Below are 56,833 nucleotides of genomic sequence, written 5' to 3' on the forward strand. Positions count from 1 at the left end.
CGCTACTGTATTTCCTTGCTTTTCGCTTAAGCCTTTAACAGCTCCTGACACGATTCCAATTGATGAGAAGTTAGCAAATGATACTAAGAATACGGATACAATTCCAAGCGTTTTAGCACTGAATGTTGAAGCCATATCCGACAGGCTCATCATTGCCACAAATTCATTTGTTACAAGTTTTGTTGCCATAATTCCACCCGCTGCTACTACTTCTGAAGCAGGAACACCCATAATGAATGCAAACGGTGCAAACACATAGCCAAGCAGATGCTGGAATGACAGACCAAATAACATTTCAAACACGTTATCAATCGCAGCCATTAGCGCAACGAAACCAATTAGCATCGCACCTACGATAATCGCTACTTTAAATCCATCCATAATATACTCGCCAAGCATTTCGAAGAACGTTTGTTTATGACCAGTTTGTACTTCTAAAATATCTTCTTGATCCGTTACTGTGTAAGGGTTAATGATAGAAGAAATAATAAATCCGCCAAATAAGTTGATCACAATTGCTGTTACTACGTATTTTGGTTCAATCATTGTCATGTAAGCACCGACAATTGACATTGAAACAGTCGACATAGCTGATGCACAAAGCGTATATAAACGGTTTGGCGGCAGTTTGTCTAATTGCTTTTTAACGGTAATAAATACTTCTGACTGACCTACAATCGCAGAAGCTACTGCGTTATAAGACTCTAATTTTCCCATTCCGTTAATCTTGCTGAGAACTAAACCAATCCATTTCATAATGAAAGGAAGAATTTTAAAGTGCTGCAAAATCCCAATCAAGACAGAGATAAAAACGATTGGAAGCAGGACGTTTAAGAAAAACGGCATTGATCCTTTATTCGCGATGCCTCCAAATACGAACTCTACCCCTTCATTTGCATATGAAAGCAGCTTTCCAAAAACGCTGGCAATTGCATTAATAATAATCAAGCCAAACTTTGTATTTAGAAGTAAAGCTGATAAAAGAACTTGAATCACAACCATAATGACGATTGGTTTATATTTGATTTCTTTGCGGTTATTACTTGCAAGATACGCTAATCCAAAGACAACGAGTAACCCTAAGATGCCAATTAAATATTTCATAGTATCCTCCACTGCTTACTTATTTTTGTAAGTCTTTTGATGAAAAATAGCCCGGTAAGATTTCGTTGATGTTTGTAATCACAAAATCTCCTTTTAGGTTTGCTAAGATAATTTGTGTGTGATCATCACAGAACTCAGCTAATACTTGTCTGCATGCACCGCAAGGAGAAATTGGTCCGTCCGTATCTCCTACAACTGCAATAGCTGAAAACTGCTTGTCCCCTTCTGAAACAGCTTTAAAGATTGCCGTTCGCTCAGCGCAGTTCGTCAATCCATAGGAAGCGTTTTCAATATTGCATCCACGATAAATCTTTCCATCGGTTGTTAAAAGAGCTGCACCAACATGGAAATGAGAATACGGTACATGTGCTTGTTTGCTTGCTGCGATTGCTTCATCTATTAATCGTTTTGGCTCCACCGTCATCATCCTTTGCTTAGTTTACAGCAGGTTAGTTAGTACTAACCTGCTGTCATTTATTAATAATCAGAGTTGCTTAATTGACCTTTTGCAATTGATACGCCAGAGCTTGCACCAATACGTGTTGCACCTGCTTCAATCATTGCTTTTGCATCTTCTAAGCCGCGAACGCCGCCAGAAGCTTTTACACCTACATCTGGTCCCACCGTTTTTCTCATAAGCGCTACGTCTTCTACCGTTGCGCCTCCTGTTGAGAAGCCCGTTGACGTTTTAACAAAATCAGCTCCAGCTTTTACAGCTAGCTCAGAAACTTTTGCTTTTTCTTCGTCAGTTAAAAGAGATGTTTCAATGATTACTTTTACTAGCGCTTTGCCTTTTGCAGCATCTACTACTGCTTGAATATCGCTTTGCACTAGGTCATAGTTTTTATCTTTTAACGCGCCGATGTTGATCACCATATCTACTTCGTCTGCACCGTTTTCGATTGCATTTGTTGTTTCGAATGCTTTCACTGCTGAAGTAGTAGCTCCAAGAGGGAAGCCGATTACCGTACATACTTTTACTTCTGGAGCATCTTTTAATAACTCAGCTGCTTTTTTTACCCACGTTGGGTTTACACAGACCGAAGCGAATGAATATTCTTTTGCTTCTTGTGCTAAAACCGTAATTTGCTCTTCTGTTGCATCTGCTTTTAATAATGTATGATCAATAATTCCCGTAATGTTTTGACTCATTTTGTTCTTCCTCTCTACTTCTTAATGAATTTCTTTATAAATTAACGTCGGAGCTTCCACTTTTTCAGCAACCGTGCTGTAAGAATCATAAACGATATCCATTACTTCCTGTACATCTTCGCTGTTGCTGTGGATGGTAACAAGAGAGTCGCCTTTTTTCACTGAATCTCCAACTTTTTTATTAAGCATGATACCAACTGCTAAGTCGATTTCAGATTCTTTTGTTGCGCGTCCTGCACCTAGCTTCATTGCTGCTACGCCGATTTTTTCTGCAACGATTTCTGAAATGTATCCATCTTCTTTTGCTGGCACTTCAATTTTGTGCGCTGCATCCGGTAATTTAGACGGATCGTCTGCAACAGAAGCGTCTCCGCCTTGTGCGCTTAAGAATGTTTTGAATGATTCTAGTGCTTTTCCGTTTTTAATTACTTCTTGAAGCATTGCACGAGCTTCGTCTAAGCTGTTTGCTTTTTCAGCAAGTACAACCATGTGACTTCCTAACGTTAAGCAAAGCTCTGTTAAATCTTCAGGTCCTTCGCCTTTTAACGTGTCGATAGCTTCTTTCACTTCAAGCGCATTACCAACCGCAAAACCTAGAGGCTGGCTCATATCGGAAATGATTGCTTTTGTGTTTCGACCTACGCCTTTTCCGATTTCAACCATTGCTTTTGCTAATTCTTCAGCATCTTCAAGCTTTTTCATAAACGCGCCGTTCCCAGTTTTTACATCCAGGCAAATTGCATCTGCTCCAGCTGCGATTTTCTTACTCATAATCGAGCTTGCAATTAACGGAATCGAATCAACCGTTGCTGTTACATCACGAAGCGCATAAAGTTTTTTATCCGCTGGCGTTAAGTCTCCGCTTTGACCGATAACCGCAATTTTATTTGTGTTTACTAAACGAATGAATTCTTCATTTGTAATTTCAACGTGGAAGCCAGGCACTGCTTCAAGTTTATCGATCGTACCGCCAGTATGTCCTAAGCCGCGGCCAGACATTTTGGCAACCGGTACATCAACTGCAGCTACTAAAGGTCCTAATACAAGTGTTGTTGTATCGCCTACGCCGCCTGTGCTGTGTTTGTCTACTTTAATACCTTCAATTTTTGATAAGTCGATTTGATCGCCTGATTCAACCATTGCTTGCGTTAAATTTACGCGTTCTTCTTGCGTCATTCCTTGAAAGTAAATCGCCATCGCAAATGCCGATAACTGATAATCAGGTAAATCCCCTTTTGTATAACCTTCGATAATAAAATCGATTTCAGCTTTATTTAATTCATGTCCATTACGTTTTTTTTCAATTAAGTCAACCATTCTCATGACGTTTTCCCCCTAAAAGTATCTGCATATTGTGCATCCACTAAAACGTTTTCAACAACTTACACCCTTACTATATAATAGCTTTGAACAATTGTAAACATATATATTTACATTTGTTCAAAAATATTTATAGCCGCTGTTTTAGTGAATAAAAAAAGACTTCCGCACTCGGAAGTCTTCCCTTATTTTTCAGCTTTTATCACAAATGACAACATGATTCGGTACTTATTCTTTACCTTTTTATAAGGAATTAATACATATGGCTGATCAGGCGGCGTAAATCGTTCAATTCCTTTTTGATTAGCATCAGGAGAAAAGTACATTCTTCCCCACCGTTTAATAATATAGCCCGTGGTTCCTTTGGCAATCACTCCGTCTTTTAAAGCGTCTGCTTGAAAAGGATACCGGTTTCGCTGTGCCTGCAGAGATGCTGCAGAATAGGATATAACGTCTTCTATTATTTAAATCCGATGAAGCTTTTGCTCTTGAAAAAACAGCGCCTTCATCTCCTTTACTCTTGTTTATCCAACAAAAAGCGCGCCGTAAACTGATCAGTAACGAGCACATTCGCAAATTTCCCTTGCAGCGCTCCGTAAATACTGTCAATTTTCTGATCGCCGCCAGCTACTAAAATGGCGTACTCTTTCTTCTTCAGTTCTTCCAAATCAAGTCCAAGCGTCCGTTCGTCCAGGCTTTCATTGCAAATTTGTCCATCTTTATCAAAAAAGCGTGAACAAATGTCTCCCACTGCTCGCGAGGAAATCATCTCTACATCTTGTTCGGAAAAGTAGCCAAGCTGAAAAAGCAGCGAATCGGTTTTAATGGGTCCCGTAGTAAATACGGCAATATTGGCTTGTTTGCCTAAATCTAAAATGCGCTTAATATGACGATCAGTTTCCATTGCTTTTTTAACTACCACGTGATCGACAATCACAGGCAGAGGAAGGTGCATAGGAGGCGTATTGTATGCCTTTCCAAATAAGTACATAATTTCAGAAGCATACGTGCTCGTTTCCGAATGGCTTACTCCGCCTTTTAACTGCACAACCTGCACGTCATTCACATACTTTTGTTTTAAATCGATGGCCACTTGATAAAGAGTTGTTCCCCACGTCACCCCAATAATGTCTCCATCTTTTACGATGTCATAGAGATAGTCAGCTGCTGCCACGCCTAGATGACTTTTAATAATGTGATTTTCATATTGAGGCACCGGTGTGACGATTGCTTTTTTTAAATTGAATTTTTGTTCAAGCTGAGAAGACAATTTTTCACTATTGATAGATGAATCCACAATTTTAATCTGAACAATGCCTTCTTCTTTTGCTGTCTGCAGCAATCGAGAAACCGTAGGCCTTGATACACCAAGCTTTTTTGCAATTTCACTTTGATTATAATCAAGAATATAATACATCCTTGCCGCTTCAATCACTTTATTAAATTTCTCTTGATCCATCTCCATCGCCTTGTTCTCCCTTACCTCATGAATTTCTTATCCCAATTTTACCAAACTTATGTCTTTAGTTTACTTGTTTGGCGAACAAAATTTCAAGAGGGGATTTTATAACGGAGATGAAAAGAGAAATACTAAGGGGTGATGGTGACCAGTTTAAGCTAAAAAACCACCGAGCTATACATCCTCTGTTTCAACTAAATAAACCCGATTATCAAACTTCCCACGCTTCTTGGCCTTCTCCTCACGCACTTTCTCAAGCTGTTCCGGCGTTGCCCCGTGCACAGCTGCTAACGCGTGCATAACTTCCAGTAAATCCGCGAGCTCTTCAATAGCCTCTTGATGCGTTTGGGCTTCTATGTATTCTTGAAGCTCTTCTTTTGCCTTTTTCGTCAGCTCGTCTTGATACTCCTCTCGCTGCAGCACGCGTGATTTGAAGGATTTTCCGCTTTGTTCAATAATTGTGGGAATTTTATCTCGCACTAGCTTGTTATAAGTAGGCATTATTTTTTCCTCCGTCTCTCACCTTTCTAGTAAACTAGTATCTTTCAAATTCTGCTTTGTTTCCGTTAAACACATTTAAATCAATAAACGTTTCTTTACCTTTATAGCCGCTTAACCGCCCTTTGTCCGTATACTGCCAAAACGCCCATTCTTTCTGCTCTTCAAGAGTAGGCTTTTTCACAACGTCGCGAATCCAAATATCACACTCGGGATATCTGTTCTTAATATACAAGTCATACGCTTTAGGCGTCGTATAAAGAATGATGCGCTTGTCATAATGAGATTCAAGACGTTTAATCATACTAGAAAGCTCTTTGTATACATGTTTCTGAGACGGAAGGTTTTGTGTTTTATCTCCGTAAAATTCAACATCAATCACGGGAGGCAAATCATTATTTTTAAGAGAAACCGTTTTAATAAAATTAACCGCTTGTGCTTCACCTTTACTATCGTAACTAAAAAAATGATAAGCTCCGATTCGCATGTTTTTCCGATTTGCTTGTCTCCAGTTTTGGTTAAACAAAGGGTCTTGAAATGAACTTCCTTCGGTTGCTTTAATAAAAGCAAACTGAATATCTTGTTTACTCAGCACGTTCCAATTAATTTCCCCTTGATAAGAAGATACGTCTACGCCTTTTACGTCATAGCGGTTTGCACTTATCGCATTTGGAATTAGCCACCCTTTACTCCATAGTAAAAATATAAAACTTACAAGAGCTACTAATATAAGTCCTGCTGTAAACTGTCTTTTTTTCATTTCATATACTTTCTTTATTGTGTTTACCCCCTTTTTTAAAAAATACTTCTAATATTCTAACATAAAAAGGATTTTCCAAAACAAGAGACCCTCCAAGTCTTTATTAGTAAACACAAAAAAACCACCTAAAAATCAGGCGGCTTTTCTTTTATGCTGCGTCTTCAGATGGTTCGTTATCTTTGGCTGCTTCTATAAGCAAGAAAATAGCCGTTAAAATATGCATGATCATGCCGACAACCGGAATCCACGCAATAGCGGAACAGACAATTCCCATGATATGCCCTGTCCGAACTTTGTTTGTTTTAATCGCAAATACTAAACCCACGACGTGCAATGCGAGCATTAGAATAAGCGGCGTGTAGGCTAGGCTTATAACCAAGGTGCCTCCCAGGAGTGGAATTCCCCAAAGAGCCTCTAATCCTCCGCTGACCCATTTCAATATACGACTTGTTTTTCCCATTGTATCCTCCCCCTTTGTCTTCAATGTATGCACAGAAGTTTTGTTTCTGAACGCTGGTATATGAAATAAGTGGCAAAAACACGCGCGCTAAAAATAAACCGATAGTCCCGCATAAAAATATGTTTTATATGAGACTAGTTTAATAGTGGAAAATGAATAAGAGAAAAAGGCGTCGTTTTAAATGTGATGATGAGGAGCTCTTCGTAAAAAGAACTAATTAGACATAAACAAAAAAGCCGAACTCAAAATTTAAGCTCGGCTTTTTCTTATATGATAAATAGAGTTATTGTAAAATGTTTTTCGTATTAGTGTTATCGACTCTTCTCAAATTTTTCGACGGCCTCAAAATCAAGCTCGGCTGATATCCAATCGCCTTTTTCCGGGAATTCTAGATTGCGAACGACTATTTTATTCGGTCCTTTTTTTTCTAAAATTTTCGCCTGGCAGTTTTTGTACATAACTACTTCTCGTTCTTTGATATCTGTCCACAACAAGTGCAGAACCCCTTTCAACTTTAAGAAGTTAATATTTCGAAACACTGTTTTACATTTTATTATATTTTTTTTGATTTGTTAATTTTTTTGTCTTGTTTTTCATAAAAAATGATCAAAACGCTTTTTTCTAATACAATATACCCAAAATATCTTTTAACCTTTAAATATTTATGTTATATTTTTAAAATTGTATTACAAGTTTTTTATTTTTGCCTTTTCGTTTCTCCTCTTTTCTTCTTTTTACATATTCATAATAGACATATCAATCTATACTAATACGTATCAAGACTTGGAAGTTCAAAAATATCTTAACATACTAAAAGTCATTGGGTTATCCCACTAAAAATCCAATTGAATTTACAAAAACTCTGCCGAAAAAACTAGAAACCTTTAGCCATACAAAAGACTGCTTTTACCGCATTTATATTTTAATGAATACTAACAACACAATTTGAGGTGCCAACAATGAACGTACTAACAAACGCCATAATTATCTTATTAGCTTATTTAATTGGATCAATTCCTTTTGCTTTAGTGATTGGAAAGGGCTTTTACAAAACCGATGTTCGCAAGCACGGAAGCGGTAACTTAGGAGCTACTAATACTTTTCGCACTTTAGGAAAGAAAGCAGGTATTATAGTATTGATCGGCGATATAGCAAAAGGCTCGCTAGCTGTCTGTTTACCGCTTATTATAAATAGTCACTTGCATATGCTTGTCCCTGGATTTATCGCTATCCTTGGACATAGCTATCCGGTTTTTGCAAGGTTTAAAGGAGGAAAATCTGTAGCAACTGCCGCTGGTGTATTCCTTGCATTTTCACCATTAGCTTTCATTCTAGGGATTCTAGCTTTTTTAATTTCTCTCAAAATTTCTAAATACGTATCCTTATCTTCACCTATTGGCGCATTGGTTGCCTTTTTAGCATCAATCTATGTAGGCGATGTAGTATTGATGGTATTTGCAGCCATTATTTTTGTTTTTATTACGTGGAAGCATATTAAAAACTTCAAGCGCATTAAATTGGGTACAGAACCTAAGGTTAATTTTTAAACGTAACAAAGTTACTATTAATCTTTAAATATTTTCAACAAAAAGGTGTTCATGATTTGAACACCTTTTTTAATTATTTTAGTACGCCTTGTCCCAAGATAGACGTAAATTATAAAATTTTTCGAAAAAACGTTCTTGGTTATAAAGTAAATCATACGTTCCGCTACTGCTTGTATCTCATTTTGTAATTTGATATTTACTATTCAACCACTTTAAAACGATTAGCGTTGCGGCCCCAACGGTTAAGTATAAGAAACCACCAGCTTCAATTGCATATCCAAAAGGCGGAATAAGCTTTGGCAAGAAAACCATACCTGCGAGAGAAACAAAAATTAAGACAAATAGCAGGAAGAAGTCCTTGATCTTATTTGTTATTTTATAAACAGATTTTTGTATCCATTTTAAAAACAGAAAAACGTCAAGAGAAATAATAACAGCAACTATACCAAGAGTGATTAGTGCTGTTCCTACATAAACTGTCTGGCTGCTGTCCTTAAAATAATGTACAACGATATCTCCTATTCCACTTACTATGGCCATTAAGCTTGCTAGCTGTAACAATAAAAAGCCTATAAAAAAAGCAGTACTTTTCAACGGTTCTTTAGGTAATTGCTTAATCATTTCATCACAGTAATTCTTAATGTTCTCTCCAAAAATCTCTGCGGCACCCTTCCCTTCCGCTTGTGCATCAATAAGGTGATCCAAAAGTTCTATTAATAGCTCCTCAGCCTGCTGTTCAGAAACTGAAACATTCGTTCGAATGTAAACAAGCATCTTATCATAGTACTCTTCGTTTTCCTTGGTCAGCCCTTTTCGCTTCTTATTATTTAGTTTAATCAATTCTTTAGCGTTCATCGTAAAAACTCCTATTCAACAGTTTATCTACAGGATTTTGAATGTTTATCCATTCGTCTTGGATTTCACATAATGCGTTTTCACCAGATGCCGTAAGATGATAGTACTTTCGTTTAGGACCCGAAGGCGATGCCTTCATTTCCCCTTTTATTAATCCCTCCTTTTGAAGACGTAGTAAAATTGGGTAAATGGAACCTTCACTCACATCATTTAATCCGTATTGTTGAAGCTTCTGCGATAGCTCATAGCCATAAACCGTTTCTTTTTGAATAATTGATAAGATACACCCTTCTAAGATTCCTTTTAATAATTGACTTCTCAAAGACATATTTATTTCTTCCTTTTCACTATCTTGTTATACAAGATACGTTTTTAAAGCAAAGCTATCTTGCAAAACAAGATAGCTTTATATCACTTATAATAACCTATTTATGGTAAATGCACAAACATTTATTTACTGTTTTATTAAATCACTTAACATAGTAATCTTTTTAGTAATTTTGAATAAATAAATGAAACCTTTTCTCTCTACTAACCGTATACCTATCATGCACGTATTAGTTAAAGGAGGAAGACTTGTGCTAAAACGAATTTCACTGTTTATTTTCATTAATATTTTAGTATTAATTACAATCACAACGATTACATCTTTATTAGGTGTTCAAAGCTATATGGGAAGCAGCGGTTACGGCGGCCTGCTGGCATTTAGTGTAATTGCCGGCTTCAGCGGCGCGATTATTTCTCTTATGATGTCCCGCGTGATGGCAAAGTGGATGATGGGTGTTCAAGTTATTGATGAACGTTCCCCTCAAGGTGAATACGAACGATTTGTTCTAGAAGAAACGCACCGACTTGCATCTGTTGCAGGATTAAGAAAAATGCCTCAGGTCGGAATTTATCACTCAGCAGAAGTTAACGCTTTTGCAACAGGGCCAAGTAAAAGACGCTCACTTGTTGCCGTTTCAAGCGGAATGCTTGAACGCATGGACCGCGATGCGATCAGCGGCGTTATCGCTCACGAAATAGCGCATATTAAAAGCGGTGATATGGTCACAACTACGCTTCTGCAAGGAGTATTAAATACATTCGTTATCTTCTTCTCTCGTTTAGTAGCCAAAGCGGTGTCAAACTTTGTTCGAGAAGAGTTTACGATGGTTGTTTATTTCCTTACATCGATTGTATTTGAGATTCTCTTTAGTATCTTAAGCAGCCCAATTATCTTCTGGCATTCAAGAAGACGTGAATTCAAAGCCGATGAGCTTGCAGCTAAACTCGGCGGTAAAGAAAAAATGATTTATGCGTTAGAATCGCTTCGTCATACTACTTCATTAGTAGATGACCGTCAAAAATCAATTGCCGCTTTTAAAATTAGCGGTAAAGAAAAGTTCTCACGCTTATTTTCTACTCACCCGCCGCTTGAAAAACGCATTGAGCGCTTGCATTCACTATAAGCAGACAAAACCAGCTTCTTTAAAGAAGCTGGTTTTTTTATATTATGACTGAGGAACAAGCACACGTATAGCTTCCCACAGCAAGACGCCGTCCTCATTTTTTGTTAATTCAACGTATCCTTCTTTCTCTAGATACGTAAGCTGGCCGTACACTTCTGAGAAAATAAAGTCGGGTGCTTTTTGATACATATCCGGGAAAAAAGCTGCGCTTACTTCAAGCGTTGTTTTCTTTCCTTCACCCATCGCTTGTAACACGCGCAGCGCCCATTTATGCTGCTTTTGAATACGTTCCATAATTAAAGAATGAATGTCACTAAGCGGTTCACCATGTCCGCTGTAAATCAAATCAATGTCGTAGTTCAACGTTTTTTCAAGAGACGCTAAGTAGTCCAATAGCGGCGTTGGCTTAGGATTTTGAATAGTTGGCTCTAAATATGGATTTGACGGTACTTTTGGCAAAATATGATCTCCGCCAAACGCCACCTTTTCTTTGCGATTGTAAAACATCAGCTGACTCAAGGAATGTCCCGGCGTTTCAATTACTTCCCACTCACTTGCATACGGAAGTGTATCTCCTTCTTTTAAATAACCCGCTAGCTTCTGACCTTTAGGTGAATACACTTGAATCGCAGCCGTTGCTTTACGAAGCCATTCTTCCATTACATCATCACTGACTCCAAACTCCATAAGAAAATTACGGTATAGCTCGCTATGCTGCTGAACAAACTCTTCATCTTGGTAAATCCAAGGCTCAACAAGCTTATGACCGTAAACCGGTATATCACTCGGCAGCCATTCTAAAAATCCAGTGTGATCCGGATGCTGATGAGTAAGAATAACTTGTTCAATGTCTGTTACTTCATATCCTTCTTTACGTAGTTCCTCTTCAAAAACGCTCCACGCTTCTTTTGTTTTCATACCTGCATCAATTAACGTTAACTTTTCTGCTTTTAATAAAAATACATTGACCGGTCCAATCGGAAATGGTGTAGGCAGCTCAATGCGTATCACTTTATTATCTAAACTCATTTTACCAAACCCCTATATCTGCATTCTTTTTACTGCTTTATACTATTAAACGTTTCCTTCTTTTATATAGTCCATTTACTACTAGCCTCTAGCTTTTGTAAAAGTGCGCTGAGCGTCAATGATTGAATGAATCTCTATACTCTTACAAAAGCTTTATATGAATTCATACTATTAATAGTTTAGCAGGTTTGAAGACAAATTGATAAAGGAATGCTTTCCAGTACACTTATGTAATGCGAACTAGTGATTCATCAAAATAAAAAAGTAAGATAGAATAAAGAGACGAAATGATGCAATAAGGAGTATATTTTATGATTAAAGCGATTTTTCTTTTTATCTTAGCGGGTCTTGCTGAGATTGGCGGCGGCTATCTGATTTGGCAGTGGCTGCGTGAAGGAGCTTCAAGCTGGTTAGGGCTGCTGGGCGGTATCGCTTTGGTGCTGTACGGCGTCATTGCTACGTGGCAGTCGTTCCCGGACTTTGGGCGTGTATATGCAGCTTACGGGGGTATTTTTATTGTTTTAAGCTTGTTTTGGACGTGGTGGGTTGATAAAAAAATGCCCGATACATACGATTGGATTGGCGGGCTTGTGTGTCTAATTGGCGTAGCGGTTATGCTTTGGCCGAGAAGTTAAGTGATAACACAGAAATTGGCATGAAACATAGATTTGGTCGTCTTTTACTTTTTATATAGATAGAGTTATGTTGCCGGTGTATATACTCACACAAAAAAGACAACCACAAGGTTGTCTTTTCCATTACTTCAACTCAGCCCATCTTTTATCCAATGATTTTAATAGCTCATCTTCAGACGTTTGGCCGCCGATGTATTCTTGTACATCCGCTCCGAATTTTTGCGTTACACCTTCAGGGAATTTTGTCCATTCCCAAGGAAGCGTTTTTTGATCCTTAGAATATTTAAGAAGCTCTTCACCTAAAGGTCCGATGTCTTTTGCTTCAATTGATTTAAAAGCTGGAATGTACTTGAAGTCTTCTACTAGCGCTTTTTGGCCTTCTTTAGATGTGACCATCCAATTTAAGAAGTCTTTTGCTGCTTTTTTATCTGCCGCCGGTGCTTGTTTGTGAATAACCCAGTTGCTTGGAACATCGATTGCAAGCTTGTCAGATACAGCTGCATCGTCGCTTAACGGCATAGGTAGAATACCTACATCCATGTTCGGCGTAATTTTATCAAGCATTGGCTGAATCCAGTTTCCTTGCTGAATTATCGCTGCTTCACCGTTCGCAAATTTCGTTACTTGCGTGTTGTAGTCCGTCGTTAACGGATTTTTGTTTCCATATTTCACTGTTAAATCAAGCAGCTTTACATACTGTTTGAACTGCTCGTTTCCTGCGATTTTCGTACTGCCGTCATTTAACCCTTTAATAAATGCATCCGGATCTTTTTGACTGGCAAATGGAATATTTAAGCCGTGGTTTCCAAGCACCCACCACTCGCCATAGCCGATAGAAAATGGCGTAATGCCGGCAGCTTTTAGCTTTTTAGCCGCTGCTTCTAATTCTGAATACGTTTTTGGAAGCTCTTTAATGCCTGCTTTTTTGAACAGTTTTTTGTTATATGTAAATCCATAGCCTTCAAGACTGATCGGCTGTCCATATACTTTACCGTCCATCGTCATTGGTGTAAGTGTGTTTTCGTACGCGTCATCAATCCAAGGCTGATCCGATAAATCTTCTAATTTATTTTTCCACGTTTTTGCCTCTTGATATCCGCCGTTTGTGAAAAGGTCAGGTGCATTACCCGAAGCAAACTGCGCTTTTAAAGCTGCTGCACCGTCAGCTCCTCCACCGACCGTTTGGATATTGAACTTTACGTTTGGATGTTCTTTTGTATATTGATCAGTTAGAGCTTTTAGCTGATCTGCAATTTCTACTTTTCCTTGAAAGACATCTACTACTACTTGATCTCCGCCGCTTTTTTTATTACCTGATGCGCTTTCGTTTGAGCATGCCGTTGAAAATAACAGCGTAGCCGATAAAACACCTGCCGCTAAAGGCCATTTTTTCATTTTAAATGCCATTTTCCGTTCCTCCCTATTTGCTGCTGGCTTTGATGCCTCAGCCTCAAAACCAGCCCTGTTGCCGCTTCCATTATTTAATTGAACCGCTTGTAATTCCTTTAACAATGTGTTTTTGCATTGCAAAGAAGAAGATTAATAGCGGGATAATACTGATCACAAGTGCTGCTAGTGCTAGATCCCACTGCTTTGTATACTGACCAAAGAAGAAGAATGTAGCAAGCGGAATCGTTCTTAGTTCAGGATCTTGCAGAACAAGAGACGGAAGTAAGAAGTCATTCCAAATCCATAGGCTGTTTAAGATGACTACGGTTACTGTAATTGGCTTTAATAACGGAAATACAATTCTCCAGAATACGCCTAGACGTGAGCATCCATCGATGATTGCCGCTTCTTCTAGCTCGACTGGAATTCCTTTAATAAATCCGTGGTACAAGAAAATCGTCATACCAGAACCGAAGCCTAAATACATGATCACAATACCCCAGATGCTGTTTAACAGATTTAAGTTTCCTGCTACTTTTACAAGTGGAATCATGATCGATTGAAACGGAATAACCATTGCCGCTACGAATGCCATAAAGATAATGCTGCTGATTTTTTTCTTTGTTCGAACCAGCATGTAAGCTGCCATTGAACAGAAGATTACTAGAACTGCATTACTGATGACTGTAATGATTAGCGAGTTGCTAAGCACCTTTAAGTAATTCATTTGGTTGAATGCGTTGACAAAGTTTTGAAACTGAATCGTTGTCGGCAGTGCCGATGTGTTTGATAAAATTTCAGCAAATGACTTTAACGAGTTTGAAAGCACGTAATAAAATGGAACCAAGAATACCAATCCAAGCAGGACCGCTAAAATTTCAACAATAAAGGTTTTGCTCGTATATTTGTTTCCCATCACGATTCAACCTCCTTCTTCTTGGTGTATGTTACTTGAATAATTGTAATGGCTGCTACGACGATGAAGAAAATTAAGGCTTTTGCTTCACCTAAACCGTATCTGTTATTAACAAATGCTTCTGTATAAATATTAAGCGCTAACATTTCTGTTGATTTAAATGGGCCACCGTTTGTTAATGATAAGTTGACATCAAATACTTTGAATGACCATGAAATCGTTAAGAATAAACAAACCGTTACTGCCGGCGCTACCATTGGAATTGTAATGTGACGAAGAATTTGCCATCTGCTTGCTCCGTCAATTTTTGCTGCTTCAATCAGCTCTTGCGGTACGTTTTGCAGTGCTGCTGTGTAAATAAGCATGATATAACCTGCCCCTTGCCATACACTTACAATCACGATGCCCCAAAATGCTGTTTTCGCGTCTCCTAACCAAGGAAGTTCAAAAAGCGAAATCCCCGTGATTTGTCCGATAGATGCAAATCCTTTTACGAAAATGAACTGCCATACAAATCCTAGTAAAAGTCCGCCAATTAAATTCGGCATAAAGAAAACTGTACGTAAAATATTTCGTGTTTTTAACATTTGAGTAACCAGAATCGCTAACACAAATCCGACCACGTTTGTTAAGATAATCGCCACGACCGTGTATTTGGTTGTAATCCAAAACGATTGCTGAAACTGCTTATCTTCGGTGAACAAGTACTTAAAGTTATCAAGTCCCACCCAGTTAATCGTACCGTTTACTCCGTTCCAGTCTGTAAATGAATAATAAATCCCTGTAAAAAATGGTATAAGTACAATCACACAAAACGCTAAAAGTGCGGGCCCTACAAATAGAGCAAATAAACCTGCATTTTTCAAATTTTTACGTTTTTTCGTATTAATGGATGGTTCTCTTTTAAGTTCTTGCTCTAAAGGAACATATTCTGTCTCCTGTAATTTACTTTGGCTATTCATCTTACTAGCACCTCCCTATGTCTTATTTTAGCGAATTCCGCTATTTATGAAACCGCTTTAATTGACAAGTAGGGTGTAAAATATTGACCTTTGTGCAACATTTTCTCCCCTGTGCACATTTCACGCACTTTTTTAAAACATGAAAGAAATAAAAGAAAAAGCTAGAAGTGGACGACGTATCTTCTTATCTTATACACTAGAAAAAAGATGTAATTGGGAGGAGCGTACTCATGACAGCAAAACGAGCGTTAATTACGGGTGCCAATTCAGGAATAGGACTGGCCACAACGATTGAATTAGCCAAAAAAGGATTCGAAGTCATTATGGTGTGCCGAAATGAAGAAAGAGGAAATGCCGCTTTAGAAGAAGCGAAGCGCCAAAGCCGATCGGACTCCATCTCTCTTATGACCTGTGATTTGGCTTCTCTTGACAGTATCAGAGCTTTCACTGAAGACTTTACGTCTCACTACAGCGTGCTTGATGTGCTGATTAATAACGCGGGCGTTGTGACGATCAAGCGTGAAACAACACAAGACGGATTTGAAATGATGCTTGGTGTCAATCATTTGGGTCACTTTTTATTAACTAATTTACTTTTAGATCCGCTGAAAAAAGCTCAGCAAGGACGCATTATAAACGTTGGGTCCGGTGCTCATAAGTCTGGAAAAATAGACTTCAATAACCCTCACTTAACAACAGGGTTCGGAATATGGCGAGGATACTCTCAGTCTAAATTAGCAAATAACTTATTTACGGTCCATTTAAGTAAAAAGCTAAAAGACACTTCTGTAACCGTAAATTGCCTTCACCCGGGAGCAGTTTCTACCGCTATCGGCGTTAACCGCCAAACCGGTTTTGGAAAAAGCGTTCACGCCGTGCTTCGCCCTTTCTTTTTAACGCCTCTTCAAGGTGCCGAAACAGCTATTTATTTAGCACACAGCCCTGAAGTGACGCATATTAGCGGCGCTTATTTTTATAAAAAACGCGTGACTCCCCCTTCTTCAAGAGCAAAAGATGAGCGGCTCGCAGAAGAATTCTGGGACTGGAGTGCGCGCGAAGTTGGCTTATAAAGTAGATAGATACGCTTGGAAAGAAGAAAGTAATGAAAAAAGGTCAGCTTTTCAGCTGACCTTTTCTTATTAGAAAAACGTTAGTCCTATAGCAAAAATAAAGGCTGATACAATTAACGTCGTCACGCAGTAGCCCATTATATCTCGTGCTCCGAGTCCCGCGATAGCTAGTGCAGGCAAGGCCCAAAACGGCTGTGCCATATTCATCCACGCTTCTCCGTAAGCAATAGCCATCGCAGCGACTCCCGGATCTACGCCGAGCTGTTCAGCCGCCGGCATAATAAAAGGTCCTTGTACAACCCAGTGTCCTCCTCCTGACGGAACAAAAAAGTTCACAACGCCGGAACTTAAAAACGCAAGAAATGGAAATGTCGTTTCATTTGAAATCGAGATAAATGCGTTCGTTAGCTTCCCGCCTAAGCCTGATAGCTCCATCATGCCTTGTATACCTGCGTAAAATGGAAACTGAATCACAATCCCCGCGGTTCCTTTCGCAGCATTAGAAATGGCATTCATATACGATAAAGGCGTGCGGTGAAGCAAAATACCCGTTGTAAAAAACAATAAATTCACTGTGTTAATATCCATTTTAAAACCGTTTGTAGCAAAATAATAAATTAAATATGAATACCCAAGAAGCGCAATCGTCAGACTTAAAAACCTGCTGTTCTCCATGCGTACAGCAAATGTTGGCTTAGAAGAAGTCGTTTCAACAACTGTAGCCGGAGCCATTTCATCTTCTGCCAATAGTCTTGGATCAATTTCTACCACTTCTTTTCCCGTCGGCATCATCAGTCTTGTCATAATAGGAAGGACAATTAATAATCCGAGGGTAATAAATAAGTTGTAGCCTGTAAAAATCGTGTCTGACAGCGGAATAAGTCCAGCCGTTTTTTCCATTGGGTTTCCAGGTGTAGCAGCGACAAGAGGAATGGAACCTGACAAACCTCCGTGCCACGTTAAAAACCCTATGTAAGCACAGGCAATTAAAAACCGATAATCAGATCCCGGCACACGTTTCGCTACTTCTTTGGCAAACAGCGCACCTACAATTAAGCCAAACCCCCAGTTGATGATACAGGCCATAGCTGCGCCGAGGGTGACAAGAATTACCCCTTGCGCCGGAGTTTTGGCTAACAGTGCTATGTTCACAAGCCACTTCTTTACAAGCGGCGAGCTAGCAAGCGCATGTCCCGTGACAAGCACTAAGCTCATTTGCATCGCAAATGCCAAAAGGTTCCAAAAGCCGCTTCCCCAAAACTGAACCATTTCAATCGGCCCGTGAGGAGTAAAAACAATACCTGATACAAATAAAATCAGCGTCAGGATTAGAGCAAATACAAACGGATCAGGTAAAAATCGCTGCACAAGCGCCGTAAAGAAATTAGATAACGCTTTCATTTTACTCCTCCTTTACAGGAATACTCCTGTGAATAAATGTCGACAAGCATCTTTAATTATACATAATTTGTTGAAAATTGTTAATATTTAGTTTAATAAAAAAACCTTCTGTTTTTCAGAAGGGTTTTACACACTAAATGTTTGAATAAGAGTTGGCTCTCCGTCAAGTTCAATTTTCTTTTCTTGAAAGGAAATATGTAAGCTTTCATAAATATGTTTCCAAAATGAAATAGCCCGCTTATTGCCTGCAAGCTCAATAATCATATACGTTCCTTTTCGATGAGAGAAAATGTCTTTTACCGTTTTAGAAGCGATGCCTTGCCCTCGGTATTTGTTTAAGATAAAAAAATCATTGATGCAGTAATCTGCTTCTTGCTGAAGCGCGGGCTGTTCAAGAAGTAAAAAAAAGCCCGTCAGCTTATCATCTACTTTAATAAAGTATGGCGAGAGGCCTTCTACTTTCCAAAACAGAGGCAGCTCTTCAAAATGGAAAGCTCCATCTTCGCGAATATCTAAAGAAGGTGTATACGCAGATAAATCGTGGAGATAAAGAGAATACAAATTTTGCAAAACGCCCGCTTGGCTTTTAGGTACTTTTTCAATAGTAAGCATTCTTAGTTCATCCCCTTCTTTTCCTATCATAAGGGTTTTTTGTGAAAGTTTACAGTAAAAATGTTTGGGGCAAAGTGAAGATGGATAGTCAAAAAGCTCTTTTTTCATTTTATAGATGTATTAAACGCAATAAAAAAACGATCATCTCCGGTACTGTACGCTCCGTCTGATAATCGTTTTTTATGTTTTGTTTGCTGATGCTGAAGTTTTTCCTTCTTTGTTTTGGTTTTGCGCGTTTCCATGTCTGCAAATACAAATAGGCTGCGGTTTAATTCTGGATTTCGCTTTCCTTCACGCGTCATTTTATCACGCATTTTTTTTGCTTTTGACTTTGCCATGTAACTTCCTCCCTATATAAATGATGTATACATATCTTACTGCTTTTTTATAAAATGTCAAGTGCAGAAGCACTGATAGATTGACAGTGCTTCTGTATAGTCAAGACTCTTTATTTTTCAGCATATCATCTAACTTTTGTTCCATTCGCTGAAGCCTTTTTTCATTTACTCCTTGCTTTTGAATCAATCTTTTTAAGCCTATAATAAATGCAATTATTACCCCTGCTATTCCTATCAGGATAAGCAGCATAAGAATTTGAAAAATAATATCACCTATATTAACCATAATTCCACCTTTTATCTATTTTTTTACATTATATCATTTTTTTGGTTTTTTCGCTTTATTTTATAAAAAAAAGCTCTCAGTGCTGAGAGCTTCATTTACTATCTTCATCGTAAACCGTCCACTTTTCCTGTTTGATTTGATTGGAAACATCGATCAGTTTATTTTTCACTCGATCCTTTTCCGCTCCTGTTAAAGGCGTAGGTCGGTAGTCGTTTCGCGCCGTTGTGGAAGAAATACGGAATGGAATGACGTTGATGTCTTTATTAGTCGTTAGCTTTCCATCTTTAATCGTAAACGTCTGCTGAAATACAAATGTATCTTTATCACTTGGATTTTTGTTTCCGCCAAACATAAAGTTTCCTAAGCTATAGACAATAAATTTATTTTTGTACTCTTCAATTCCTTGAACAACGTGAGGATGATGACCTAAAATCAAATCTGCTCCGTTATCAATTGTATATTTCGCCAATGCTTGCTGCGCTGTATCAGGAACATAGTGTCGTTCAGATCCCCAGTGAAAATGCACAATGATAATTTTAGCGCCTTTTTCTTTTAAAGACTTAATTCCGTCTTTAATCTGGCTTCTTATTTCTTTTGTGTCATCCCAGCCCGGATATCCAAGCAATCCTACTTTGACTCCTTTTACCGTTGTGATGTATGTATCTTCATAGCCAAAATAGCCTATTCCGCTTTTCTTTAAGTTCTCTCTTGTATCATCATATCCTTGCTGTAAATAATCACGTGTATGATTATTAGCTAAGTTAACGTTTTCAATACTTCCTTGTTTTAAAATATTCACAAAAGAAGGATCACCTTTAAAACGAAATGTTTTACTTGCTTTTTCGGTCGCAGTTGTCAGCGTCGTTTCTAAATTAACCGTTGTTAAATCATCTTGTTCAAAAATCGACTTTACATTTTGCGTAAAATACGGAAGGCCATTTCTTGCCGCTACGTCATTAAAAGTAGAATCATAGCTGAAGCTTTCATCATTTCCTAAAGTAAAATCTCCCGCTGCGCTAATTTTAATGGTTGTATTAATACCCTCTTTTTTTTCTTTTTTTGTCGCTTCTTCTTTAGATTTTACCGTTTCTTCTTTTTTCTGTGGTTCAGAAGATGTTTGTTCTCCTGCTCCTCCGCATGCTCCCAGTAAAAAACACAGACTTCCATAAATAACAGCTTTTCTTAAATACTTGTTCATGTAACGTTAAAACCCCTTTTTACGTTTTAATAACTGTGTTTGGACATGGTGTTTAATGCATATTTCGCCAAATACATACAATCTTCCTGTTATATCGGCAAAATAAGTGAAATTTTTATAAAAAAAGGAAGTTTTTATATTCTTATTGGGTTAGAACAAGAGGTTTTGGCTAAGAGAAAAGTAGCGCAAACGCTGCGGAGAAAACTGATGAGCTGTAATAAACTTCAAGTGATTTACAAAATAGCACAGCGATTTCCAAACATCACCTAAAAAAACCTCCTTTGCTCATGCAAAGAAGGTTTTATCTAAACTTAACAAATCGAATCATTAGATTTAGGGTTTTTGAGTCCAAATAACGGTCGGATAAATAGTGCTAAGCCTGTGCCAAGCATCGCCATAACCATCCATACCCATCCGTGAAGACTAAATGAAGCAATGCCGCCAAAGTAAGCGCCAATATTACAGCCAAAGGCAAGTCGAGCACCATATCCCATTAAAAGGCCCCCAACAACAGCTGCTCCTGCAACGCCGGGCTTAATCTTTCCTGGTTTAAACGTCCCTTGCGCCGTTGCTGAAATGAAAGCGCCTAGTATGATCCCAAAATTTAACACGCTGGTAGAGTCCGCTAGCACACTTTTCGTTAGCGCTTCTCCATTCCCACCTTGGAAAAATCCCCAGCTCGATACATCTATCCCAGCTGCCATCATCGCTTTTCCGCCCCATAAAGCAAAAGCAGAGGTAATTCCCCAAGGATTTCCTCTTACAGCAAGCGTCAATGCATTTAATACAGCCAGCACAATCGCTGCGGTGAATAGAGGCCAAGAGCCGCGAATAATTTTCTTCCACCCTTTTGTAGTAGGAAGCTGTTTCATCATAGGCGGATTTTTCTTTTTGGCAATTTGAATCGTAATCCAGTAAATCGCTGCAAACGCGATGAGCTGTACAATCCAAGCACCAAAATAACCAAGACCTGTAGATTCAGCTAGTGAAATAGGCGGAAGCGACGGTTGTTTTTGCCAAAACGGCAAATGATATGCCCCGAACATAGAACCTACAATAAAGGATAAAAGCGTTAAAATCATAGAAGAAGAGCCGCCGCCTAACGAATACAGCGTCCCTGAGGCACATCCATTTCCTAGCTGCATGCCAATTCCAAACATAAACGAACCAACTATCACGCTTACTCCTACAGGTGAAACATATCCTTTTGGCGTTACGCCTGTAAAGCTAAAGTCTGTACTTAAAATAATAGCAAACAGCGTTGAAGCAATCGCGAGCATAAGCATATGCGCTTGCAACCCTTGAACATTGCCGACAGATACAAGTCGGCGAAATGCTGATGTAAAGCCAAAACGTGCGTATAGAAGCGTCATCCCCAACGCTAGACCGATAATAAATAAAACACCTTGCGTCCAATTAGTCGTGAGCACAATCGCAAGAAGTAAAATAACTGCTGCTATAACCCCTCCTGCAAATAATGGCTTTTGCATAGGGCTTAATTCTGTTACAACAGTAGTGGGCTTTGATTTATATGATGAGTGCAACGTTTGCGCCAAATCATCCACTCCTTTTCTGATAGAAATACTAAGAATTAATATTTATCATCTTATAGCACTTCCCTTCTCCTGTAAACTGTTTAGCAAAATGAAAGTGAATTGTTTATTTTTTAAATATTCTTACCTTTAGTCATACAAAAAGCAGAAGTTTCTATTCTTCTGCTTTTCGCTGCTAAACGTAAATAGAATGAATCTCTTTTACCGGAGTAGGATGAGGCTTTGCAAAATAATACCCTTGAAACAAATCATATCCCATCTCTATCAGGCATTTTAAATCTTCTTCTGTCTCTACCCCTTCCGCAAGAGCCTTCGCCCCCATTTTATGGGTGATAGCTAACATCTCTTGGGCCACTTTTTTCTGTTTCTCATTTTTACTGACTCCGTTTGTGAATTCAAATGCTAACTTCACCACGTCAGGCTCCACTTCTAAAAGCCTCTTCAGCGTGTTATAACCAACCACCCCTACGTCATCTAAAGCATATTTAAATCCGTGGGAACGATAATAATTCAAAATGTTTTTTAAATGCTCAATATCTTGAACATCCTCCGTTTCAATAACTTCAAATACTATTTGCTCGGGTTTTATATTCAATTCTTGAATTAACGCAAATGTAGATGCCAAGCAATGCTCGGGATTATATATTGCTGTAGGAATAAAGTTAATAAAAATCAGCTGACGATCAATAATACTGGCATTTTTTACAGCTTCTAAGCGGCAAGCTCGGTCAAGGGCGAAGGTTTTATTTCTTATTTGAGCAGCTTCAAACATTTTAAAAGGGGGTATAATACTTCCATCTTCTTCTAGTCCTCTTGATAAAATTTCATGGCCAATGATGTTCACTTGTTCGCGATCAACCGATACAATCGGCTGATAATATGAGCAAATTCGCTTGTCTTCAATCAGCTCATCAATCCACAAGGCATCTTTCAGTTTTTGGAAAACGGTGATTGGCTCCATACGCGGCAGGTTTTCAAACGGGCTCCGCGGCGTGGCTTCTACAGCCCACACATGCCGAGGGTCTAAATGCTGATAAACATAATCCATAAAACCCCAAAAGATATCTTCTCTCATCCAGAACATATCTTCTCCAAGAGTCTTCCATTGATTTTGAGAAATATCTTTAAAGTATTTTTCCAATTTCTTTACATCGGTTGGTTTCTGAATAGAAACCGTATATCCTCTACTAATTGGCAGACACGCGTCGCACCCCATAGTTCATCTTCTCCCTCATTTATCATCAGTTTTTTGTATGTACACATGGATAGTTCTAGGAACTATACCACTTTTAAGAAATTTGCAAACCCTATTTTCCCTTTAAAATAGAATGCACCGAAAAGTTTTGGTAAAATGATAGACGGCTTTTATTGTCTAGATGATTATACGAAGAACTTGTATAAGGAAGTGAATGATTCATGAGCAAAAACCGTTTTACTAAGTGGTTTTTATTTTCTTTAATACTCTTTGCCTTAAGTACCGGAGCAATGTATTATATGCTGTATATATCGTACTGGGCATATTCTATTAAGCTGTTTTTAATCGTGGTGCCGCTCTTTACATTATTATCGGTTGCTTTTGGTTCGTTGGTAATCGTCCATGAACGCAAAAGAAAACGTGTATTTCAGCTGCAAAACGAAGGAAGTAGTCCTAAAAATACGTTTATTCAAGGCTTTTCCGAAATAACGGTAGGAGCAGGATGCATCTTGCTGTGCTTTTTTCTTTTTCTTTATTTTCTAATGGATTATTAAGTATAAATAAAAAGAGATTGAGACATAACGAAATCAATTCAATCTAAAGACGAACAAATTGGATAAATGAGCTAGTAGAACCGCTTGTTACACCGCGGTTGATTTCCGTGCAAGACTTCGCTTTCCGCGGGTGGCCGATGAGCCTCCTCGTCGCTTCCGCTCCTGCGGGGTCTCACCTATTCTGCTTTTCCCGCAGGAGTCTTCGCCTTGCCCTCCAATCAACCGCTAGAAGCACCTACATACATGAAACTTACATTCACTATACCAATGAAAAAATCCGAACTAGTTTGATTCTCCATCAAGAATCAAACTAGTTCGGATTTTCCTTCAACGAAAATATTTTTGTCACTGCTTCTTTTATTTGGATCTTTCTAGAATATCTCGAACGCTTGCATAGTCAAGCTCTTTATAAGTGCCAACACCTGGTTTTACAAAGGTCTTTTCAACAATAGCATCAAATTCACTATCATCAATATCATAGTCACGCAAGCAGTTCGGGGCTCCTAAGTCATTCCAGAAAGTGCGAAGTGCTTTTGCTCCTTCCGTTGCTATTTCTTCATCGGTTTTTCCTGCGGGTTCAATGCCAAATACGTTTACAGCCAGTTGTCTTACACGAGAAGGATCTTCTTTTAGCACATGCTCCAGCCAGTTAGGGAACAAGATAGCAAGACCGCCTCCGTGGGGAATATCATATACGGCCGACAGAGCATGTTCAATACGATGAGTAGCCCAGTCTCCCCCGTCCGTTCCGTTTGCTAAGCTTCCGTTAAACGCCGTCGTGCTGATATACATCATCGTTTCACGATACTTATAAGAAGTAAGGTCTTTAAGAAGCTTAGGACCTTCTTGTACAGCTGTTCTTAGCAATGATTCAATAAAGCCGTCAATCATCGGCGTATTTTCCGTGCGATGAAAATAGTGTTCAAGCGCATGTGACATACTGTCAACAATTCCATAGACGGTTTGATCGCGCGGCACTGAAAATGTGTACGCCGGATCTAAGATAGAAAAGACGGGAAATACGTGAGAAGACGTCCATCCGAGCTTTTCTTTTGTTTCCCAATTTGTTATAACAGAAGTTGAATTCATTTCAGATCCTGTTGCTGCAAGTGTTAATACCGTTCCAAAAGGAAGAGCATCTGTAATCTCTTCTTTACGTGTAATTAAATCCCATGTATTCCCTTCATACACGGCTCCAGCTGCAATAGCTTTTGTACAATCGATTACACTTCCTCCCCCAACGGCTAAGAGAAAATCAATGTTTTCTTTTTTACATATGTCAACGCCTTTAGCTACCGTAGTCAAACGAGGGTTAGGTTCTACACCAGAAAGCTCGTGAACAACTGCGTTAATAGACTGAAGTTCAGCTTTCACCTCGTCGTATACGCCATTTCGTTTGATACTTCCTCCTCCGTATACTAACAGAACGTTTACTTGTTTATGATAAGAAGCAAGCCCTTGCGATAGCTTCGTAATTTGATTTTTTCCAAAGTATAATTTTGTAGGATTGTGTTGCAAAAATATATTCATGTTCTACACCTCTAGTTTCATGTCTTATAAAAAGTGTATCACGAAAACAACTTCATCATTATTGAAGATTCTCTATACCTATTATCAATATTTTTGATAACCTTCTTGAACAAGTGAAATAAATTGTTGAATGGGTGCCGTCAGCCATTTTTTCTTTTTGAATATGAGCTGTGAATAAAGATAAAATTCTTCGTGGTCAAACGGGATTTTAATCAGTTTTCCGCTTTCCATCTCTTGTTTCACCGCTATTTCCGGTACAAGGGCAATACCTAAATTATCCGCTACGCACTGTTTAATCGCTTCAAGACTGCTAAATGAGATGACCGATTGCATATGAATACCGCTGCTGCGCATCATCTCTTCTAAAAGCGTGCGATAAGGGCAGCCGCTCTCAGTTAAAATGATGGTCTCTCCCTCAAACTCTTCCATTACAACGCTGTTTCTTTCACTAAAAGAATGGGATGGCGAAGCAATCATAACCATGTTTTCTTTTCGAATAGGAATCACTTCTAAACTTGAAGATGTTTGAAGGCGATCAAGCAAAACGGCTACGTCATACTTTCCGTCAATAATTCCTTGTGTTAAGTTTGGACATAAACCCGCTTCTAGCATAATCTTTAGAGAAGGGTGCTGCTTTTTTAATTCACGAACATACGGTGTAATAAAATAAGCGGCCAGCGACTCCACGGTTCCTATTGAAACCGTTCCTCTAGCATCTTCGTTCGTAGTAAGGCGCTCTTTTGCTTCATTTAGTAACTCAGTTACTTGGTTCACATAATAAAGCAATTCTTCACCAGGCTGAGTCAGCTTCATTTTTTGTCCTGTTCGTTCAAATAGCTTTTGACCGTAATGATCCTCTAATTTTTTTATATGAGTGGTAACGCTTGACTGAGCATACCCTAACTCCTCACCCGTTCGTGTATAGCTCCCCCACTTCGCTACTTCTTTGAATGTATATAAATAGTTAATATCCATATGCTGCTCCTTATGTACTGCTGTTTTGTTTCGTTATCCATACGCTAAAGCTGTTCTAGTAATCAGAACTTATACGCAAATAGAATCACAGTACAGTATAAGCGAACTCGTTTTGCCAAGCAATTTTATCAACCTTAAAAATTCTTTTTATATTAGGCAATTACGCCGCCTTTTGTTCATAGAATGAAAAACAAACCTATGAAAAGAAAGGGTGTATCTCGTGACAGCCTACAAAGAAGTGTTATATAAAGGAAAACGCTTTGTACTGATTCACGTATATGATTCAGGATACTGTGAAATCCGACCGATTGATCATGCTTTTAAAGTCGAACTTGTGCGATTAGATGAGATAGAACAATGCGGATAACAGTCGTGAACGCAGCTAATGCAGCTGCTTTTTTGTTTGTATTAAAAACAAGTGGATGAGATAAAAATAGCTGAATTGGCTGGCCTTTTACATAATTTCTTCCTGTATACTTTGTAACTAAGGATATTCGCACTTATTTAGTTTCTATACTTACTCGAGGTGATTACATGAAAAAAGGCTGGCTGGAATGGATATTATTATCCGTTGCGTTAATTTGGGGAGCCAATTATACAATCGGAAAATTTGGAGTTGCTCATATGTCTTCCATTCAATTTAGCGCACTGCGTTTTATAATGGTTGCTCCTATTCTTTTACTTATTACAGGAATAATAGAGCGAGGCATTCGTATCGAAAAAAAAGACTGGGGACGTTTAATAGCGGTCAGTATAGTAGGCGTTACGCTCTATCAAACGCTGTTTATGGTATCTGTTAAGTATACGACAGCTACAAATGCTTCTTTACTTATTTCGATGTCTCCTATTTTCACAGGAATCTTAGCTATATTATATAAGCATGAAGCTTTTTCGTTAAAAACACAGCTAGGCTCTGTGCTTGCTTTTTTCGGGGCTGCGTTTGTACTGCTGTTTGGTCACTCTAGTCATGCGCTGTCGCAGCTTGCATGGTTCGGAAACATCATGGGGATTGTGGCAGCCATTGCTTGGGGCTGGTACCCGATTTTAGCAAAACCTTTAGTCGTAAAATATTCTGCTTTGCGAGTGACTGCCTGGTCTGCTTTAATCGGAGCTATTCCGCTTACTGTCTACTGTCTTTTCACCTATCAAACGCTTATCTGGCCAACAGATATAGGCAGCTGGAGCTCTCTGGCATATTCTATTTTGTTCGTGACGGTGTACGGGCTGGTGATGTGGTATGTAGGAATTGGAAAAATTGGCTCTACAAAAGTAATGGTTTACATGTATGTTATTCCTTTGTTCGCCGTTGTTTTTGCTGCTGTAGCCATTGGAGAGACCATCAATGCTATGCAGCTGCTTGGAGGACTTATTATTTTTAGCGGTTTGTATATTGTTAAAAAAAGCCCTGCTCCTAAAACAGCTCTTAAACTTAAAAAAGCAAACTAAAAAGAGTAACGGGTTCGGTTGATGCATGGTAACTAATAACGCTCAGATTTTTTCTGAGCGTTATTAGTATACTATTTTAATGCCCTAATTGAATTAAACACCCGTTAGTTTGATTAATGAACATTTAGTATATTGATTTTTAGTTTATATTCATGAGTGATTTTATGCTGATTGTATACGCATTGAAAGCCATTTCGTTCATAAAATAACTTCGCTTCGTCAGTATCTGTATAGAGAACGAGGCTGTCGTAATAATTCTCTGCATAGTGAATGACTCCTTTTAAAAGTTGTTTGCCTATACCCTTTCTGCGAAATTGAGCTGAAACATAAAACCTCCTTACTCTTCCAACATTAGCATACTGGCTGTAAGGATTTCGATTAAGGCCGGCTACGCCAATTAATTTGTTTTGTTCACCGTAAACTCCCCACAATCTTTCGCCCGTTTTGTTAAATACGTTTTGCCCGTTTTTATACTCCGCTACTAGCCTTGTAAGAAAGAAAAAGCCTTCCTCCTGGCTTTCTATTAACAGCTCTTTTATATCATGCTCCATCAGATCCGTTAGCCTGATGATTCTCATAAGTGACGGCCATTGTATAAAGAACAAAACCTAAATTTGCGGTTACTTGACTTGCTGCTAAAAAATAAAAACGCTGAGTCAATTCTTTTCTCCTTTCTGTTAGACGTAACATGCAAAAAGATAATCTGTTTTTGTTAATTTTTCCCTTTTAAACTATAACACTATTTGACGAAATCCAAAACTATCTATAATTTAGTAGATGGAGGTTTTTATGTTTAAATATAGTTTTCTTATTGTTCTTATCGCTTTTTTACTTATTAACTTTAACGGTCAGGAAAATCAAATTGTAGGAGGCAAAATAAAAAAGGAACGAAGTGAGGTTTTCTTTGGCGAATACGACAGCTTTACAGGCCGCTACTCCCGGAGCATTAAACTCAAAAAAGGCGTAACCTACGCTTTTACGCTATCTAAAAACACCAAAAGCGGAGACCTGTCCCTGTATGTAGAAGATCCAAGACATACACGTTTCTTTGAAATGACTAATAACTCTCTTTATTTAACACCTGAAAAAACGAAAAGATATCGCGTTAACTTTATAGGCTCGGAGCATAGAGGCTCTTTTCAGCTTTACTGGAAAGGCAGCGTTCAAGAGAAAAACGAAAGATCTGTATAATACCGTTTTAAACAACGCTTAAATGAGGAGGAATGGTTTATGATTATTAATCAAGCTGTCCTGTACACTCATCTACTGGACGAAATGAAGGATTTTTATGTAAATTCTCTCGATTTCCCATTAACCGCCGCTTCACCGCGTTCTTTTTCCATCAAGGTTGGTGAAAGTGAGCTAACCTTTAAAGAAAGTTCTCTACATACGAAGCCCTTTTACCATTTTGCTTTTAATGTTCCAGCAAACCGCTTTATGGAAGCAAAGCAATGGGCTACTCAGAGAGTCTTCCTCAATACAGAAGAGAAGAAAGATGAGATTTATTTTGAAGCATTTGATGCTCATTCGTTTTATTTTGAAGACCCTGCTCATAATATTGTTGAATACATTTCAAGACATTCGGACTGCCCGGTATCCAAGAACCCCTTTTCTTCTAAGTCGCTTTTAAGCATAGGAGAAATCAACTTGACAACTCCTCATGTCCACTCTGTAGGGACACAGCTTATTAACTCCGGTATCACCGTGCGCAACAACAGGCTATTAAACGAGACCTTTAACTTTTTAGGAAGCGGCAGTGCGTTTTTTCTTGTAGGGACGCCTAAAAGACGGTGGTTTTTTTCGAACCGCGACTCTGAAGTTCATCCATTAATGATAAAGGTCAATCATTCTCTAACAGTTGCGCTCGACGAAAAAGGAATGTTGAAGATTACGCAAGAATGATTGTTTTTTCAATAAAGCCACGTAACAAGCGAACTTGTTACGTGGCTATTTTTGTTCAAAATTTAGCTCATACTCCCCCTATAGGTTTTGTATATAGTTCTCGATGTCCTTTCTATTCATCAGCATAAAAACCTTGCAATCCTCATCATTTCTAAGCTTTTCAAACCGGTTTCTCATCTTTTTTTGCCGCTCTCGATACGTAGTAAGAATAAACGTAAAAAATGAGCAATCTACTTTTTCAGGGCATCCTTTTGCCATATCTTCACGCGTTTTTCTTGCATATACGATTCTCCGCTTTATTACTCGGTACACACAAACGATTAGCGGCAGCTCTAAATAAATAATGGTATCTGCACGCTTCACTCGCAGGTCATACGAATTGCTGTAGTTCCCATCGATAATCCAGCTGTCTTTTTTTACAATGTGCTCCTGCAATTCTCTAAAGCTATCATTGTCTCTTTCCGTCCAGCCAGGCTGCCAATACAGGCTGTCTAAATGATGTACTTCTAGATCAAGCTTTTTCCCTAATTTCTTGGCAAATGTAGACTTTCCTACTCCTGGAGAAACGCCCATTACCAGTACTCTTTTCATCTCATCACCTTACCTTTTTAAGAAATAAAGCTGATTGAAGAGAAGGCAACTGTTTATAGCTGACTCGGTGCACTCAGTGTACTCGGAGCGGGCTGCTTTATAAAACAGTTTCATGTTAGCATCTTTATTTCCGTGATTTTCAGGCAACCTATAAACATTCATCATAAATTCCTATATTCCTTCTTGCTTTGTAGTAAATAGGTTGCTTTTATTAATCGTTTCCTTTACCTTAAATGTGAGTATATAAAAGTAAGGTGAAAAAAATGAATGCATCTATGCTAAAGAGATTTTTACGAAACCTCGGTATTTTTATTTATATTGTCATTGCAGCTATTAATATTTACTTAACGAGAAATGATCTAGGCGATATGCTTACCCGCCTTGTGCTGCTGACTATTTTACTTCCTTTGTTTTTTAGTTTTGTGTATGCATTAGGAAAATCACATTTTAAAAGACAAGAAGAACTAGCTGAACAAGAGAAGAAAAAAGAGTAAAAAAAGCCTTTTGGCCAAGGGGGATTTCCCTTGGTAAAAGGCTTTTTACTTTTTTTCATATAACTGAACATCAACTACATCAGGATTAACGTGATACTGCTTGGCAAGTTGATTTACCATTTGCTGAATTTCTCTCTTTTTATGGTAAGAAAGGTGTTGGCGGGGCAGAAGAACCAGAATTTGAGCTTCCGCATAGTTATTCAGCACCCTAACTTCTTGAAAGCCATGCTGCGTCAAAAAAACTTTTAACGCTTTTTCAAAGTCTGTGCTTTCTTTTTGAACAACTATAGAAGGCTGATCGTAAGAAAATAGCGAAACCTCTTTCTCTTCAGGCTTTGTATACACCGCCCAAGCAGTTATAAGCACTGTGACAGCAATACCAACATTTAACATCCACCTTTTCATACCACGAACGCTCCTTTTAATTAAGTTTGTTCATGATATGAAAGAATTCGCTCATTCATGCGTTATCTTCCTAGCCATCCTCCGTCTACAGCAAGTAAATGCCCATGAATATAAGCAGATGCATCAGATGCTAAAAAGACAATCGCCCCTTTAAAATCATCTGCTTGCCCCCATCTGCCTGCGGGAATACGTTCAATGATTTGTCTGCTGCGCGTTTCATCGTTAATAAGTGCTTCATTCATATCAGTGGCAATATACCCTGGTACAATTCCATTAACATTTACGCCCTTTGCTGCCCATTCATTAGATAAAGCCTTTGTAAGCTGAGCAACTCCGCCTTTTGCTGCAGCATAGGCGGGAACGGTAATACCTCCTTGGTAAGAAAGCAAAGATGCCATATTAATAATTTTTCCGCTTCCTTGTTTAAGCATTTGGCGGCCCGCCTGCTGACATAACAACCATACGGTTTTTAAATTAACATTCATAACAGCATCCCAATCTTCTTCTGCAAAGTCTACAGCAGGTGAACGTCTTTGAATACCCGCGTTGTTCACTAAAATATCGAGCTTGCCAAAATAAGCAACAACCGATGAGATCGCTTCGCTTACTTCAGAAGCGTTTTCTAGATTACAATTAACAATAAAACATTTTCTTCCGAGACGTTCAATTTCTTCTTTTACTCCAAGAAATTCCTTTGATCGCTGCAGCAGAGCGATATCCGAACCTGCTTCTGCCAAAGCAATCGCCATTGATCTTCCAATTCCTCTTGTTGCTCCCGTAATCGCTGCTACTTTACCATCTAAAGAAAACAAATCTACTGTCATTGTTCATTCTCCTCTCCGTTTGGTGCAAATAAAATTTTAAGTGATTCATCAGGCCGCTGCATAAAATCAAACCCCGCTTGAATATCTTCAAGCGGCAGCTTATGAGATATCAAAGAATCTGCTGATATTTCACCGCTTGCCAGTAAATCAATAGCCGTCTGAAAATCTTCCTTTGTATAACATCTCGTTGTAGTTAATGAAATTTCTTTAAAGTGCATCGCTGCCAAATCCACTTCTGGGGCGTTTTTGTATACGCTCACCACAACAATCTCTCCTTGGATACGGCTTGTTTCCACCATTTGTTTTGCTGTAGTTTGATTTCCTGCTACTTCAAATACAACGTCTGCACCGACATCATTCGTAAGCAAACGCACTTCTTTTACTACGTCTTTTTTCGCTGCATCAATTGGTATAAAGCCAAGTTCTTTCGCTTTAGTTAAGCGATAAGAACTAATATCTGAGATCATTACTTTTTTTGCTCCTGCTCGTTTCGCAATCATCCCGATCAGCAGTCCAATAGGTCCTGCCCCTAAAATGACAGCTTGGTCCCCTACTTTCAACCGCGAGCGTCGTACTGTATGTACGGCAACCGCTACAGGTTCTGCAAGAGCTGCATGTGCGCTAGACAGTTTCTTTGGCAAGAGGTGAAGACGGCTCACTGGAACAGCCACGTACTGCGCGAACCCTCCATCTTGATCAATGCCGATTAGTTTTAACTTCTTACAAACATGAAACTGTCCTCTTACACAGGCTTCGCATGTTCCGCAGCTAAGCGTAGGTTCAACTGCTACGCGGTCACCTAGAGAAAATTCCGTTTCCCCTTGGATCTCCTCTATAACTCCGCTGAATTCATGTCCCATAATGAGTGGCGCTTGTGCTCTAGGGTGTTTTCCAAAATAAATCATCATATCCGTTCCGCAAATTCCAGCATGAGATACCTTTACAAGCGCTTCTCCTTCTTTTATGACCGGTTTCGCTTTCTGCTGCATGACGGCTTTTGTTTCTGAAACGTAGACACCCGCTTTCATTTCCCCATCCCCTTTGTATACTTGTCGATAAGTTAAAGACAAAAAGGTCCAAAAACATTTTGGATCTTTTATCCCCTTTTTTATGCTTCATTCACTAGTGAAGCTGTTATCGTATTTCGCGTATCTTTAAAATGACGTTTCACTTCATCTTGAATACGTTTTATATTTTGGGACTTTAACGCCTTAATCATTTCATGATGCTGCTCAATCAGTGGCATAACAGCTTTTTTGTCATCTCGAAATCTTTTTTCAGTGGTAATTAAAAGAGCGGCTAAAATAATTTCACGGATGCTTTCCCATAATCTTAATATCCGCTTATGGTTTGCTTCGATAATCACGAGCTCATGAAACCGCAAATCTTGATAAGCAAATTCTATATAGTCATCGTATTTAGCTGCCATATTCATTTGATCAATACTTTGCTCAAGCTTTTTAATAAGCGAATCATGATTGACTTCAGATAAACGTTCTAAGACAAAATGTTCTAAAAGCAGACGAACATCGTACAGCTCGTGTAAATCCCTAGTTGTTAAACCAATAACAACTGCTCCCATTCGCTGTAAGTCAATGAGCCCTTCGTTTGAAAGGGTCCGCAGCGCTTCTCTTATAGGAGATCTACTCATTCCAAACTCTGCCGACAACTGATTTTCGGATAGTATGGTTCCTTTCTTCACCTCGCCGCTCATAATTTGAATTCTCAATTTGCTTACAACTTGTTCTCCTAGCGAGGCTCCGCGAAGCCATCTTTCCGGGTAGGTTACCTTTTTAATGTGTCATCACTTCCTTAACCAACTTGTATACAAGTATTCAAGAACTAGTATATAGATAAGAAACCTTATTGTAAACGTTTTCTTTCTGCAAATGTATATTTTTACAATTCTTTCTTACACTAAGAACTACTGATAAATAAAAGGTGGAAAGATGAATGAATCAAATTATATTATGGGGGATTCTTGTTATTCCATGGTTTTTACTGCTACTGCTTGATAAACAGCGTGTTAAACGATTTTTTACTGTAGGGTTATTTGCTGCATTAATGATGACAATCGCCTATCAAGTAGCGGAAAAAATGCACTGGTGGACGGTTCAAGAAAACGTATTTTTTCTTACTAGTATGGGAGCAACGATTTATTGCCTTCATATTGTGATTACTATCTTTGTCTTTTACCTTACATATCCCGGGTTTATCTTGTACATAATTGTTAACATTATTTTGGATTTGATTCATGGTTATGTTATTGTTCCTTTTCTCGCTAAAATTGGGCTTTATAATCTGTATGATATCAGTCATTTTGGGCTTTTCCTTGTCATGACTACCGTAGCCATTATCCTTTACTTGTTTCAACGGCTGCTTGACTTTATATTTGAGGAAAGCCCTGCATAAAAAGCCACAGCAAACGCTATGGCTTTTTAATCAATAGAAAAATGGAATAACCGTATCTCCGCGAATCGGTTCAACAGCCGTATGAAACTGAATTCGCAAACTTTTTGAAGTTTCGATGTCAGAAGCATCCATGACGTGAAAATGAATGTGTGGCTCTGACGAATTCCCGGAATTTCCACACCTTCCGAGCAGCGTTCCTTTACGAACCACGCCTCCTTTTTTCACAGAAACCGACCCTTTCTTCAAATGTGCAAGCACACTGTATTCTTTTCCTTCATGCTCAATGATAACGTGATTTCCTAAAGGATTTTTTTTATTCGTGTGTCCAATTTCATTATCTTCTTGGCCATCAACTGCTGAAACGACGACCCCTTTTAGCGGAGCTACAACTTTTTTTCCATAGGCATAGTAATCTTCGTTTTTCATTCCATCATTTTTATAGCTTTGCTTTCCTTTTCGCACGACTAAATCATACGCATACCTTTGGTTTTCGACTGGATGGTGATAGTTCAACACCTCATGCTTTCCTCCCCAATAGACAAACCATTCACTTTGAATCGGCATCGTATATTTGTTTGTACTCCATCGATCTCTCTCTGAAAATGATTCTATAGGAGCAATCACAAGTGCTTGTATAATGTTATGTTCATCAAACATAACGCTGATGGCTTTTGTCTGCGTAGAATTTAACCAAATAAACTGCTCAATTTGAGGAGTTAAATAGAGATTTGTTTCTAGTCTGTAGAATTGTTCTTCTTCATTAAACAATTTGCTCTGCTCCAAAAATTGCTGAAGCGAAACTTGATGTTTAAATTCTTCGCTTACACAATCATAAAGCTTCTTAAAATTCCCTTCTGCAAATAAAGTTCCAAACTCTTCTCTGATGTTCACTTTTTTCTCTGTATCCATCATTGTAATCCACCCTTTTATATGTATTTCAATTTGTTTGAATTATCTATAAGTAATACGTTTTATCTTGTAAAAAGGTTTGATTTTCCAATTATTCTACCTCAAAATCTTCTTCTATGCCGTATTTACAATTTTCTCAATCCATTTTATACTTATTTTACAAATATTTGAAAGGAGGTGCAGCATGATGAAAATAACGTTAAATAAGAAAATCAAGCTGCGCCGAGTAAGTGTTTTTGGCGCTTAGATTTTAAGGAGAGTTCACAATGAAAGTAGCATTAGTACGTCATTACAAAGTAAATAAAGGTCTTCCAGAAAACCACCGCTTATCCACCAATGAACTAGTGGCTTGGTTTCAGGAATATGATGAATCAGATATTACGTATGGAGAGACTGAATTGAATAATATCGAATGGAAACGCTGTTTTTCAAGCGATATGCCGCGAGCACACAAAACGGCAAAGCATATTTATAAACAAGAGATCACTCTTCTTCCGGAACTTAGAGAAATACCTATGCCTATTATTCCATTAAAATTTAAACTTCCTTTTATCCTCTGGGCATTACTGTTTCGCATGTCCGGACTCATCAACAAACAAGCTCGTAAAGATATGGCTGAGACTAAGAAAAAAGTCGCAGCAGTGCTAGATCGCGCTATTTCCGAGTCAGAAGACGATTTATTGATTGTCAGCCACGGAGGCATTATGAAGTTTATGCGTAAAGAACTTATAAAACGCGGCTTTAAAGGGCCTCGGTTTGATATTGCTGTTAATGGAAAGCTTTATCTTTTTGAAAAGCAATAGAATGAAGCTTACTAGAAAAACATTCCTAAAAAAAGTCGCAGAGATCAGTCCCTGCGACTTTTTAATAACCATTTTCTTCAATTGTTAATGCTTCACGCAAAGCGATATCTTTTCGGATATTATGAGCGATTTCACGCGTAATTTCTCCTTTTTCATAAAGCTCTTGCACCGTTTCCCGCTCAGTATGAAACGCTTTATAACATAAATCTCTCGTTGCTTTTTTACGTTTGCGTGAATTGTACTCCGTACTCTCTTTTCTAAGTCTTGCCATGGATCTATGGTATTCACTAATAATAGCAAGTGAAATCATTCGATTTTCTTCGTTCATATTTTCTTTAATGACCTTTATCGCTTCTTCAATCATTTGAATACGTACTTTGTTCACTTTGCTTCTTCTTCGCAAGCTTTGTTTTCTTAACGCCTGCTTATTCGGTGAAAAAATTCGGACTAGTAATAATAAAACTTTTTTAAACCTCATCCAGCTCACCAATAATTTGTACCTTACACGATTGGTTACAGCCATTTCAAGCTTGTGCGTATGTTCCAAACAAATATACGCTGTCTCACGGTCTATTTTTTCCTCTTTTAATAGCTTTTCCACCAATTTCCCCTTGGTCTGAAGAGCAAGCAATCGAATTTCTTCTTCATACTGTTTGTTTTCAGAGGCTTCTAAAGGATGAGTTTTAACGATGATGTTATTAATCGTTGTATTATACGTTGAAATTAACGAAAGGGCTGCTCCACGATTTTCCTCGGTCATTTCTCTTTTTAACCGCTGAATAGCAGCTTTGTGCACTTTAATGCGTGCTTTAACCTCTTTTGTATTGCGCTCAGGCTTCTTCGGCGCCTTTTCTGTTTTCGCAATGACAGGTAAAAGAATACTTGCCGCAACTAAGGTTAACAATATAACGCCTGCTGCTAGAAAAATAATCAGAGAGCGTTCCGGAAAATCACTGCCGTTATCAAGCGTATATGGAATCGAAAACGCTCCGGCTAACGTAACAGCTCCCCGTACACCTGAAACCGTAATAATGCCAATAGACCGGGGCTCAGGTTTTAGATGCTTGTTATTTTTGTAATACCAGCCTACTGACCATGACACCATCACCCAAATAAATCGTAGTACAAGCAAAAAGACAGTAATAATCAAAATATAAAGAAGCACTTGTCCATTATTAAAGTTTGGATCTTGAATAATTGCTTTCGCCACCTTTGGTATTTGCAGACCAAGCAGTACAAACACCAAGCCATTTAACAAATATAAAATAACCGTCCAAGTACTTTTTGATACTACTTTAAGCTGCTGGTTAGGTGATTCCTCTCGGTCACGCTCAATCGCATGCACAATGCCGCCTGCTACAACTGCCAAGATTCCTGATAAATGAAAATGTTCAGCAATGTAGAAGACAACAAATGGAGTTAGAATTTGTATTAACATATGAATCGTAATATCTTCCATTCCTAAACGTCGAACAAGTACACGCAGTCTGATAATCAGAAAAGCGATAAATGCTCCTACAAACAAACCGCCCAGCGCTACCCAAAGGAACTGAAATGTAGCATCTACTATCGAAAAGACGCCCGTCACGGTAGCAGCTACTGCTACTTGAAACGCTACAAGACCAGAGGCATCATTCATCAGCCCTTCGCCTTCAAGCAAATGCATAATTCGCTTAGGCAGCTTCACTCGGCTCGCCATAGCTCCAACAGCCACTACATCTGTTGGGGACAAAATAGCGGCTAGTGCAAATGCCGCCGGTAACGGAATGGAAGGGATGAGCCAATTGATTAGATATCCCCCTACTGCCACGGTTACAAAAACCAGTCCCAGCGCTAGTAATAAAATAGGTGTACGAAGCTTCCAAAGAGCAGCTCTTGACACGTTTTTCCCATCATTAAATAATAGCGGGGCAATAAATAAAATAAAAAATAACTCAGGCTCTAAATGTACATCTCCGCCAAATGGCAAGATAGCAAGCCCTGCTCCCAAAGCTATTTGAACTAATGGAACAGGAATAAATGGTACAAAATGATTAATGATATTAGATAGACCAATCAAAGCCAATAGGACTAATATCGTCAGAAAAAATTCCATAGAAACAATCGACTCCTACTTCTATCTACATCCTTTTAAAGGGATCACGTTATCTCTTTTCATTTATTTTATAGTGTTTAGTTTACGCTTTTTCTGCCAAAAAATGTTGCAGGTTATTAAAAAGTGCTCTTTCTTTTCGGTAAGTTTATTTCTACTGACATTAAGGGAACAGTATACATGATATTCTTTATTTACCATATAAATCAGCTCAGCAAACTTTTATAAGGGAGGTGTTCCCTTATCCGTTTCAACGGAGTAAGGAGATAAATTTGGAAACAGTAAATGTCATTTTATTCATTGTATTAATCATATTAACAGCCTTTTTTGTTGCAACGGAATTTGCCGTCATCAGGGTACGGTCCACTAGAATCGACCAGTTAATTGAAGAAGGAAACCGGAACGCTTTAGCAGCAAAAAAAGTAGTATCAAATTTAGATGGCTATCTTTCAGCCACACAGCTGGGCATTACGGTTACCGCGCTCGGTCTAGGCTGGATAGGTGAACCTACGGTAGGGCATTTATTAGAGCCGCTTATTGATATGCTTCCTTTTGCTGCATCCCTTTCACATGTGATATCGTTTGTTCTTGCTTTTTCGATTGTCACATTTTTAAATGTGGTAGCTGGAGAACTTGCGCCCAAAACAGTGGCGATTCAAAAAGCCGAACAAGTGACGCTGTTATTTTCCCGTCCGCTTATTCTTTTTTCTAAGTTACTTTATCCGTTTATTTGGCTTTTAAACCACTCAGCAAGAGGCGTTGTCGGATTATTTGGACTGAAGCCAGCTTCTGAAAATGAAGTGGCTCACAGTGAAGAAGAGCTTAGAATTATCTTATCTGAAAGCTATGAGAGCGGTGAGATTAATCAATCAGAATTTAAGTTCATGAATAATATTTTTGAATTTGACAACCGAACGGCTAAGGAAATCATGGTGCCTCGTACAGAAATTGTTAGCGTATCCGCAGACGAAACGATAGAAGAATTCTTAAAAATGGCTAGAGTAGAGCAATATACTCGCTACCCAGTAGTTGTAGATGGCAACAAAGATCAAGTGGTGGGATTAGTGAATATTAAGGAAATATTGGCTGATTACATAAAAGAAGATGATATCAAACCACGTAGCGTACAGACGTATATGAAACCCATCATCCAAGTCATTGATTCCATCGCCATTTACGACTTATTGCTTAAAATTCAAAAAGATAGAATTCACATGGCCATCTTAATAGACGAGTACGGAGGAACAACAGGGCTTGTAACGGTAGAAGACATTTTAGAAGAAATTGTTGGTGAAATTCGTGATGAATTTGATGATGATGAAATACCGGATGTACACAAAATTAGTGAAAATCACTACGTGCTAGACGCCAAGGTGTTAATCGAAGAAGTGAATGATTTACTCGGAACAAATATTGAACAAGAAGATGTTGATACCATTGGCGGCTGGATGCTCACCGAAAAGTTTGATCTGGCTAAAGGTGATAGCATCACACACGAAAGTTTTTCATTTAAAGTCATTGATATTGAACATCACCATATCAAACGAATCGAAATAACGAAGGAAAAAAGTACGGATAACAGCTGATTATCCGTACTTTTTTTGATGCTCTTTTTTAAATTTCAAGTACTCTTTATTCTCTCGTACCTCCTTCCATTTTTTCATAAAAATAGCCGCCGATTCTGCTTTTTGTTCATCAATTTGCCGTTCGTTACGCTCTCCGTCTTTGCTGTATTTCTTTCCGCCTTTGTAGTTCGCGTAGCGCCTGGATCGCGTGTATCCCATTTGGAGAAATTTCCGGGCCATGTCCATTCCAACAAAATCGCTTTTTTCTTTGTAGGTTAAAAAAAGCTGATAAATGGCGTCCGCGGATTCCTCAGCAATTTCAGGTGTTCGAAAACGCCAATGAGGAAGAATTTCACTTTTATATGGCTCAACAAGGAGAACTCCTTGTTCTCCTTGTTCTCCTTTTCCTACTCTATACTTTTCAGGATGTTTTCTAAAATCGATATGCTCAAAGTCAAGTGAATAATCAAATGCCACGGCTCTCCCCTCCTTTTTGATCTCTACCCTTTACAAATGAATGATAAAACTTTTCTTAAAGAAGTTTTTCACATGCAGATGCGGGTAATAATAGGTAGATAAGTATGACTAACTTTTTTCTCCATGCTAAAAGAAGTCCGAACTTATTAAATCATGGTACGGGAGATTTCTATCAAATTCGCCATTATGGAAAAGAAGATGTTTCCGTGATGTCTGCTGTCATTAAGGCATTAACCGTAATCGCTGAAACAAATCGCTCTGCCATCAAAAACGACGTGTGGGTTTTTTCTTCCTATATCGTAGAAGGGCTGCAAAAAGAGGAGTGGCTTAAAATGGACAAAGAGTGTCTTAATCAGCTTCTCAAAAACCTTGCAAAAGCTTGTGAAAAAAATGCGCTTCTATGCTGTTAGAATAAAAACAAAAAAAGCCGCTCATCAGCTGAGCGGCTTTTTCCTACGATATAAAGTGCTCTATCTCTTCTCTCTTTTTCACTATTATAAGTTTATCGTTATATGACGTACGAAGGATATGCAAAATTTCAGGTTACTTTGCTTTTCGAAATCCGCATTCCACTGAAACATTTTAATGAAAATAGAAAGCGTCGGTGCATAATTTGCTTTTTCTATTTTAGCCTTTTGCAAAACATACCTTCTTAGAATAAACCATATTCTTTTTAGATAATGCGTGTCGAGAAAAATAATAAGATCAGCTCTATCAAAACTTTCGCTCACCCACGTATAGTGTACGCCTTCTATGATCCATTCTTTTGAAGCTGCAATATGATGTAAACACTTTTTTCTATCCGCTTCACTTCTTCTTTTATCTCCTTCATGTGTTCGTTCCCACATAATATTATCAAGTTCGTAGTGAGGAACTTTTAATTTATGGGATAATAAACGGGCAAGAGTTGTTTTTCCACTTCCAACAGATCCAACGATATGTATTTTTTTACACGGAGCGCTTTGAATACTTCATCTCCTCCTACTTCAAACCTGTTTTTTTACACATATTGTATAATTCAAGTTCTTTTTCTCTAATGCAAACCCGAACGTTTTATGCTAGTATTTTATGGTACTTGACTGACAAAAGGAGTGAAACCACAGTGCCTAAAACCCTTTTTGGAAAACTTACGCTGTTTTGGATTGGACTATTTTTATTGATTACAGGTCTATTTTTTTATTATAAATATACAAACCAAGGGTTTACCGCTGCAGATTTATTCTTTCGCGTCTCTCCTCCTTTAGCTACTATTGGCTTCCTTTTAAGCGCAGCCGGACTATATGAAGAACGAGGAAAAAACAAGCTAATTCCTCTCGTTGTACTCAGCATTAGTTTTATCATGCTCTGCCAAGCAGGCTATCATTTTATACATATGCATACTCCACCGCCGCGTCCCTGACTTTTTCTCATTCTTATTTATAAAAAAGCTCTTCGTTTAGTATATTAAACGAAGAGCTTTACTCTCTATTCAAATAAACGCACAAGCTTTTTTGTATAGGGATGCCTGTTTTTATCAAATAGCTTTGCACGGTCAAATTGATCGATAACCTCGCCTTGCTGCATGACCATCATGCGACTGCTCATAAATTTTACTGCTGCTAAATCATGCGAAATAAACAAATAAGATAGCTGAAACGTCTCCTGCAAATCTTTTAATAAATTTAAAATCTTTGCTTGTACCGTAACATCAAGACTCGCTGTTGGTTCGTCTAATAGCACCAGAGACGGACCTACGCTGATGGCACGCGCAATCGCTACACGCTGAAGCTGTCCTCCGCTGAGTTCATGAGGATAATCCAACGCATATTCTGCGCTAATCCCGACTTTTTCTAACAAATAAAAAGCGATTTCTTTTTCATTTCCGCTCACATGAGATAAAAATGAAGGAACGGTTCGCTGCTGCCGCAAAGGCTCGAGCAATGAATCGATGATTTTTACTTTCGGATTAAAAGAAGCGGCGGGGTTTTGAAATACAACTTGCATGCCTAGACGAGCTTGCTGCAGTTTTTTTCCTTTTAACCGGTGAAGAGGTTTCTCTGCAAACCATACTTCTCCCTGCTGAATCTCTGTTAACCTTAGCACACTTTTTACAAGCGTACTTTTTCCGCTTCCACTCTCTCCGACAATCCCTACACATTCCCCTTTATCGATATGCAGGGAAACATCATTTAGCGCTGTGACCTCTTTATACTGTTTCACCAGCTGCGTGACGCGTAATATACTTTTTTCTTTCATATCTCACTCCTATATCAACACTTTTTTCTGCGTATCTAACAATCGATCAGGCGTTTTCTGTAAAGAAGGAATGGCGTTAAACAGTTTTTTTGTATAAAAGTGATGCGGAGCGTGAAACAGAGATTCGATACTGTTTTCTTCCACGATCTCTCCTGCTAACATAATGGCTGCTCGGTCTGCATATTTCCGCACATGACGCAAATCATGGGTAATAAACAAAATGGCACAGCCTGCTTCTTCTTTCAGCTTATGCAGCAGCTGAAGAACTTCAGCTGCTGCCACGCTATCTAAAGCCGTGGTTGGTTCATCCGCGATAATCAAGGCAGGCTTCATCGTCAACGCTAAAGCAATCGCTGCTCGCTGAAGCTGTCCTCCGCTCAGCTGAGAAGCATAGCTTTTATATACACGTTCATTGGGTAAATTCACAGCTTTTAGAGCCTGAAAAATGGCAGCAGTCCTGTCTTTTTTAGACAGCTTACTATGTGTACGAATCGTTTCATCAAACTGCTTTCCAATTGTTAAAAAAGGAGTAAAGGCGCTTCGATAATCTTGAAAGATATACGAAATATCTTTTCCAAGGATAGGCTGATGATGAGAAGCGCTTCCTTTTCGCTTAAAAGTAATGGAGCCTCCTTTAAGCGTTACACCTGAAGGCAGCAGCCCTCCTATCGAAGCAGCAGTGATGCTTTTCCCGCTTCCGCTTTCTCCAACGAGTGCTATCCACTGTCCTTGTTCGATTGTAAAAGAAACGTCTTTTACAATTTGTTTTGTTTTATTATGAATAGCTAGATGTTTTACTTCTAAAACGATGATCATCACCTCTTTTACCGATTAACTTGATATTTTCCTCGAATATATTCACCTAAAGCTGTAAACGCCAGCACAAACAAAATAATGGCCGCGCCTGGTATAAACATTAGCTGCGGAGCATTGTAAAAGTAGGCTCTGCCTTCATTTAGCATCGTTCCCCATTCCGGAGCCGGAGGCTGAGTCCCTAGTCCAATATAGGATAATGAAGCCATCATTAAAATAATTTTCCCTATATCCAGCGTAGCAAGAACAAGAATCTGTCCTCCCACATGGGGAAGAAAATGACGTAAGATTAAATGAAACACTCCAACTCCGTTTAATTTAGCAATCAGCACATATTCTTTTGACTTTTCTTGAAGCACAGTACTGCGCACTAGCCTTGCATAACTAACCCACTTTACAATAACCATCGCGGCAATTAAGTTGAATAATCCGGGTCCTAAAAGCCCGCTTAAAACGATGGCTGCAATATAATCAGGAAAAGCTAAAAAAGCATCTACAATTCTCATTAAGAAGCGATCTATCTTTCCTCCAACATACCCTGAAACTAAACCAACAGGTACTCCAATCAAAAGAGAAAGAGCTAAGACAAGAAAACTAGTCCCAATTGTGGTCTGAGCTCCAGCTATGATTCGTGAAAAAAGATCTCTGCCTAAGTGATCAGTCCCTAGCCAGTGATCACTGGTGGCTTTTTGAAGCCGATCTTGCATATTGACTTGTGTGGGATCCATTGGTGTTAGCTGACTTCCAAACAGACAAAATAAAATAAGCGCAATACCACACACGCTTATTACTACAAAAGGAAGCTGCGGCTTTTTCACGTTTTATCCCCTCCCTTTACATAGAGCTGGGGATTTACATATTTGTAGCTCAAATCCACAAGTGAATTGATTAAAACAACAAACAGGCCCATCCACAAAATATACCCTTGAATTACAGGATAATCACGATTCATAATCGCATCAATAACTAATTTTCCGATTCCAGGATAAGCAAAAAGCACTTCAATGATGACCGTTCCTCCAAGTAAACTGCCTAAGCTCGTCCCTAAAATGGTAAGGATAGGTGTTAAGCTATACCGGAACGCATGGAAAATAAAAATGCGGCTTTCACTGATTCCTCTTGCTCGAGCAGATCGTACAAAATCTTGTTTCAACCCTTCTAGCAGACTAGCTCTAATCATTCGCATATACACAGCGGACATGGCAAAACCAAGCGTTAAAGAAGGCAGCACAAGATGAGCTGCTGTGCCTGTCCCCATCGAAGGAAGCCATTGAAGACGTACAGAGAACAGCTGTATAAACAAAAGGCCGAGCCAAAAGCTTGGAATAGACGCTCCAATTAAGGAAATACTTCTGCTGAGATAATCAATCCACTTATTCGGGTATAGTGCTGACAGCGTTCCGAGTGGCACAGCTATTAACAGCATCACAACCAAAGATGCAACCGTCAAGCGCAGCGTAGCTGGAAACTTCTCCACCAATTCGTCGATGACAGGCTCTTTTGTCATATACGAAGATCCTAAATCAAACTGAAAAAAGCGCTTCAGCCACTTTCCATATTGAATATATACGGGTTCATCAAATCCTAGCTCTGTTCTCAAATTATTCATTTGTTCCTCAGAAACTGCCACGTCATCTACGCGAAGCATTTGCTTAACTGGATCTCCTGGAGCTAACTTCATTAAAACAAAGCTGAGAAACGATAGTATAACTAAAAAAATGAGTAATTCTATTATTCTTTTACTAATTAATTTCATATCTACTTCACATCTAAGTCCTTTGTTATCACATAGTATTCACTTTTGGTTGTGACCCAATTTTTCACATTGTCTCTATAGGCCACAAAATTATTCGGATGAACAATCGAAGAGTGCAGCGTTTCCTTCTCTACTATTTCTCCGGCTTGTCTCGCTAACTTGTTGCGCTGTTTTTGATCAACGGTTTTATTAAGCTCGTCAATAATGGAAGTTAATACTGGTTCATGAAAATGTCCTACATTAAATGCTCCTCCCTCCGTATAAAGAGCATTAAAGAAATATCCTGCGTCTCCTCGAGGCGACGTCACTAGACTGTATGTAACGATTCCCCAATCATCTTTTGTTGTCATATACTCGTCCATATTTTCCACTTGTTGAATGTCTATTTTCACACCAATCTTTTTTGCTTCTGACTGAAGCATTTGTGACATTAAAGGCAGTTCTGGACGATAAGGGTATGTAACAAGCTTAAAGGAAAGCTGTTTTCCATTTTTTATTGCTTTTCCATCCTTGAGTATATAACCGGCTTTTTCTAAATATTTTTGCGTCTCACTTGGTCCATAGGTTTTCGTTTTTTGATCGTTCGAAAAATCCAAACTATCTAAAAATGGACCTGTTGCTGGTGACCCTTGACCTGCGAGCGCTGTGTTGACAACATCTTTTGGATTTAATAATACATCAAACGCTTTTCTCACATTTTTATCTTTAAACGCTTCTTGCCTTGAATTATAGAAAAGCATTTGGTTTCTGAGGCTCGGCTGTATATCTACTACAATAGAAGAATCTTTTTTTAACGTGTTTAAGCTTTCAATAGCCGGACGGTACACAATATCGGCTTCACCTGATTGCAAAGCGGACGTTCGTGCATTTTCATCATCATTAAATGTTAACACAACTTCATCCAATTTTGGTTCTCCGCCCCAGTATTCTTTATATTTTTTTACTTTCATTTCATTATCCGGTTTAAACGAAGCTACTTTAAATGGCCCTGTTCCCACGGGTTTACTTTTTATATCTGGAGCATCTACATCAATAATTGCCGTGTTTGGATGAACAAGTTCAGAAGGCAGCGTGGCAAGCGGCTCTGTTGTTATAATAGTTAAGATTTGGCCACTGGCTTTCATTTCTTTAATTTTAAGTGCACTTTTCATTGCTTCGCTTTCTTTTATCGTTCTTTCTAACGAATGTTTCACGGCTTCAGCATTCAAATCCTTGCCATTTTGAAACGTAATCCCGTCTCTAATCTCAAATACCCAGGTCGTCCCATCATCTTCTGTTTTCCACTTTTTTGAAAGCCACGGTTCAATCTGTAATTGCTCATTAACTTTTACTAACGTTTCGGCAATACCGGCTCGTACAGTTGTATAATTTAACTGTGGATCGAACGTGTCACTTGGAAAATTCGATACAAAAGTAAGTGATTTCTTTTCGCTCTTTTCTTCGGTACTCGCAGAGTTACCCAAACATGCCGCTAGCATACCTATCGTAGCAAGCGTTAAGCATAGCAGACTTATCTTTTTTCTCATATAAACCCCTCCTTTATTCAAAACTATCCTTCTTTTATGTACTGTCTCTAACTATAATTTTCCTCCTTTAAATCGTAACGATTATTATTATCATAAAAAGTTTAATTTGTTTACCTTACTTTGTCAACAAAGGTTTTTAAAGGATACAGGCGCTCTAACACCTGTTTTCACCCGTTATGATGATTGAATTTATTGATAACGCATACAAATGAGCATAAAAAAACAAAGCCTTCTCGGGGCTTTGTTTATGCAGCGTGTTTTTTTCTTTTATATTTCCACATCATATATCGATAACGAATCGTGCAGCCTATACAATATCCCATCAGCGCTACACCAGCAGCAAGAATCACCATTATACTAAATACATAGCCGACAAGCGTATAACTCAGTAAAAATGAAATGAAAGCAACTCCCATACATATCGTTGCAATCCACTGGTTAAAAAGCTGCTGATCCCGGTCTTCCATTTGATAAGAAGAAGCAGGCTTTTTGAGAAGCTTTTTCCCTGCCATAATTACGGGATTACGCTTTGTTGCAAGTGTGACTACTCCAACGAGAAAAGGCAAAAGTAAAAGCCACTTTGCCGCAAGTAAAGCGATCAAAACCGTTATAACGATAAAGAGTTGATTAAGCTGAACTAATGGTTTGGGAATGCTCATGGAACTCCTCCTTCTTAAAACCTATTATACAAATTGGTTTACTAATTTAAAAGAAAAAGCACTCCAAATGAGCGATAAGACTCATATAAAAAAGTTACATAATTTCACTAACGTACTTTAAGATCAGTATCGTAAATAAAATCAAGACAACGTATCGTAAAGAACGAATTCGACGTTGAAGAAGACGTTTTACATGCCTTTTATTACGCATATGGGTTCTTCCTTTCGTATATTGAATTGTCTTTAGACACACTTATATCATACTTTTTCGGAAAACACCAACGTCAGAAAAAATTGCCAAGAACCACAGTTTTATGCGCTTAGAAAGCCTTTTCCAATTACATCTCGTACATCGTGCACAATAACAAATGCTTCATCATCAATTTTTTTAATCAGCTTTTTAAGCTTAATGAGCTCTTGTTTGTTAATGACCACATACAAGATTTCTTTTGATTCTTTTGTATAGTTCCCTCGACCGTTTAGAATCGTTACTCCGCGATCAAGCTGTTCATTAATTTGATCCGCTACTTCGTTTTTGTTGCTTGAAATAACGGTAACGGCCTTTTTGGCATCAAATCCTTCAATAACGAAGTCAATTACTTTTGTTGTAATGTAAAGCATGACAATCGTAAATAGTAGCTTTTCGATTCCAATAATAAAATAAGAAGCCAATACCACTAGTAAATCAACAATTAAAAGTGCATGATTGACTTTCCAGTTTAAAAACTTATTTAGAATTCGAGCAATAATGGCTGAACCTGCTGTTGTTCCACCAACTCGCAAAATCATCCCAATTCCAACACCTAGCAGTACACCGGCAAAAACCATGCCAATGAGCTCTTCATGAAGATGAAGACCCCAGCCTTCAGTTACGTGAAGAAAAATAGATGTAGCGATAATCGTAATCATCGTATAGACGATGGTTTTTTTCTCTAAAAATTTATACCCTACGATAAGCAAGATACCGTTTAAAATAAAGTTAGTGATGCCCGTTGAAAGATGCGTTGTATAATATAAAATAATTGATATACCCGTAACGCCGCCTTCACCTAGTCCTATTGGAATGACGAACATGTTAACTGCAAGTGAAAATACAAACGAACCTATTAATAAAAAGATGACATCTTTTACTGTTTTACTCATCGTTTAAACCCTCCTCGGCATAAAAATTCACATAAAAAAGCCCCTTCTCCAAAAGAGAAGAGACGCTTATGTTTAGTTTTTATATTACGTATTCTTAAATTGCCATGTATGACTATAATATGTTCACATACGTTTGTCAAACGGAAAGTTTATGCATTATGTGTAACCAAGGCTATGAGTCATTTATCTTTTATGTATACTAGGAATGTTTTAATTTATTTAAACAAAGACGGATGCAGGAATTAGTCGACTCAATTAATTCTTTATCGCCTTTTTTCAATCGAATTTCTAACGCGCGTTGAAAATAGTGATGTGCTCTGGAAACAACCCGCTGATCAAGTAAACATTTTCCATAATGCTGATAGACAAAGTCTTCATATATGTGAAGGTCTTCATCTGCTTTTAATTGTTCAATGAGTAGCTGAAACGTTTCATTCGCTTTATCCCACTGTTCTTGCCAGTGATATGTATGTCCAAGTCGGATCGTATTCAAAAATTCACCTAGTATATCAGCATGTCGGTCATATAGATAAATGGCCAGCAGCAGATGTCTTTCACTGCTCGTTAATTCTCCAAGTATGCGCTCATATACACCAATATGTCCATATGTTTTAGCAGCGGCACACTCATCCTCTTCAAGAGCTCGTTTCTTTAAATAGATAATTCCCTGCTTCATTTGGTGTGGGTTAACCGGAACTTCTCGAAGCTGTTCGTTAAATCGATAACTCATATTAAACGGAAGATCTCTGATGTTCATGCACGCTCCTTTCATGTGGCACATCAGCAAACATACTTTCATGACCGCTTGCTTATGGTCCATTGGATGTAGGATTCTTTCCATTTTGATACGTTTACGCGATTTACAGGAAAGCTCAGCAAAAGTGCTGAGCTGTTGGTTCTTATTATTTTACTTATATATCCATTTTATCACAAAAAATACTACCGTAAAGATGATCAGGCAGTCTTCATATAAAAAAATGGTTTTTTATCAATAAAAATGGTTTTATGCTCTTGAAAGCCTATACGCTGATACAATTTTTTGGCTTCTACGTTATTATATTCAACGTTTAACGATAAAAACATCTTACGCTTTTTGGCTTCTTGCTTGGCTACATTTAAAAGAGCCGTTCCTATCCCTTTTCCACGGTAAGCTTCATCTACACATAGAGAGTCAATATAATAATCTCCATGTTCAGTTTCTATATCAATTTCCCACGCTGGATTATTAAGTTTAGCACGTACAAAACGCTTAACTGGTTCATAAAGCGTTTGTAACATACTTCCTTCGTAGCAAAGCATAAGTCCAACTACCTTCTCATCGACCTCCGCGACTGTAATATGATGATAGCTATAGCGATTCTTCTCAGACAGAATAAACGCTTTAAGTCTTAAAAGCGCTTCTTCATTCGTTGTAGCCGCCGTATGAGAGCGTGCAATACTGCCAAGCATGTCATAAAGTAATTCCGTTACAGCAGAAGCATCTTCTTTTCTTGCTTTCCTTATTTTCACGATTTTCAAACTCCCTTTATTCTCTTCGCTTGCGTTATTTGTAGCAAAACTTCTTACCTATCTACTTTAACACGAAAAAGAAAAGAAAGAAAAAATTAACTCCTAATCTTCCTTTCATTGTATAATTAATGTATATTTTCAAATGAATGGATGATGACTATGAAAAAACGCCGTCAGCAGAAAGATACTACGATGAGTGGATAGGAAGTTTTAGCAGAAATTCTTTTTCAAGTGCCTCAGCTGCTCATATGGCCACTGCGTATTCTTATACGAATTGGTCGCTCTTTGTTGGATGGTATTTAGCCACTCCTATACAAATACTTACTGAACTCACAAACAAAGAAACTCAGCAGTTACTGAATTTCTTTGTTAGTTTTTTGCTTTTTTGTATCCTGCTTCTTGCGCATCTTTTTCGGTACAGAACCAAATGACGTTGTTCATGGTTTGGTTGTAGTGTGCCCCTGTTGGCACGTGATAAATTTTAGAGTTTTGATTTCCTTTTATTTTACCTTCACAGCTTTTGGCAGACTGAGTATCCTTTTGATTAGAAGAGGACTGATTTTTTACAGCATCCGTGTTATACCCTTTTTCTTGTGCATAGTTTTCAATACTCCAGATGCCTTTTTCGCTTTTTCGAGCCTGCTCCTGTATTTTCTTAAATTCATCTACGTACTTTGTATTGGGAGGAAATACTGCTACGCGGGCTAACCCTTTTGCTAGCAGCTCTTCATTATATAGCTCATTGTCTATCCATACATAAGCAAGCAAGCGTCCATATTGATCACGCTCTTGCACATCAAATTCAAGGGTAATTTCCTGTCCTTCTAGCCTTTTTTTTGTGTAAGCAGATGCTTCAGGACCAAAGGGCTGTACGCCTAGTTTGGGATGCTTTGTTTCGGGGGTATCAACAAGAAGTAGTCGCACTCGATCCGTCTTTCCGTTCAGCATTTTCACTTTAAGCGTATCACCGTCCACCACTCTTTCTACCGTAGCTGCTTCACCTACTACATCTTCACGACTTGCTTTAGAAGGACTATGATCTTCTTCTTGATCTGATGAACCTTCTACTTGAACTGCTTGTTTTGTATCGGTAGAAGATGTGCTTGAATGACTTGCTTGCTCATCACTGCATCCAGTAAGAAGCAGCATAAACATCGCGATCATGATGTAAATAATTGCTTTTATTTCTTTCAAAACCCGGGTCCTCCTTTAACACATTCACTATCTACTATATAAAAGTCAAATCATTTTATAAATAGTGTAAATCACCTAAAAACAAAAACTCGTGAAAATACCTTTCACGAGTTTTTTCGTGCAACTGTTATAAAAATTGGTTACCTGTTTTAAAGTCATTCTTTTAAATAGCCTCTATTTTATTTTTATCTCACGAACACATTTTTCGTTTTAGTGTATCCAGATTTTTAATCATGAGGATATTTTACACTACAAATACATTTATCGTCTACTAGCTTATAAGAATAAGGAATAGCCGCACAAATAGAATAAATGTGAATATTTCAATATAATAACTGGCTAACATGATTGCTATTTTTTGTAACATAAATAAGAGCCCTCACTAACAATAGCTAATAGGGCTCTTCAAACCTTTGTTTTTACGATCGAATTTTTTGTTTGCGCATCCACTGGGTAGCGACCCACTTTTCTCCTTTTATAACAGGAGCTCCACCGTGGAGAGTACGATCATTAAGTTCAGCGTCACTATAAAAATATTCAAAGTACACGGCCATTCCTTTTGTCGGAGATACGGAAAGACCCAGCTTAGGAAAATAAGTTTCTCCTCCTTCTTCCACATCGTTTAAGTACATAACCAATGTACTAATACGGTTATTTTTAGATGCTTTACTTGCAGAAGTGAAATAATCGTGATGCGCTTTGTATTCTTGATCAGGCAAGTATTTTAAAACTTGAAGACCTTCAGCATATTCAATAGACGGTCCCATTATTTTAGAAAGTCTTCTTTCAATTTGATGTACAAGCTCGTTTTCGCTTTCTTCAAAAAACATGCCGCTGCTCGTTCGAATACTGTTTACTTCACGTTCAGCGCCAATTTTTGATCGCTGCATTTTATCTTTGGATAGCTGTATAAGTTCGTCACATTCTTCGTTACTTAGGACATTTCCTAAAACTAGAACAAGCGGCTCTTCAAATCGAGCAACAATATCAATCTCTCTGTCTTCTAATTTAATTTTATTCCCTGAATGGTTAAAAATCGTTTGTTCTTTCGTTATTAAAGATGTATTAGTTAGAATCATCTTTTACCGGCTCCTCGAAATAGCTATTTTCCAATTCTTCACTTCATTATATGTAAACGCTTACTAATAAGAATTATATCATGTATACGAAGTAAATTCTGCTAGTAAAGGAAATAAATAAAAAGAAGCCCGTAATATAACGGAGCTCTCTCATTTTTTCTTATAGATTTCACCTATATTTTAAATACTTTACAACAGCTATCTAAAAAATTCTTTTAATCTAGAGCATACGTGTCAAAGGCCACCTAAAATCATCGGTACACAAGTTCTTTTTTACTTAAATCAAGCGTTTGGGCTGTAGAAGCGGAAATTTCGTTAAAAAGCACTGGATGTTCTACCAGTGACAAGCCGTAAGAAGGAATCATTTCTTTTATTTTTGGTTCCCATTTCTTCATATGCTGCGGGAAACACTTTTCTAGCACTTCAAGCATGACATGAACGGCAGTCGAAGCACCTGGCGAAGCCCCGAGCAATGCAGCAACGGAACCATCAGCTGAACTCACAACTTCTGTACCAAATTGAAGAGTTCCTTTACCTCCGGCTTCCGTATCTTTGATTACTTGTACACGCTGACCCGCTACGACGATATCCCAGTCTTCGCTTTTTGCGTTTGGAATAAACTCGCGAAGTTCTTCCATACGCTTTTCATTGGACAACAGCACCTGCTGAATCAAGTATTTCGTTAAGCCCATCTCTTTGACGCCTGCTGCTAACATCGTCAAGATATTATTCGGTTTTACAGAATTGATTAAATCCAAATTTGAACCCGTTTTTAAGAACTTTGGTGAAAATCCGGCAAAAGGTCCAAACAGCAGTGTTTTTTTGCGGTCGATATAGCGTGTATCAAGGTGCGGAACCGACATCGGCGGAGCACCAACCTTCGCTTTTCCGTACACTTTCCCATGATGCTGCGCTACAACTTCGGGGTTATTGCATACCATAAATAATCCGCTTACCGGGAACCCTCCAATATGTTTGGACTCAGGAATACCCGTTTTTTGGAGTAAAGACAGACTTCCGCCTCCTCCTCCGATAAAAACAAATTTCGCCGTGTGATATTCCTGTTTGCCGCTATGAATATCATGTACTTTTACTTCCCACGAGCCGTCTGCGGTACGTGTCAGATTTTCAACGCTGTGGTTATAGTTTATTTCTACGCTTTTACTTTTTAAATGTGTAAACAACATACGAGTTAAAGCCCCAAAGTTCACGTCCGTCCCTGAGTCGATTTTGGTTGCCGCAATTGCTTCAGTCGATGTACGGCCTTTCATGACAAGCGGCATCCATTCTTTTAGCTTTTCAGGACGATCCGAATACTCCATTCCTTGAAACAACGGATTATTTGATAGCGCTTCAAAACGTTTTTTCAGAAAGGATACGTTCTTTTCTCCTTGTACGAAACTCATATGAGGGATTGGCATAATAAACTCTTGCGGATGATGAATTAAATTACTGCTTACAAGATACGACCAAAACTGTCTTGAAAGCTGAAACTGTTCATTAATTCGCACTGCTTTCGTAATATCTATAGATCCGTCAGCTTGTTCAGATGTATAGTTCAACTCGCACAGTGCAGCATGGCCAGTCCCTGCATTATTCCATTCATTCGAGCTTTCTTCTCCTGCATCTGCGAGTTTCTCAAATACTTTGATTTCCCATTCCGGCGCTAACTCTTTTAGTAAAGATCCCAACGTTGCGCTCATAACTCCGGCCCCAATTAAGATAACGTCTGTTTTTTTATATACATTGCTCATCACAATCTTCCTTATCTTTTATATTTTAAAAAAGCACCTTTTAGCAACACGCCTGTTCTACCTGACTCTCTATAGATTAAGTATGTCTGACAAGTTATCTGTCTTACATAATGGGAGTTTTTATACATACCCTTTCATCTTGTCCTTTTTTAACATGCTCAATATCACTTCAGCGGTTTCTTCAACTGCTTTACCTGAGACATTAACAATAGGGCAACCAATGCGCTTCATAATTTTCTCAGCATAGTCCAGCTCTTCAAGGATTCGATCTACATTGGCATAATTGGCTTGAGACGCTAAACCTAAATTTTTTAATCGTTCTTTTCGGATTTCATTGAGCTTATCCGGTGTAATAACTAAACCAATACATTTATTTTTCGGAATAGTAAAAAGTTCATCAGGAGGCGTCACTTCTGGAACTAACGGTATATTCGCTACTTTAAGACTTTTATGAGCTAAATACATAGAAAGTGGCGTCTTAGATGTTCTCGAAACACCAATCAACACTAGATCAGCTCGCTTGATACCTCTGAAGTCTTGTCCATCATCATATTTAACAGCGAATTCAACTGCTTCTACTCTTCGAAAATAGTTATCGTCTAATTTTCTCGTTAATCTCGGTTGAAGATTAGGTTCCTTATTAAAGGTTTGGCTAAAGGCACTCATAAGAGGGGTCATTAAATCAATGGCTACAATTCCTTCTTCTTGTGCCTTTTGGTCAAGATACTGTTTTAAAGGTGGGATGACGATGGTATACGCAATGATGGCCTCGTTACACCTTGCTTCAGCAATGATATTATCAATATTTCCCTCATCTTCTACGTAAGAAGTATTTTGAATTTCAATATCTTCTCCACTAAATTGAGTTAAAACTGCTTTCACCATCAGCTCAGCCGTTTCACCTACTGAGTCGGAAACTATATAGACAATTTTTCTTTTATTCACATTAAATCTTCCTATTCTTTGATTTTAATAATTTAATAACGCTAGTATTTTTTGTTCAACTATCATTTAGCAGCTTGCAAGATACATATTTTATGGGTAATGAATGGACTAATATCCTGGATACTGTGATTATAAGACTTCAAAAAAACGATCGACTTCAGGATTTATGTCATACTAATTATAAAATAACATTAAATATGTTATACTATTTTCATCAAATGTTATATTAGCATTAAATATACTTAGATACAATCCCTTTTCTCAGCATTTTATAAAAAGTTTGAAGAAAGAAAAAGTTTAAATGTTAAAAGGATTTATGCTTTTAGATGATGGGACTCACCTCGCCGAGCGTCGTTTTATAAAGATGGACACGAGGATAGTTATATTTATTTATAACATGATTTGAAAAAGAACATTATGGAAGGTTTAATCTCATCTATTCTTTTTAACTAAGAGTGCTATAACTAATAATAATGAACGGTTTACTTTTCACCTTATATATACTAAAAAACACCGCCTAAACGACGATGTTTTGAATAGTTGGTTCTATCTCACCGTTGCTTTATGCTTCGGCAATCCATGCATTAATTCTTATAAAACGGGCGTACTATTAGTAGATTTTTGCAATAAAAATTTAGAAAGATAATGATAGACGCCGTTTTCGTCACAGTTAAATTCCGTTATGTCATCGACAATTTCTTTAATATGATCCGGCGCATTTTTCATCGCTACAGCATAGCTGGCAAACTGAAACATTGGTAAATCATTGTTGCTGTCGCCAATTGCTAGAATGTCTTGCTGGGGCAAATTAAAATGTTTTAGCATTTGCTGAATCCCCGTTGCTTTATTTACGTTTGCCACCATCACTTCGACATTGTGTTTAGATGAAGTAGAAGTTGTAAAGTCGATTTCTTTCTTAAGTTCTTCAAGCTCCTCTTTCCAGTTATCGATATGCTCGTGCGTTCTTGCAAAGAAATAGAACTTTGAAAATTCGCTTCCTTCTACGGAATCTTTCCAGTCAATTTCTTCTTTAATTGCTTGTTTACGGGAAAGCCATTCGTTAATTTCCACACTGTCTGGCTTTGGATCTCTAATTTCATTTTCAACATACGGCTGATCTTGTTTTAACGTCACGCGAGATGTGCCGTACGGGAAAAGCTCGTAGTATACCTTGTTCGCTCTTGCTTTTTCAATAATGGTTTCCACCAATTGAAGCGAAAGCGAATGCTGAAAGACTGATTCTTTTCCTACGTACCCTGCCATACCATTTGACGTGATAAATCCATCCACTTGAAAGCCTTCAGGAACTAACTCTTCTATTTCATCAAACGCTCTTCCCGTAGCAATAAAAACAAAAATTCCCTGTTTTCGTAATTCGTCAATGATTTCTTTTGTTTGAATACTTACTTTGTTAGCACGGTTTAATATCGTGCCGTCCATATCTAAAAAAATTGCTTTAGGTTTTAATAACATACTTATTCCCCCTACTTGTAAAAAGAGTGTACTTGGCAAGTATAAACTTTTCCATTTTTAAACTCAATGAATGTACTTTGCTTTTCTCTTTTATAAAACTACTATAATACTCTCCTTACATCTAAAGTACGTACTTATATTGTACAAGCGCTATAAAGAAAGCATTTTATATTTGCAATAAGCCTTTATATACTAATAGCCGGCTAGGCTAATTTGATATAAAACAGCATTCACAAAAACGAATTTTCCTTTTAGCCTTTAGAGTATCGTTCAAAAAAGATATAATAAGATTGTTACAGATTAAATACATACAGAGGAGGTCAACATGAACGAACCATCCAATTTTTCTCCTTACCTTATTAAACAAATTAGCGATGCGATCGATGACAATATCAAAGCAAAGTGCATAGACTTTTTATATGATTCTCATTCGTTTTTTTCGAATGAAAAAGATTTTATAGAAGACTACATTTTAAATATATTGCAAGATACGTTTGTTTTAGAGAATAAATTAATAAATCCTAAGGAAATAAGAAATCCCGCTTACAAAAGAAGACAATCGAATAAGAAAAACTGGC

66 protein-coding genes (2 of these 66 cut by a window edge) are annotated in these 56,833 nt (G+C 38.2%); 16 read left to right on the plus strand and 50 right to left on the minus strand.

Annotated features, from left to right (window positions below; genetic code table 11):
• From LIS78_RS14640 to LIS78_RS14685, 10 genes are all read right to left on the minus strand, one after another.
• Positions 1-1,104: the 5' portion of a NupC/NupG family nucleoside CNT transporter gene (locus LIS78_RS14640; RefSeq protein ID WP_209149954.1), read on the minus strand. It extends 78 nt beyond the left edge of the window; 1,104 of the gene's 1,182 nt are visible here — the first part of the coding sequence; it begins with the start codon at positions 1,102-1,104; its stop codon lies off the left edge, out of view.
• A gap of 19 nt (positions 1,105-1,123) precedes the next feature.
• Positions 1,124-1,522: a cytidine deaminase gene (locus LIS78_RS14645; RefSeq protein ID WP_057273372.1), complete on the minus strand. Its 399-nt coding sequence runs from the start codon at positions 1,520-1,522 to the stop codon at positions 1,124-1,126.
• 59 nt (positions 1,523-1,581) lie between these two features.
• Positions 1,582-2,256 carry a deoxyribose-phosphate aldolase gene (deoC, locus tag LIS78_RS14650; RefSeq protein ID WP_057273373.1) on the minus strand — a complete coding sequence of 225 codons (675 nt, stop codon included), beginning with the start codon at positions 2,254-2,256 and terminating at the stop codon, positions 1,582-1,584.
• 21 nt (positions 2,257-2,277) lie between these two features.
• A complete protein-coding gene (locus tag LIS78_RS14655; protein ID WP_057235789.1) occupies positions 2,278-3,579 on the minus strand; it encodes a pyrimidine-nucleoside phosphorylase in 1,302 nt (433 codons plus the stop codon).
• A 182-nt stretch (positions 3,580-3,761) separates the two neighbouring features.
• Positions 3,762-3,902 carry a hypothetical protein gene (locus LIS78_RS14660; RefSeq protein ID WP_230184860.1) on the minus strand — a complete coding sequence of 47 codons (141 nt, stop codon included), beginning with the start codon at positions 3,900-3,902 and terminating at the stop codon, positions 3,762-3,764.
• 188 nt (positions 3,903-4,090) lie between these two features.
• The gene (gene deoR, locus LIS78_RS14665) at positions 4,091-5,035 is read right to left on the minus strand and encodes a DNA-binding transcriptional repressor DeoR (RefSeq protein WP_026106623.1); all 945 of its coding nucleotides are present in this window, start codon (positions 5,033-5,035) and stop codon (positions 4,091-4,093) included.
• 174 nt (positions 5,036-5,209) lie between these two features.
• Positions 5,210-5,536 (minus strand): nucleoside triphosphate pyrophosphohydrolase, encoded by a 327-nt coding sequence (locus LIS78_RS14670; protein WP_252283897.1) that lies wholly within the window; start codon positions 5,534-5,536, stop codon positions 5,210-5,212.
• Between the two features lie 34 nt (positions 5,537-5,570).
• Complete coding sequence (locus LIS78_RS14675) at positions 5,571-6,293, minus strand: GH25 family lysozyme (protein ID WP_209149956.1); 723 nt, start codon at positions 6,291-6,293, stop codon at positions 5,571-5,573.
• 148 nt (positions 6,294-6,441) lie between these two features.
• The gene (locus LIS78_RS14680; RefSeq protein WP_048019095.1) at positions 6,442-6,753 is read right to left on the minus strand and encodes a hypothetical protein; all 312 of its coding nucleotides are present in this window, start codon (positions 6,751-6,753) and stop codon (positions 6,442-6,444) included.
• Between the two features lie 311 nt (positions 6,754-7,064).
• The gene (locus LIS78_RS14685; protein ID WP_229754585.1) at positions 7,065-7,247 is read right to left on the minus strand and encodes a hypothetical protein; all 183 of its coding nucleotides are present in this window, start codon (positions 7,245-7,247) and stop codon (positions 7,065-7,067) included.
• 465 nt (positions 7,248-7,712) lie between these two features.
• Here LIS78_RS14685 and plsY point away from each other — a divergent pair, with 465 nt between their 5' ends.
• Positions 7,713-8,300, plus strand: coding sequence for a glycerol-3-phosphate 1-O-acyltransferase PlsY (plsY, locus tag LIS78_RS14690; protein WP_195782909.1), 588 nt, complete (start codon positions 7,713-7,715; stop codon positions 8,298-8,300).
• A 177-nt stretch (positions 8,301-8,477) separates the two neighbouring features.
• Here the strand turns inward: plsY and LIS78_RS14695 are convergent, their stop codons facing one another.
• Positions 8,478-9,155, minus strand: a complete 678-nt coding sequence (locus LIS78_RS14695) for a DUF1129 family protein (protein ID WP_252283898.1) — start codon at positions 9,153-9,155, stop codon at positions 8,478-8,480.
• Positions 9,145-9,483, minus strand: a complete 339-nt coding sequence (locus LIS78_RS14700) for a PadR family transcriptional regulator (RefSeq protein ID WP_116071618.1) — start codon at positions 9,481-9,483, stop codon at positions 9,145-9,147. The genes LIS78_RS14695 and LIS78_RS14700 overlap by 11 nt, the downstream gene beginning before the upstream one ends.
• Before the next feature lie 250 nt (positions 9,484-9,733).
• Here LIS78_RS14700 and htpX point away from each other — a divergent pair, with 250 nt between their 5' ends.
• Positions 9,734-10,606 carry a protease HtpX gene (gene htpX, locus LIS78_RS14705; protein ID WP_252283899.1) on the plus strand — a complete coding sequence of 291 codons (873 nt, stop codon included), beginning with the start codon at positions 9,734-9,736 and terminating at the stop codon, positions 10,604-10,606.
• A gap of 42 nt (positions 10,607-10,648) precedes the next feature.
• On the opposite strand, the gene LIS78_RS14710 is transcribed toward htpX, so the two are convergent.
• Entirely contained in the window at positions 10,649-11,635 is a 987-nt protein-coding gene (locus LIS78_RS14710; protein WP_252283900.1) for an MBL fold metallo-hydrolase, read from the minus strand.
• Between the two features lie 311 nt (positions 11,636-11,946).
• Between LIS78_RS14710 and LIS78_RS14715 the strand changes: the two genes are divergently transcribed.
• On the plus strand, positions 11,947-12,270 hold the full coding sequence (locus LIS78_RS14715) for a YnfA family protein (protein ID WP_252283901.1): 324 nt from the start codon (positions 11,947-11,949) through the stop codon (positions 12,268-12,270).
• 123 nt (positions 12,271-12,393) lie between these two features.
• Here the strand turns inward: LIS78_RS14715 and LIS78_RS14720 are convergent, their stop codons facing one another.
• The 3 genes from LIS78_RS14720 to LIS78_RS14730 form a co-directional block, all read right to left on the minus strand.
• A complete protein-coding gene (locus LIS78_RS14720; RefSeq protein WP_195782904.1) occupies positions 12,394-13,677 on the minus strand; it encodes an ABC transporter substrate-binding protein in 1,284 nt (427 codons plus the stop codon).
• A 70-nt stretch (positions 13,678-13,747) separates the two neighbouring features.
• Entirely contained in the window at positions 13,748-14,575 is an 828-nt protein-coding gene (locus LIS78_RS14725) for a carbohydrate ABC transporter permease (protein WP_013057493.1), read from the minus strand.
• On the minus strand, positions 14,575-15,537 hold the full coding sequence (locus LIS78_RS14730; protein ID WP_047750673.1) for a carbohydrate ABC transporter permease: 963 nt from the start codon (positions 15,535-15,537) through the stop codon (positions 14,575-14,577). The genes LIS78_RS14725 and LIS78_RS14730 overlap by 1 nt, the downstream gene beginning before the upstream one ends.
• Before the next feature lie 230 nt (positions 15,538-15,767).
• Here LIS78_RS14730 and LIS78_RS14735 point away from each other — a divergent pair, with 230 nt between their 5' ends.
• Positions 15,768-16,607: an SDR family oxidoreductase gene (locus LIS78_RS14735; protein ID WP_252283902.1), complete on the plus strand. Its 840-nt coding sequence runs from the start codon at positions 15,768-15,770 to the stop codon at positions 16,605-16,607.
• A 69-nt stretch (positions 16,608-16,676) separates the two neighbouring features.
• Here the strand turns inward: LIS78_RS14735 and LIS78_RS14740 are convergent, their stop codons facing one another.
• The 7 genes from LIS78_RS14740 to LIS78_RS14770 all read right to left on the minus strand — a co-directional run bounded on the left by LIS78_RS14740 (position 16,677) and on the right by LIS78_RS14770 (position 23,211).
• Positions 16,677-18,008, minus strand: a complete 1,332-nt coding sequence (locus LIS78_RS14740; protein ID WP_252283903.1) for a TIGR00366 family protein — start codon at positions 18,006-18,008, stop codon at positions 16,677-16,679.
• 126 nt (positions 18,009-18,134) lie between these two features.
• Positions 18,135-18,620, minus strand: coding sequence for a GNAT family N-acetyltransferase (locus LIS78_RS14745; RefSeq protein WP_034651113.1), 486 nt, complete (start codon positions 18,618-18,620; stop codon positions 18,135-18,137).
• Positions 18,621-18,724: 104 nt separating this feature from the next.
• On the minus strand, positions 18,725-18,958 hold the full coding sequence (gene brfA, locus LIS78_RS14750) for a ribosome rescue factor BrfA (protein ID WP_209149960.1): 234 nt from the start codon (positions 18,956-18,958) through the stop codon (positions 18,725-18,727).
• A 100-nt stretch (positions 18,959-19,058) separates the two neighbouring features.
• Positions 19,059-19,244, minus strand: coding sequence for a DUF4083 family protein (locus tag LIS78_RS14755; protein WP_209149961.1), 186 nt, complete (start codon positions 19,242-19,244; stop codon positions 19,059-19,061).
• A gap of 91 nt (positions 19,245-19,335) precedes the next feature.
• Complete coding sequence (locus tag LIS78_RS14760; RefSeq protein WP_195782899.1) at positions 19,336-20,442, minus strand: CapA family protein; 1,107 nt, start codon at positions 20,440-20,442, stop codon at positions 19,336-19,338.
• Between the two features lie 311 nt (positions 20,443-20,753).
• Positions 20,754-21,998, minus strand: coding sequence for a YeeE/YedE family protein (locus tag LIS78_RS14765; protein ID WP_252283904.1), 1,245 nt, complete (start codon positions 21,996-21,998; stop codon positions 20,754-20,756).
• A 172-nt stretch (positions 21,999-22,170) separates the two neighbouring features.
• Positions 22,171-23,211 carry an EAL domain-containing protein gene (locus LIS78_RS14770; RefSeq protein WP_252283905.1) on the minus strand — a complete coding sequence of 347 codons (1,041 nt, stop codon included), beginning with the start codon at positions 23,209-23,211 and terminating at the stop codon, positions 22,171-22,173.
• A gap of 200 nt (positions 23,212-23,411) precedes the next feature.
• Here LIS78_RS14770 and LIS78_RS14775 point away from each other — a divergent pair, with 200 nt between their 5' ends.
• The gene (locus tag LIS78_RS14775; protein WP_252283906.1) at positions 23,412-23,744 is read left to right on the plus strand and encodes a hypothetical protein; all 333 of its coding nucleotides are present in this window, start codon (positions 23,412-23,414) and stop codon (positions 23,742-23,744) included.
• An 87-nt stretch (positions 23,745-23,831) separates the two neighbouring features.
• Here LIS78_RS14775 and LIS78_RS31405 read toward each other — a convergent pair whose 3' ends face one another.
• The 3 genes from LIS78_RS31405 to LIS78_RS14785 all read right to left on the minus strand — a co-directional run bounded on the left by LIS78_RS31405 (position 23,832) and on the right by LIS78_RS14785 (position 26,249).
• Positions 23,832-23,966, minus strand: a complete 135-nt coding sequence (locus LIS78_RS31405) for a hypothetical protein (protein WP_286676924.1) — start codon at positions 23,964-23,966, stop codon at positions 23,832-23,834.
• A gap of 135 nt (positions 23,967-24,101) precedes the next feature.
• Positions 24,102-25,274, minus strand: a complete 1,173-nt coding sequence (locus LIS78_RS14780; RefSeq protein WP_252283907.1) for an iron-containing alcohol dehydrogenase — start codon at positions 25,272-25,274, stop codon at positions 24,102-24,104.
• Between the two features lie 84 nt (positions 25,275-25,358).
• Positions 25,359-26,249: a LysR family transcriptional regulator gene (locus LIS78_RS14785; RefSeq protein WP_209149965.1), complete on the minus strand. Its 891-nt coding sequence runs from the start codon at positions 26,247-26,249 to the stop codon at positions 25,359-25,361.
• 220 nt (positions 26,250-26,469) lie between these two features.
• Here LIS78_RS14785 and LIS78_RS14790 point away from each other — a divergent pair, with 220 nt between their 5' ends.
• Both LIS78_RS14790 and LIS78_RS14795 read left to right on the plus strand, forming a co-directional pair.
• Complete coding sequence (locus tag LIS78_RS14790; protein WP_013057506.1) at positions 26,470-26,616, plus strand: hypothetical protein; 147 nt, start codon at positions 26,470-26,472, stop codon at positions 26,614-26,616.
• Between the two features lie 167 nt (positions 26,617-26,783).
• A complete protein-coding gene (locus tag LIS78_RS14795) occupies positions 26,784-27,695 on the plus strand; it encodes a DMT family transporter (protein ID WP_075420780.1) in 912 nt (303 codons plus the stop codon).
• 113 nt (positions 27,696-27,808) lie between these two features.
• Here LIS78_RS14795 and LIS78_RS14800 read toward each other — a convergent pair whose 3' ends face one another.
• The gene (locus LIS78_RS14800; RefSeq protein ID WP_252283908.1) at positions 27,809-28,246 is read right to left on the minus strand and encodes a GNAT family N-acetyltransferase; all 438 of its coding nucleotides are present in this window, start codon (positions 28,244-28,246) and stop codon (positions 27,809-27,811) included.
• Between the two features lie 238 nt (positions 28,247-28,484).
• Between LIS78_RS14800 and LIS78_RS14805 the strand changes: the two genes are divergently transcribed.
• Both LIS78_RS14805 and LIS78_RS14810 read left to right on the plus strand, forming a co-directional pair.
• On the plus strand, positions 28,485-28,886 hold the full coding sequence (locus tag LIS78_RS14805) for a hypothetical protein (RefSeq protein ID WP_252283909.1): 402 nt from the start codon (positions 28,485-28,487) through the stop codon (positions 28,884-28,886).
• A gap of 39 nt (positions 28,887-28,925) precedes the next feature.
• Complete coding sequence (locus LIS78_RS14810; RefSeq protein WP_209149968.1) at positions 28,926-29,597, plus strand: VOC family protein; 672 nt, start codon at positions 28,926-28,928, stop codon at positions 29,595-29,597.
• Positions 29,598-29,675: 78 nt separating this feature from the next.
• Here LIS78_RS14810 and LIS78_RS14815 read toward each other — a convergent pair whose 3' ends face one another.
• Positions 29,676-30,188: a P-loop NTPase family protein gene (locus tag LIS78_RS14815; RefSeq protein WP_252283910.1), complete on the minus strand. Its 513-nt coding sequence runs from the start codon at positions 30,186-30,188 to the stop codon at positions 29,676-29,678.
• A 263-nt stretch (positions 30,189-30,451) separates the two neighbouring features.
• Here LIS78_RS14815 and LIS78_RS14820 point away from each other — a divergent pair, with 263 nt between their 5' ends.
• Entirely contained in the window at positions 30,452-30,682 is a 231-nt protein-coding gene (locus LIS78_RS14820) for a hypothetical protein (protein ID WP_013057513.1), read from the plus strand.
• A gap of 45 nt (positions 30,683-30,727) precedes the next feature.
• Here LIS78_RS14820 and LIS78_RS14825 read toward each other — a convergent pair whose 3' ends face one another.
• The 4 genes from LIS78_RS14825 to LIS78_RS14840 all read right to left on the minus strand — a co-directional run bounded on the left by LIS78_RS14825 (position 30,728) and on the right by LIS78_RS14840 (position 33,709).
• On the minus strand, positions 30,728-31,087 hold the full coding sequence (locus tag LIS78_RS14825) for a hypothetical protein (protein ID WP_195782890.1): 360 nt from the start codon (positions 31,085-31,087) through the stop codon (positions 30,728-30,730).
• Between the two features lie 62 nt (positions 31,088-31,149).
• A complete protein-coding gene (locus tag LIS78_RS14830; RefSeq protein ID WP_195782889.1) occupies positions 31,150-31,911 on the minus strand; it encodes an SDR family oxidoreductase in 762 nt (253 codons plus the stop codon).
• Positions 31,908-32,939: a zinc-dependent alcohol dehydrogenase gene (locus tag LIS78_RS14835; RefSeq protein WP_252283911.1), complete on the minus strand. Its 1,032-nt coding sequence runs from the start codon at positions 32,937-32,939 to the stop codon at positions 31,908-31,910. Before LIS78_RS14835 ends, LIS78_RS14830 begins: the two co-directional genes overlap by 4 nt.
• An 80-nt stretch (positions 32,940-33,019) precedes the next feature.
• Positions 33,020-33,709 (minus strand): GntR family transcriptional regulator, encoded by a 690-nt coding sequence (locus tag LIS78_RS14840; RefSeq protein ID WP_286676970.1) that lies wholly within the window; start codon positions 33,707-33,709, stop codon positions 33,020-33,022.
• 155 nt (positions 33,710-33,864) lie between these two features.
• On the opposite strand from LIS78_RS14840, the gene LIS78_RS14845 reads away from it, so the two are divergent.
• Positions 33,865-34,323: a hypothetical protein gene (locus LIS78_RS14845; RefSeq protein WP_013057518.1), complete on the plus strand. Its 459-nt coding sequence runs from the start codon at positions 33,865-33,867 to the stop codon at positions 34,321-34,323.
• Positions 34,324-34,353: 30 nt separating this feature from the next.
• On the opposite strand, the gene LIS78_RS14850 is transcribed toward LIS78_RS14845, so the two are convergent.
• Complete coding sequence (locus LIS78_RS14850; protein ID WP_252283912.1) at positions 34,354-35,235, minus strand: M23 family metallopeptidase; 882 nt, start codon at positions 35,233-35,235, stop codon at positions 34,354-34,356.
• A gap of 263 nt (positions 35,236-35,498) precedes the next feature.
• Here LIS78_RS14850 and LIS78_RS14855 point away from each other — a divergent pair, with 263 nt between their 5' ends.
• Positions 35,499-36,035: a histidine phosphatase family protein gene (locus LIS78_RS14855; protein WP_195782886.1), complete on the plus strand. Its 537-nt coding sequence runs from the start codon at positions 35,499-35,501 to the stop codon at positions 36,033-36,035.
• A 61-nt stretch (positions 36,036-36,096) separates the two neighbouring features.
• Here the strand turns inward: LIS78_RS14855 and LIS78_RS14860 are convergent, their stop codons facing one another.
• Positions 36,097-38,130: a Na+/H+ antiporter gene (locus tag LIS78_RS14860; RefSeq protein WP_252283913.1), complete on the minus strand. Its 2,034-nt coding sequence runs from the start codon at positions 38,128-38,130 to the stop codon at positions 36,097-36,099.
• Between the two features lie 269 nt (positions 38,131-38,399).
• On the opposite strand from LIS78_RS14860, the gene LIS78_RS14865 reads away from it, so the two are divergent.
• Positions 38,400-39,713, plus strand: coding sequence for a hemolysin family protein (locus tag LIS78_RS14865; RefSeq protein WP_252283914.1), 1,314 nt, complete (start codon positions 38,400-38,402; stop codon positions 39,711-39,713).
• On the opposite strand, the gene LIS78_RS14870 is transcribed toward LIS78_RS14865, so the two are convergent.
• On the minus strand, positions 39,714-40,169 hold the full coding sequence (locus LIS78_RS14870) for a DUF4385 domain-containing protein (RefSeq protein ID WP_252283915.1): 456 nt from the start codon (positions 40,167-40,169) through the stop codon (positions 39,714-39,716). It lies immediately after the preceding gene.
• Between the two features lie 104 nt (positions 40,170-40,273).
• Between LIS78_RS14870 and LIS78_RS14875 the strand changes: the two genes are divergently transcribed.
• On the plus strand, positions 40,274-40,579 hold the full coding sequence (locus LIS78_RS14875) for a DUF2254 domain-containing protein (protein ID WP_245210591.1): 306 nt from the start codon (positions 40,274-40,276) through the stop codon (positions 40,577-40,579).
• 84 nt (positions 40,580-40,663) lie between these two features.
• On the opposite strand, the gene LIS78_RS31595 is transcribed toward LIS78_RS14875, so the two are convergent.
• On the minus strand, positions 40,664-41,137 hold the full coding sequence (locus LIS78_RS31595) for an AAA family ATPase (RefSeq protein WP_342394282.1): 474 nt from the start codon (positions 41,135-41,137) through the stop codon (positions 40,664-40,666).
• Between the two features lie 134 nt (positions 41,138-41,271).
• Between LIS78_RS31595 and LIS78_RS14880 the strand changes: the two genes are divergently transcribed.
• Positions 41,272-41,568: a hypothetical protein gene (locus LIS78_RS14880; RefSeq protein WP_195782883.1), complete on the plus strand. Its 297-nt coding sequence runs from the start codon at positions 41,272-41,274 to the stop codon at positions 41,566-41,568.
• Positions 41,569-41,633: 65 nt separating this feature from the next.
• Here LIS78_RS14880 and LIS78_RS14885 read toward each other — a convergent pair whose 3' ends face one another.
• From LIS78_RS14885 to LIS78_RS14950, 14 genes are all read right to left on the minus strand, one after another.
• The gene (locus LIS78_RS14885) at positions 41,634-42,404 is read right to left on the minus strand and encodes an ABC transporter ATP-binding protein (protein ID WP_252283916.1); all 771 of its coding nucleotides are present in this window, start codon (positions 42,402-42,404) and stop codon (positions 41,634-41,636) included.
• Between the two features lie 9 nt (positions 42,405-42,413).
• Positions 42,414-43,223, minus strand: coding sequence for an ABC transporter ATP-binding protein (locus LIS78_RS14890; RefSeq protein ID WP_195782881.1), 810 nt, complete (start codon positions 43,221-43,223; stop codon positions 42,414-42,416).
• Between the two features lie 5 nt (positions 43,224-43,228).
• Positions 43,229-44,035 (minus strand): nickel transporter permease, encoded by an 807-nt coding sequence (nikC, locus tag LIS78_RS14895; RefSeq protein ID WP_195782880.1) that lies wholly within the window; start codon positions 44,033-44,035, stop codon positions 43,229-43,231.
• Positions 44,032-44,973: a nickel ABC transporter permease gene (nikB, locus tag LIS78_RS14900; RefSeq protein WP_252283917.1), complete on the minus strand. Its 942-nt coding sequence runs from the start codon at positions 44,971-44,973 to the stop codon at positions 44,032-44,034. The genes nikC and nikB overlap by 4 nt, the downstream gene beginning before the upstream one ends.
• A gap of 2 nt (positions 44,974-44,975) precedes the next feature.
• On the minus strand, positions 44,976-46,499 hold the full coding sequence (gene nikA / locus LIS78_RS14905) for a nickel ABC transporter substrate-binding protein (RefSeq protein ID WP_252283918.1): 1,524 nt from the start codon (positions 46,497-46,499) through the stop codon (positions 44,976-44,978).
• 245 nt (positions 46,500-46,744) lie between these two features.
• Positions 46,745-47,158, minus strand: coding sequence for a DUF4395 domain-containing protein (locus LIS78_RS14910; RefSeq protein ID WP_252283919.1), 414 nt, complete (start codon positions 47,156-47,158; stop codon positions 46,745-46,747).
• A 312-nt stretch (positions 47,159-47,470) separates the two neighbouring features.
• On the minus strand, positions 47,471-48,301 hold the full coding sequence (locus tag LIS78_RS14915; RefSeq protein ID WP_252283920.1) for a YitT family protein: 831 nt from the start codon (positions 48,299-48,301) through the stop codon (positions 47,471-47,473).
• A 199-nt stretch (positions 48,302-48,500) separates the two neighbouring features.
• Complete coding sequence (locus tag LIS78_RS14920) at positions 48,501-49,058, minus strand: hypothetical protein (RefSeq protein WP_252283921.1); 558 nt, start codon at positions 49,056-49,058, stop codon at positions 48,501-48,503.
• Positions 49,059-49,255: 197 nt separating this feature from the next.
• Positions 49,256-49,810, minus strand: coding sequence for a GNAT family N-acetyltransferase (locus tag LIS78_RS14925; protein WP_013057535.1), 555 nt, complete (start codon positions 49,808-49,810; stop codon positions 49,256-49,258).
• Between the two features lie 369 nt (positions 49,811-50,179).
• Complete coding sequence (locus LIS78_RS14930; protein ID WP_252283922.1) at positions 50,180-51,004, minus strand: thermonuclease family protein; 825 nt, start codon at positions 51,002-51,004, stop codon at positions 50,180-50,182.
• A gap of 419 nt (positions 51,005-51,423) precedes the next feature.
• The gene (locus tag LIS78_RS14935) at positions 51,424-52,083 is read right to left on the minus strand and encodes a 2OG-Fe(II) oxygenase (protein ID WP_195782875.1); all 660 of its coding nucleotides are present in this window, start codon (positions 52,081-52,083) and stop codon (positions 51,424-51,426) included.
• 251 nt (positions 52,084-52,334) lie between these two features.
• Positions 52,335-53,837 (minus strand): malate:quinone oxidoreductase, encoded by a 1,503-nt coding sequence (locus LIS78_RS14940; protein WP_195782874.1) that lies wholly within the window; start codon positions 53,835-53,837, stop codon positions 52,335-52,337.
• Between the two features lie 120 nt (positions 53,838-53,957).
• Positions 53,958-54,782: a pyruvate, water dikinase regulatory protein gene (locus tag LIS78_RS14945; RefSeq protein ID WP_013083665.1), complete on the minus strand. Its 825-nt coding sequence runs from the start codon at positions 54,780-54,782 to the stop codon at positions 53,958-53,960.
• Positions 54,783-55,373: 591 nt separating this feature from the next.
• The gene (locus tag LIS78_RS14950; RefSeq protein WP_195782873.1) at positions 55,374-56,255 is read right to left on the minus strand and encodes an HAD family hydrolase; all 882 of its coding nucleotides are present in this window, start codon (positions 56,253-56,255) and stop codon (positions 55,374-55,376) included.
• A 325-nt stretch (positions 56,256-56,580) separates the two neighbouring features.
• Here LIS78_RS14950 and LIS78_RS14955 point away from each other — a divergent pair, with 325 nt between their 5' ends.
• Positions 56,581-56,833, plus strand: the 5' portion of a protein-coding gene (locus LIS78_RS14955) for a hypothetical protein (RefSeq protein ID WP_028409018.1). The gene runs 1,211 nt beyond the window's last position; the window shows 253 of its 1,464 coding nt (coding positions 1-253); it begins with the start codon at positions 56,581-56,583; the stop codon falls past the right edge of the window.

The organism is Priestia megaterium (assembly GCF_023824195.1).
Classification (GTDB): Bacteria; Bacillota; Bacilli; order Bacillales; family Bacillaceae_H; genus Priestia; species Priestia megaterium_D.

Coding starts and splice junctions, on each gene's coding strand:
- deoC (WP_057273373.1), bottom strand. CDS start 2,256: ATGAGTCAAAACATTACGGGAATTATTGATCATACATTATTAAAAGCA.
- LIS78_RS14655 (WP_057235789.1), bottom strand. CDS start 3,579: ATGAGAATGGTTGACTTAATTGAAAAAAAACGTAATGGACATGAATTA.
- LIS78_RS14660 (WP_230184860.1), bottom strand. CDS start 3,902: ATGTACTTTTCTCCTGATGCTAATCAAAAAGGAATTGAACGATTTACG.
- deoR (WP_026106623.1), bottom strand. CDS start 5,035: ATGGATCAAGAGAAATTTAATAAAGTGATTGAAGCGGCAAGGATGTAT.
- LIS78_RS14670 (WP_252283897.1), bottom strand. CDS start 5,536: ATGCCTACTTATAACAAGCTAGTGCGAGATAAAATTCCCACAATTATT.
- LIS78_RS14675 (WP_209149956.1), bottom strand. CDS start 6,293: ATGAAAAAAAGACAGTTTACAGCAGGACTTATATTAGTAGCTCTTGTA.
- LIS78_RS14680 (WP_048019095.1), bottom strand. CDS start 6,753: ATGGGAAAAACAAGTCGTATATTGAAATGGGTCAGCGGAGGATTAGAG.
- plsY (WP_195782909.1), top strand. CDS start 7,713: ATGAACGTACTAACAAACGCCATAATTATCTTATTAGCTTATTTAATT.
- LIS78_RS14695 (WP_252283898.1), bottom strand. CDS start 9,155: ATGAACGCTAAAGAATTGATTAAACTAAATAATAAGAAGCGAAAAGGG.
- LIS78_RS14700 (WP_116071618.1), bottom strand. CDS start 9,483: ATGTCTTTGAGAAGTCAATTATTAAAAGGAATCTTAGAAGGGTGTATC.
- LIS78_RS14710 (WP_252283900.1), bottom strand. CDS start 11,635: ATGAGTTTAGATAATAAAGTGATACGCATTGAGCTGCCTACACCATTT.
- LIS78_RS14715 (WP_252283901.1), top strand. CDS start 11,947: ATGATTAAAGCGATTTTTCTTTTTATCTTAGCGGGTCTTGCTGAGATT.
- LIS78_RS14720 (WP_195782904.1), bottom strand. CDS start 13,677: ATGGCATTTAAAATGAAAAAATGGCCTTTAGCGGCAGGTGTTTTATCG.
- LIS78_RS14725 (WP_013057493.1), bottom strand. CDS start 14,575: ATGGGAAACAAATATACGAGCAAAACCTTTATTGTTGAAATTTTAGCG.
- LIS78_RS14730 (WP_047750673.1), bottom strand. CDS start 15,537: ATGAATAGCCAAAGTAAATTACAGGAGACAGAATATGTTCCTTTAGAG.
- LIS78_RS14735 (WP_252283902.1), top strand. CDS start 15,768: ATGACAGCAAAACGAGCGTTAATTACGGGTGCCAATTCAGGAATAGGA.
- LIS78_RS14740 (WP_252283903.1), bottom strand. CDS start 18,008: ATGAAAGCGTTATCTAATTTCTTTACGGCGCTTGTGCAGCGATTTTTA.
- LIS78_RS14745 (WP_034651113.1), bottom strand. CDS start 18,620: ATGCTTACTATTGAAAAAGTACCTAAAAGCCAAGCGGGCGTTTTGCAA.
- brfA (WP_209149960.1), bottom strand. CDS start 18,958: ATGGCAAAGTCAAAAGCAAAAAAAATGCGTGATAAAATGACGCGTGAA.
- LIS78_RS14755 (WP_209149961.1), bottom strand. CDS start 19,244: ATGGTTAATATAGGTGATATTATTTTTCAAATTCTTATGCTGCTTATC.
- LIS78_RS14760 (WP_195782899.1), bottom strand. CDS start 20,442: ATGAACAAGTATTTAAGAAAAGCTGTTATTTATGGAAGTCTGTGTTTT.
- LIS78_RS14770 (WP_252283905.1), bottom strand. CDS start 23,211: ATGGGGTGCGACGCGTGTCTGCCAATTAGTAGAGGATATACGGTTTCT.
- LIS78_RS14775 (WP_252283906.1), top strand. CDS start 23,412: ATGAGCAAAAACCGTTTTACTAAGTGGTTTTTATTTTCTTTAATACTC.
- LIS78_RS14780 (WP_252283907.1), bottom strand. CDS start 25,274: ATGAATATATTTTTGCAACACAATCCTACAAAATTATACTTTGGAAAA.
- LIS78_RS14785 (WP_209149965.1), bottom strand. CDS start 26,249: ATGGATATTAACTATTTATATACATTCAAAGAAGTAGCGAAGTGGGGG.
- LIS78_RS14795 (WP_075420780.1), top strand. CDS start 26,784: ATGAAAAAAGGCTGGCTGGAATGGATATTATTATCCGTTGCGTTAATT.
- LIS78_RS14800 (WP_252283908.1), bottom strand. CDS start 28,246: ATGGAGCATGATATAAAAGAGCTGTTAATAGAAAGCCAGGAGGAAGGC.
- LIS78_RS14805 (WP_252283909.1), top strand. CDS start 28,485: ATGTTTAAATATAGTTTTCTTATTGTTCTTATCGCTTTTTTACTTATT.
- LIS78_RS14810 (WP_209149968.1), top strand. CDS start 28,926: ATGATTATTAATCAAGCTGTCCTGTACACTCATCTACTGGACGAAATG.
- LIS78_RS14815 (WP_252283910.1), bottom strand. CDS start 30,188: ATGAAAAGAGTACTGGTAATGGGCGTTTCTCCAGGAGTAGGAAAGTCT.
- LIS78_RS14820 (WP_013057513.1), top strand. CDS start 30,452: ATGAATGCATCTATGCTAAAGAGATTTTTACGAAACCTCGGTATTTTT.
- LIS78_RS14825 (WP_195782890.1), bottom strand. CDS start 31,087: ATGAAAAGGTGGATGTTAAATGTTGGTATTGCTGTCACAGTGCTTATA.
- LIS78_RS14830 (WP_195782889.1), bottom strand. CDS start 31,911: ATGACAGTAGATTTGTTTTCTTTAGATGGTAAAGTAGCAGCGATTACG.
- LIS78_RS14835 (WP_252283911.1), bottom strand. CDS start 32,939: ATGAAAGCGGGTGTCTACGTTTCAGAAACAAAAGCCGTCATGCAGCAG.
- LIS78_RS14845 (WP_013057518.1), top strand. CDS start 33,865: ATGAATCAAATTATATTATGGGGGATTCTTGTTATTCCATGGTTTTTA.
- LIS78_RS14850 (WP_252283912.1), bottom strand. CDS start 35,235: ATGATGGATACAGAGAAAAAAGTGAACATCAGAGAAGAGTTTGGAACT.
- LIS78_RS14855 (WP_195782886.1), top strand. CDS start 35,499: ATGAAAGTAGCATTAGTACGTCATTACAAAGTAAATAAAGGTCTTCCA.
- LIS78_RS14860 (WP_252283913.1), bottom strand. CDS start 38,130: ATGGAATTTTTTCTGACGATATTAGTCCTATTGGCTTTGATTGGTCTA.
- LIS78_RS14875 (WP_245210591.1), top strand. CDS start 40,274: ATGACTAACTTTTTTCTCCATGCTAAAAGAAGTCCGAACTTATTAAAT.
- LIS78_RS14885 (WP_252283916.1), bottom strand. CDS start 42,404: ATGAAAGAAAAAAGTATATTACGCGTCACGCAGCTGGTGAAACAGTAT.
- nikB (WP_252283917.1), bottom strand. CDS start 44,973: ATGAAATTAATTAGTAAAAGAATAATAGAATTACTCATTTTTTTAGTT.
- nikA (WP_252283918.1), bottom strand. CDS start 46,499: ATGAGAAAAAAGATAAGTCTGCTATGCTTAACGCTTGCTACGATAGGT.
- LIS78_RS14910 (WP_252283919.1), bottom strand. CDS start 47,158: ATGAGCATTCCCAAACCATTAGTTCAGCTTAATCAACTCTTTATCGTT.
- LIS78_RS14915 (WP_252283920.1), bottom strand. CDS start 48,301: ATGAGTAAAACAGTAAAAGATGTCATCTTTTTATTAATAGGTTCGTTT.
- LIS78_RS14920 (WP_252283921.1), bottom strand. CDS start 49,058: ATGAACATCAGAGATCTTCCGTTTAATATGAGTTATCGATTTAACGAA.
- LIS78_RS14935 (WP_195782875.1), bottom strand. CDS start 52,083: ATGATTCTAACTAATACATCTTTAATAACGAAAGAACAAACGATTTTT.
- LIS78_RS14940 (WP_195782874.1), bottom strand. CDS start 53,837: ATGAGCAATGTATATAAAAAAACAGACGTTATCTTAATTGGGGCCGGA.
- LIS78_RS14950 (WP_195782873.1), bottom strand. CDS start 56,255: ATGTTATTAAAACCTAAAGCAATTTTTTTAGATATGGACGGCACGATA.